50 protein-coding genes and 1 pseudogene (1 of these 51 cut by a window edge) are annotated in these 57,055 nt (G+C 62.8%); 34 read left to right on the top strand and 17 right to left on the bottom strand.

Features of this window, described 5'->3' with window-relative positions; genetic code table 11:
- From PQQ51_RS25645 to PQQ51_RS25595, 11 genes are all read left to right on the top strand, one after another.
- Window positions 1-911 carry the 3' portion of an ABC transporter permease gene (locus PQQ51_RS25645; protein WP_408499685.1) on the top strand. The gene continues 142 nt to the left of window position 1, outside the view, so 911 of the gene's 1,053 nt are visible here — the last part of the coding sequence; the start codon falls outside the window, past its left edge; the stop codon is at window positions 909-911.
- A gap of 193 nt (window positions 912-1,104) precedes the next feature.
- Window positions 1,105-2,148 carry a LacI family DNA-binding transcriptional regulator gene (locus tag PQQ51_RS25640; RefSeq protein ID WP_408499683.1) on the top strand — a complete coding sequence of 348 codons (1,044 nt, stop codon included), beginning with the start codon at window positions 1,105-1,107 and terminating at the stop codon, window positions 2,146-2,148.
- A gap of 148 nt (window positions 2,149-2,296) precedes the next feature.
- Window positions 2,297-3,226 (top strand): ribokinase, encoded by a 930-nt coding sequence (gene rbsK, locus PQQ51_RS25635; protein WP_408499682.1) that lies wholly within the window; start codon window positions 2,297-2,299, stop codon window positions 3,224-3,226.
- 357 nt (window positions 3,227-3,583) lie between these two features.
- Window positions 3,584-5,359, top strand: a complete 1,776-nt coding sequence (locus PQQ51_RS25630) for a methyl-accepting chemotaxis protein (protein WP_408499680.1) — start codon at window positions 3,584-3,586, stop codon at window positions 5,357-5,359.
- A gap of 410 nt (window positions 5,360-5,769) precedes the next feature.
- Window positions 5,770-6,531, top strand: a complete 762-nt coding sequence (locus PQQ51_RS25625; protein ID WP_408499679.1) for a hydratase — start codon at window positions 5,770-5,772, stop codon at window positions 6,529-6,531.
- A gap of 776 nt (window positions 6,532-7,307) precedes the next feature.
- The gene (locus PQQ51_RS25620; RefSeq protein WP_408499678.1) at window positions 7,308-9,230 is read left to right on the top strand and encodes a PrkA family serine protein kinase; all 1,923 of its coding nucleotides are present in this window, start codon (window positions 7,308-7,310) and stop codon (window positions 9,228-9,230) included.
- 237 nt (window positions 9,231-9,467) lie between these two features.
- The gene (locus tag PQQ51_RS25615; protein WP_408499676.1) at window positions 9,468-10,739 is read left to right on the top strand and encodes a YeaH/YhbH family protein; all 1,272 of its coding nucleotides are present in this window, start codon (window positions 9,468-9,470) and stop codon (window positions 10,737-10,739) included.
- Window positions 10,740-10,927: 188 nt separating this feature from the next.
- Entirely contained in the window at window positions 10,928-12,451 is a 1,524-nt protein-coding gene (locus PQQ51_RS25610) for a SpoVR family protein (RefSeq protein WP_408499743.1), read from the top strand.
- 179 nt (window positions 12,452-12,630) lie between these two features.
- The gene (locus PQQ51_RS25605) at window positions 12,631-13,197 is read left to right on the top strand and encodes a nucleotidyltransferase domain-containing protein (RefSeq protein ID WP_408499675.1); all 567 of its coding nucleotides are present in this window, start codon (window positions 12,631-12,633) and stop codon (window positions 13,195-13,197) included.
- Window positions 13,175-13,654: a hypothetical protein gene (locus PQQ51_RS25600; RefSeq protein ID WP_408499674.1), complete on the top strand. Its 480-nt coding sequence runs from the start codon at window positions 13,175-13,177 to the stop codon at window positions 13,652-13,654. Before PQQ51_RS25605 ends, PQQ51_RS25600 begins: the two co-directional genes overlap by 23 nt.
- Window positions 13,655-13,824: 170 nt before the next feature.
- Complete coding sequence (locus PQQ51_RS25595; protein ID WP_408499673.1) at window positions 13,825-15,129, top strand: MFS family transporter; 1,305 nt, start codon at window positions 13,825-13,827, stop codon at window positions 15,127-15,129.
- A 75-nt stretch (window positions 15,130-15,204) separates the two neighbouring features.
- Here the strand turns inward: PQQ51_RS25595 and PQQ51_RS25590 are convergent, their stop codons facing one another.
- Entirely contained in the window at window positions 15,205-15,426 is a 222-nt protein-coding gene (locus PQQ51_RS25590) for a hypothetical protein (RefSeq protein ID WP_408499672.1), read from the bottom strand.
- Between the two features lie 252 nt (window positions 15,427-15,678).
- Between PQQ51_RS25590 and PQQ51_RS25585 the strand changes: the two genes are divergently transcribed.
- From PQQ51_RS25585 to PQQ51_RS25575, 3 genes are all read left to right on the top strand, one after another.
- Window positions 15,679-16,491 (top strand): ABC transporter substrate-binding protein, encoded by an 813-nt coding sequence (locus PQQ51_RS25585; protein WP_408499671.1) that lies wholly within the window; start codon window positions 15,679-15,681, stop codon window positions 16,489-16,491.
- A 117-nt stretch (window positions 16,492-16,608) separates the two neighbouring features.
- Window positions 16,609-17,334, top strand: a complete 726-nt coding sequence (locus PQQ51_RS25580) for an amino acid ABC transporter permease (protein WP_408499670.1) — start codon at window positions 16,609-16,611, stop codon at window positions 17,332-17,334.
- Between the two features lie 2 nt (window positions 17,335-17,336).
- Window positions 17,337-18,062, top strand: coding sequence for an amino acid ABC transporter permease (locus tag PQQ51_RS25575; RefSeq protein WP_408499669.1), 726 nt, complete (start codon window positions 17,337-17,339; stop codon window positions 18,060-18,062).
- Between the two features lie 12 nt (window positions 18,063-18,074).
- On the opposite strand, the gene PQQ51_RS25570 is transcribed toward PQQ51_RS25575, so the two are convergent.
- The 8 genes from PQQ51_RS25570 to PQQ51_RS25535 form a co-directional block, all read right to left on the bottom strand.
- A complete protein-coding gene (locus PQQ51_RS25570) occupies window positions 18,075-19,148 on the bottom strand; it encodes a glycosyltransferase family 2 protein (RefSeq protein WP_408499668.1) in 1,074 nt (357 codons plus the stop codon).
- Between the two features lie 214 nt (window positions 19,149-19,362).
- Window positions 19,363-19,542 carry a hypothetical protein gene (locus PQQ51_RS25565; RefSeq protein WP_408499667.1) on the bottom strand — a complete coding sequence of 60 codons (180 nt, stop codon included), beginning with the start codon at window positions 19,540-19,542 and terminating at the stop codon, window positions 19,363-19,365.
- Window positions 19,543-19,645: 103 nt separating this feature from the next.
- Complete coding sequence (locus tag PQQ51_RS25560) at window positions 19,646-20,662, bottom strand: Gfo/Idh/MocA family protein (protein WP_408499665.1); 1,017 nt, start codon at window positions 20,660-20,662, stop codon at window positions 19,646-19,648.
- Between the two features lie 33 nt (window positions 20,663-20,695).
- On the bottom strand, window positions 20,696-21,601 hold the full coding sequence (locus tag PQQ51_RS25555) for a helix-turn-helix domain-containing protein (RefSeq protein ID WP_408499664.1): 906 nt from the start codon (window positions 21,599-21,601) through the stop codon (window positions 20,696-20,698).
- 152 nt (window positions 21,602-21,753) lie between these two features.
- The gene (locus tag PQQ51_RS25550; RefSeq protein WP_408499663.1) at window positions 21,754-22,734 is read right to left on the bottom strand and encodes a hypothetical protein; all 981 of its coding nucleotides are present in this window, start codon (window positions 22,732-22,734) and stop codon (window positions 21,754-21,756) included.
- Window positions 22,735-22,892: 158 nt separating this feature from the next.
- Window positions 22,893-24,128, bottom strand: a complete 1,236-nt coding sequence (locus PQQ51_RS25545) for an ABC transporter substrate-binding protein (protein WP_408499741.1) — start codon at window positions 24,126-24,128, stop codon at window positions 22,893-22,895.
- A 110-nt stretch (window positions 24,129-24,238) separates the two neighbouring features.
- A complete protein-coding gene (locus tag PQQ51_RS25540) occupies window positions 24,239-25,483 on the bottom strand; it encodes a DUF1479 domain-containing protein (RefSeq protein ID WP_408499662.1) in 1,245 nt (414 codons plus the stop codon).
- A gap of 143 nt (window positions 25,484-25,626) precedes the next feature.
- A complete protein-coding gene (locus tag PQQ51_RS25535; protein WP_408499661.1) occupies window positions 25,627-26,544 on the bottom strand; it encodes a LysR family transcriptional regulator in 918 nt (305 codons plus the stop codon).
- 254 nt (window positions 26,545-26,798) lie between these two features.
- On the opposite strand from PQQ51_RS25535, the gene PQQ51_RS25530 reads away from it, so the two are divergent.
- On the top strand, window positions 26,799-27,578 hold the full coding sequence (locus tag PQQ51_RS25530; protein WP_408499660.1) for an SDR family NAD(P)-dependent oxidoreductase: 780 nt from the start codon (window positions 26,799-26,801) through the stop codon (window positions 27,576-27,578).
- Window positions 27,579-27,594: 16 nt separating this feature from the next.
- Here the strand turns inward: PQQ51_RS25530 and PQQ51_RS25525 are convergent, their stop codons facing one another.
- On the bottom strand, window positions 27,595-29,100 hold the full coding sequence (locus PQQ51_RS25525; RefSeq protein WP_408499658.1) for a DHA2 family efflux MFS transporter permease subunit: 1,506 nt from the start codon (window positions 29,098-29,100) through the stop codon (window positions 27,595-27,597).
- Between the two features lie 86 nt (window positions 29,101-29,186).
- Between PQQ51_RS25525 and PQQ51_RS25520 the strand changes: the two genes are divergently transcribed.
- From PQQ51_RS25520 to PQQ51_RS25510, 3 genes and pseudogenes are all read left to right on the top strand, one after another.
- The gene (locus PQQ51_RS25520) at window positions 29,187-30,047 is read left to right on the top strand and encodes a LysR family transcriptional regulator (RefSeq protein WP_408499656.1); all 861 of its coding nucleotides are present in this window, start codon (window positions 29,187-29,189) and stop codon (window positions 30,045-30,047) included.
- Between the two features lie 78 nt (window positions 30,048-30,125).
- Window positions 30,126-30,263 (top strand): annotated as a pseudogene (locus PQQ51_RS25515) (hypothetical protein); the annotation flags it as partial.
- A gap of 17 nt (window positions 30,264-30,280) precedes the next feature.
- Window positions 30,281-30,337, top strand: a complete 57-nt coding sequence (locus PQQ51_RS25510) for a hypothetical protein (RefSeq protein WP_408499740.1) — start codon at window positions 30,281-30,283, stop codon at window positions 30,335-30,337.
- On the opposite strand, the gene add is transcribed toward PQQ51_RS25510, so the two are convergent.
- On the bottom strand, window positions 30,322-31,416 hold the full coding sequence (add, locus tag PQQ51_RS25505; protein WP_408499655.1) for an adenosine deaminase: 1,095 nt from the start codon (window positions 31,414-31,416) through the stop codon (window positions 30,322-30,324). The two genes, PQQ51_RS25510 and add, sit on opposite strands and share 16 nt — an antisense overlap.
- 93 nt (window positions 31,417-31,509) lie before the next feature.
- Window positions 31,510-32,865 carry an NCS2 family permease gene (locus PQQ51_RS25500; protein WP_408499654.1) on the bottom strand — a complete coding sequence of 452 codons (1,356 nt, stop codon included), beginning with the start codon at window positions 32,863-32,865 and terminating at the stop codon, window positions 31,510-31,512.
- An 83-nt stretch (window positions 32,866-32,948) separates the two neighbouring features.
- Between PQQ51_RS25500 and PQQ51_RS25495 the strand changes: the two genes are divergently transcribed.
- A complete protein-coding gene (locus tag PQQ51_RS25495; RefSeq protein ID WP_408499653.1) occupies window positions 32,949-33,875 on the top strand; it encodes a LysR family transcriptional regulator in 927 nt (308 codons plus the stop codon).
- Window positions 33,876-33,961: 86 nt separating this feature from the next.
- Here PQQ51_RS25495 and PQQ51_RS25490 read toward each other — a convergent pair whose 3' ends face one another.
- Both PQQ51_RS25490 and PQQ51_RS25485 read right to left on the bottom strand, forming a co-directional pair.
- Window positions 33,962-35,101, bottom strand: coding sequence for a nucleoside hydrolase (locus PQQ51_RS25490; protein ID WP_408499651.1), 1,140 nt, complete (start codon window positions 35,099-35,101; stop codon window positions 33,962-33,964).
- 2 nt (window positions 35,102-35,103) lie between these two features.
- Window positions 35,104-36,213: a porin gene (locus PQQ51_RS25485; RefSeq protein WP_408499650.1), complete on the bottom strand. Its 1,110-nt coding sequence runs from the start codon at window positions 36,211-36,213 to the stop codon at window positions 35,104-35,106.
- A 331-nt stretch (window positions 36,214-36,544) separates the two neighbouring features.
- Between PQQ51_RS25485 and PQQ51_RS25480 the strand changes: the two genes are divergently transcribed.
- On the top strand, window positions 36,545-38,116 hold the full coding sequence (locus PQQ51_RS25480) for a methyl-accepting chemotaxis protein (RefSeq protein WP_408499648.1): 1,572 nt from the start codon (window positions 36,545-36,547) through the stop codon (window positions 38,114-38,116).
- Between the two features lie 102 nt (window positions 38,117-38,218).
- The gene (locus PQQ51_RS25475) at window positions 38,219-39,268 is read left to right on the top strand and encodes an NAD(P)/FAD-dependent oxidoreductase (RefSeq protein WP_408499646.1); all 1,050 of its coding nucleotides are present in this window, start codon (window positions 38,219-38,221) and stop codon (window positions 39,266-39,268) included.
- Window positions 39,269-39,374: 106 nt separating this feature from the next.
- Here the strand turns inward: PQQ51_RS25475 and PQQ51_RS25470 are convergent, their stop codons facing one another.
- The gene (locus tag PQQ51_RS25470) at window positions 39,375-39,608 is read right to left on the bottom strand and encodes a hypothetical protein (RefSeq protein ID WP_408499738.1); all 234 of its coding nucleotides are present in this window, start codon (window positions 39,606-39,608) and stop codon (window positions 39,375-39,377) included.
- A 202-nt stretch (window positions 39,609-39,810) separates the two neighbouring features.
- Here PQQ51_RS25470 and PQQ51_RS25465 point away from each other — a divergent pair, with 202 nt between their 5' ends.
- From PQQ51_RS25465 to PQQ51_RS25435, 7 genes are all read left to right on the top strand, one after another.
- The gene (locus PQQ51_RS25465; protein WP_408499645.1) at window positions 39,811-41,781 is read left to right on the top strand and encodes a PAS domain-containing hybrid sensor histidine kinase/response regulator; all 1,971 of its coding nucleotides are present in this window, start codon (window positions 39,811-39,813) and stop codon (window positions 41,779-41,781) included.
- 206 nt (window positions 41,782-41,987) lie between these two features.
- Window positions 41,988-42,434 carry a DUF3592 domain-containing protein gene (locus PQQ51_RS25460; RefSeq protein ID WP_408499644.1) on the top strand — a complete coding sequence of 149 codons (447 nt, stop codon included), beginning with the start codon at window positions 41,988-41,990 and terminating at the stop codon, window positions 42,432-42,434.
- Window positions 42,416-42,967, top strand: a complete 552-nt coding sequence (locus PQQ51_RS25455; RefSeq protein WP_408499643.1) for a hypothetical protein — start codon at window positions 42,416-42,418, stop codon at window positions 42,965-42,967. The genes PQQ51_RS25460 and PQQ51_RS25455 overlap by 19 nt, the downstream gene beginning before the upstream one ends.
- A gap of 32 nt (window positions 42,968-42,999) precedes the next feature.
- Window positions 43,000-43,476: an Hcp family type VI secretion system effector gene (locus PQQ51_RS25450; RefSeq protein ID WP_408499642.1), complete on the top strand. Its 477-nt coding sequence runs from the start codon at window positions 43,000-43,002 to the stop codon at window positions 43,474-43,476.
- A 159-nt stretch (window positions 43,477-43,635) separates the two neighbouring features.
- Window positions 43,636-44,820 carry an acyl-CoA dehydrogenase family protein gene (locus PQQ51_RS25445; protein WP_408499641.1) on the top strand — a complete coding sequence of 395 codons (1,185 nt, stop codon included), beginning with the start codon at window positions 43,636-43,638 and terminating at the stop codon, window positions 44,818-44,820.
- Window positions 44,821-44,845: 25 nt separating this feature from the next.
- Window positions 44,846-45,451, top strand: coding sequence for a class I SAM-dependent methyltransferase (locus PQQ51_RS25440; RefSeq protein WP_408499639.1), 606 nt, complete (start codon window positions 44,846-44,848; stop codon window positions 45,449-45,451).
- Window positions 45,448-46,107, top strand: coding sequence for a glycosyltransferase family 2 protein (locus PQQ51_RS25435; protein ID WP_408499638.1), 660 nt, complete (start codon window positions 45,448-45,450; stop codon window positions 46,105-46,107). The genes PQQ51_RS25440 and PQQ51_RS25435 overlap by 4 nt, the downstream gene beginning before the upstream one ends.
- 9 nt (window positions 46,108-46,116) lie before the next feature.
- Here the strand turns inward: PQQ51_RS25435 and PQQ51_RS25430 are convergent, their stop codons facing one another.
- Complete coding sequence (locus tag PQQ51_RS25430) at window positions 46,117-47,517, bottom strand: MFS transporter (RefSeq protein WP_408499637.1); 1,401 nt, start codon at window positions 47,515-47,517, stop codon at window positions 46,117-46,119.
- 239 nt (window positions 47,518-47,756) lie between these two features.
- Here PQQ51_RS25430 and PQQ51_RS25425 point away from each other — a divergent pair, with 239 nt between their 5' ends.
- On the top strand, window positions 47,757-47,909 hold the full coding sequence (locus PQQ51_RS25425) for a hypothetical protein (protein ID WP_408499636.1): 153 nt from the start codon (window positions 47,757-47,759) through the stop codon (window positions 47,907-47,909).
- Between the two features lie 134 nt (window positions 47,910-48,043).
- Here the strand turns inward: PQQ51_RS25425 and PQQ51_RS25420 are convergent, their stop codons facing one another.
- Window positions 48,044-48,181 (bottom strand): hypothetical protein, encoded by a 138-nt coding sequence (locus PQQ51_RS25420; protein ID WP_408499635.1) that lies wholly within the window; start codon window positions 48,179-48,181, stop codon window positions 48,044-48,046.
- Window positions 48,182-48,713: 532 nt separating this feature from the next.
- On the opposite strand from PQQ51_RS25420, the gene mprF reads away from it, so the two are divergent.
- The 5 genes from mprF (at window position 48,714) to PQQ51_RS25395 (ending at window position 56,714) form a co-directional block, all read left to right on the top strand.
- Window positions 48,714-51,308, top strand: coding sequence for a bifunctional lysylphosphatidylglycerol flippase/synthetase MprF (gene mprF, locus PQQ51_RS25415; protein WP_408499634.1), 2,595 nt, complete (start codon window positions 48,714-48,716; stop codon window positions 51,306-51,308).
- Entirely contained in the window at window positions 51,305-52,594 is a 1,290-nt protein-coding gene (locus PQQ51_RS25410; protein ID WP_408499633.1) for a virulence factor family protein, read from the top strand. Before mprF ends, PQQ51_RS25410 begins: the two co-directional genes overlap by 4 nt.
- Window positions 52,595-52,932: 338 nt before the next feature.
- Entirely contained in the window at window positions 52,933-54,546 is a 1,614-nt protein-coding gene (locus PQQ51_RS25405) for an amino acid adenylation domain-containing protein (RefSeq protein WP_408499632.1), read from the top strand.
- A gap of 67 nt (window positions 54,547-54,613) precedes the next feature.
- A complete protein-coding gene (locus tag PQQ51_RS25400; RefSeq protein WP_408499631.1) occupies window positions 54,614-54,874 on the top strand; it encodes an acyl carrier protein in 261 nt (86 codons plus the stop codon).
- A 22-nt stretch (window positions 54,875-54,896) separates the two neighbouring features.
- Window positions 54,897-56,714: an alpha/beta hydrolase gene (locus PQQ51_RS25395; protein ID WP_408499630.1), complete on the top strand. Its 1,818-nt coding sequence runs from the start codon at window positions 54,897-54,899 to the stop codon at window positions 56,712-56,714.
- Window positions 56,715-57,055: the final 341 nt, after the last annotated feature.

Genomic DNA, 57,055 nt, shown 5'->3' with positions numbered 1-57,055 from the left:
TGGGTCTGGCCGGCGCACTGCTGGCGATGATCGTGCTGTTTTCGCTGCTGAGTTCGCATTTCCTCACGTACGACACGTTCAGCACGATCGCCAATCAGATTCCCGATCTGGTCGTGATGTCGGTGGGCATGACTTTCGTGCTGATCATCGCCGGGATCGATCTCTCGGTGGGCTCGGTGCTGGCGCTGGGTGGGTCGGTGGTGAGCGTGGCGGCGCTGAAGTGGGGCTGGGGACCGTTTCCGTCCGCGTTGCTCGGTGTGGCCGCAGCCGCGCTGACCGGCACGATCACCGGCGCGGTGACGGTGGGCTGGCGGATTCCGTCGTTCATCGTGTCGCTCGGCGTGCTCGAGGCGGCGCGCGGCATGGCATATCAGATGACGAATTCGCGCACCGCGTATATCGGCGATGCATTCGACTTTCTGTCGAATCCGATCGCGCTCGGCATCTCGCCGGCCTTCCTGATCGCGGTCGCGGTGATGATCGTCGCGCAACTGGTGCTCACGCGCACGGTGTTCGGCCGCTATCTGGTCGGCATCGGCACCAACGAGGAAGCGGTGCGGCTCGCGGGCGTCAATCCGCGGCCTTACAAGGTCATCGTGTTCGCGCTGATGGGCGCACTCGCGGGGCTTGCCGCGCTGTTCCAGATTTCGCGGCTGGAAGCGGCCGACCCGAACGCGGGCCAGGGTGTGGAGCTGCAGGTGATCGCGGCGGTGGTGATCGGCGGCACGAGCCTGATGGGTGGGCGCGGCTCGGTCATCAGCACGTTCTTCGGCGTGTTGATCATCTCGGTGCTGGCGGCCGGCCTCGCGCAGATCGGCGCGAACGAGCCGACCAAGCGGATGATCACCGGCGCGGTGATCGTGGTGGCGGTGGTGCTGGATACGTATCGCAGCCGCCGCAAACGGGTCTGACGGCGGGCGGTAGCGATAATAAGCAGTCGAAGTTGGGCGGGTCGCAAAAAACGCGGCAAAAAACATAGCAAAGCGTGCAGCAAGGTGGGCGGTAGGGCATCAATATTCGCGGTTTGGGTCTGTCATCGATGAAGACGTCCGGCGCGGCGCAGGGGCGCGGCCGGCGGGAAAACAGGCAGGAGAGCAACAGGTTATGGCGACGATCAAGGATGTAGCGGCCGTGGCGGGCGTGTCGTTCACGACGGTTTCGCACGTGGTGAACAACTCGCGGCCCGTGTCGGCCGACGTGCGCGCAAAGGTCGAGCACGCGATTCGCCAGCTTCATTACGTGCCGTCCGCGGTGGCCCGCTCGCTGAAGGCGAAGGCGACCGCGACGATCGGCCTCGTGGTGCCGAACAGCACCAATCCGTATTTCGCGGAACTGGCGCGCGGCATCGAGGACGGTTGCTCGCGCAACGGCTACTGCGTGTTTTTCTGCAATTCGGACGACGATCCGGCCAAGCAGCGCAACTACTTGCGCGTGTTGCAGGAAAAGCGGATCGACGGGTTGATCGTCGCGTCCGCCGGCGACGATGCGGTACTCGCGCAGGCACTGGCCGACGCCCGCGAGCCGCTCGTGATCGTCGACCGGAATATCGAAGGTCTCAGCGCGGATCTCGTGCAGATCGACCACGAGAAGGGCGGCTATCTCGCCACGCGGCATCTGCTGGAACTGGGGCACGTGCGGATCGGCTGCATCACCGGGCCGGTCGAGACCGCGGTCAGCGCGATGCGCGTGCACGGTTTCATCCGCGCGATGACCGAGCGCGGGATCGAGATTCCGGCCGGCGCGATCGTCGAAAGCGATTTTTCGGGGACGGGCGGCCATCGTGCGGCCGGTCAGTTGTTCGACACGGTGAAGCCGTCGGCGATTTTCGCGGGCAACGACATGATGGGCATCGGTGCGCTGCGCGCCGCGGCCGAACGCAATATCAGCGTGCCGCGCGATTGCTCGATCATCGGCTTCGACGATATCGAACTGGGGCGCTTCACTTATCCGGCGCTGTCGACGGTCGGGCAGTCGGTGCGCGCGCTCGGCGATATGGCCGCGCAGACGCTGATCGAACGGATTGCCGGCACCGCGACGGGTAACAATACGCACGCGCCGGGCCGTCGGCGCGTGGTGTCGCCGCGGCTGATCGTGCGCGAATCCACGTCGACGTGGGCGGGTGTGGCGAAGCGCGATCTCGCGGCTTGAGTCGGGGGATCGGCGGGAGGTATTGGCGAAAAGCGTCGGTGGGAGCGATCGGCGGGAGATGTTGGCGACAAGCGTTGGCTTGGAGCGATCGGTCACAAGCATCGGCGCTAAGCACTAGCGCGAAGCAGCGGCAATAGAGGAGAAGCCAGTGGCAAGCAATGAAACGCGTGGACGTGTCGCGGTGGTCGGCAGTCTGAACATGGACCTCGTGGCGCGCGCGCCGCGCCTGCCGCATCCCGGCGAGACGCTGGCCGGCCGCACGTTTGCTCAGGTTGCGGGCGGCAAGGGCGGCAACCAGGCGGTCGCGGCTGCGCGCCTTGGCGCGCAGGTGTCGATGCTCGGCTGTGTCGGCGCGGACGGCAACGGCGCGCAATTGCGCGCCGGGCTCGAAGCGGAAGGAATCGACTGCACCGCCGTCGAAACCGGCAAGGAGGCGACCGGCGTCGCGCTGATCGTCGTCGACGATGCGAGTCAGAACGCGATCGTGATCGTCGCGGGCAGCAACGGCGAAGTCACGCCGGCCACGCTCACGCGTCACGAAGCCTTGCTGGCTTCTGCCGACGTCGTAATCTGCCAGCTCGAAACACCGCCGGAAACGGTGCGCGCGGCGCTCGCCGCGGGCCGTCGCCTCGGCAAGACCGTGATCCTGAATCCGGCGCCCGCCACCGGCCCGCTGCCCGCCGACTGGCTGCCGCTGATCGACTATCTGATTCCCAATGAACTTGAAGCGGCGACGCTGACCGGTTTGCCGGTCGCCACGCCCGAGGACGCGGACAAGGCCGCTGCCGCGCTGCGCGCCGCGGGCGCGCGCAATGTGCTGGTCACGCTGGGTCCGCGCGGCGTGTACGCGGCGCTCGAAGGCGCCGCCGCCGCGCTTTACGACGCGCCGAAGGTCGAAGCCGTGGACACGACCGCGGCGGGCGACACGTTCATCGGCGGCTTCGCCGCGCAACTCGCGCAGGGCGCGAGCGTCGACTCGGCGATCCGCTTCGCGCAACGCGCTGCGGCGCTTTCCGTCACGCGTGCCGGCGCCCAGCCGTCGATTCCGACGCGCGCCGAACTGGCCGCCCTGGACTGATCTCGGCCTGAGCTCGGCCGGCGTTTTTGCAGACGAATCCACGCCAGATTGTCGCAATAACCTCTACAACTTCCCGCAACTTCAATCAATTCGCCCGGTGACGAAGCCGTCACCGTCGCGCGAAAATGCGCCCCGCATTGTTTTTTGATGCCCTCTGCATCAACCAGAGGCCGCCGTAGTTCTTCCAATTTCTTACATCACGCATTCTTCATACAATTTAAATCCTTCAAGTCCCTTGATCTTGTGCCGTAAACAAATTTAGAGCGCCGCACCCAAAAGCGCCGACTAACGCAGACGCCGCACGTTACATCCCGCGCTGCGAACGCAGCCTCTCATTTGTTACGCACAGGACCAAGCATGTTGAACAAGGGCATCACGATCAAGGCGCGGATTGGCCTCACGATGGCTTTTCTCGCCGCGTTGCTGGTCGCGACCGGCGTATTCGGATTGTTCGGCATGAGCCGTTCGAACGAAGCCTATCGCGAGACTTACGCCAACGAAATGCCGAGCGCCGTCGATATCGGCAACTCGGAACTGTATGCGGCGCGCGAGCGTCTGTCGCTCGACCGCGCGGCTTTCCAGGCCGGCACGCCGGACTCCGCCGGGTCGCTCGACCGTGCGCGTGCGATGCGCACTCTGTCGGACTCGTGGTGGAAAAAGTACATGGATTTGCCGCGCGAGGCCGACGAGGACCGGCTCGCACAAGTGGTCATCGCCAAACGTGATGTGCTGCATCAGCAAATGGACGCATTCGCTGCGATCGTGGCCGCCAACGACCAGACGAAAGTCATCGATGGCGCGAAGCGCCTGCAGGTCACCTACACCGAACTGTCCGACGCCGACGACGCATTGCGCAAGTACCAGTTCACGTCCGCCGCCGAGGGTTTCGACTCGGCGCAAAGCAGCTTCGCGACGTTCCGCGCGGTCAGTCTCGGCGCCTTGTTGCTGGGCGTGATCGCTGCCGTGCTGTCCTATCTGACGCTGAGCCGCGCGATTTCCCGGCCGCTCGACGAAGCGCTCGGTCACTTCGATGCGATTGCCGCCGGCGATCTGCGCCGTCCGGTCGCGATTACCTCGCGCGACGAAATGGGGCAGTTGCTCGAAGGCATCGCCAAAATGCAGCGCAGTCTCACCGAAACGGTGCGCACGGTGCGCGGCGGCAGCGAGTCGATTGCGACCGCGACGCGTCAGATCGCGGCCGGCAATATCGATCTGTCCTCGCGCACGGAAGAGCAGGCGTCGGCCTTGCAGGAAACCGCGTCGAGCATGGAAGAGCTGACCGGCACGGTCAAGCAGAACGCCGACAACGCCCGCCAGGCGAGCTCGCTGGCGGCCAACGCGTCGGAGATCGCCAACCGGGGCAGCGCGGTGGTCGGCCAGGTAGTCGGCACGATGGGCGACATCAATCAGAGTTCGGCAAAGATCGCCGACATCATTTCGATCATCGAAGGGATTGCGTTCCAGACCAATATCCTCGCGTTGAACGCGGCCGTGGAAGCGGCGCGGGCCGGCGAGGAAGGACGCGGCTTTGCGGTTGTCGCGGGTGAAGTGCGCAGTCTTGCGCAACGCTCGTCCGCGGCGGCCAAGGAAATCAAGGAGCTGATCGACACGTCGGTCGAGCGTGTGCAGTCCGGCTCGGCGCTGGTCGACGAAGCCGGCCGCACGATGACCGAGATCATCGGCGCGGTGCAGCGTGTGACCGACATCATGGGCGAAATCGCGGCGGCCTCGGAAGAGCAGAGCAGCGGCATCGATCAGGTGGCGCGCGCGGTCACGCAGATGGACGAGGTCACGCAACAGAACGCCGCATTGGTGGAAGAGGCGGCTGCTGCGGCGTCGTCGCTCGAAGATCAGGCAGGCAAGCTGCGCACTGCGGTGGCGGTGTTCCAGCTCGAAGAAAGTGGCTACAAGGCGCCGGCGGTGACGGCGCCGAGGCGCGCGGCGGCGCCGGTGCGTTCGACGGCGCTGCGCAAGTCGCCGGCCTCGGCACCGCGCGCGGCGGCTGCCGCTTCTGCTGCGAAAGCGCCCGCCGTGGCCCATGCTGCGGCGCCGGCCGTCGCTGCGACGTCGGTGAAGGCGCCGCTCAAAGCGCCGGTAAGCGCGGGCGGCGAGCAGGATTGGGAAACGTTCTGAGCGTTATCGTGGCCAGCATTGCCACCGTTGCCGCCGCGGAACAACGCGGCGCAACGCGACGACACGCTCATCCCACTCCGCGCGAGCGTTATTGACGCACGCGCCGAAGCGTCGCCGCGTTTCACGTGCGACGACAGCAACGCGATGCGCGATCGCATCGGCCTGCACGTTGCAACATTCGTTCCCGGCAGCCCCACAGACCGGTCGCTGCCGACACAGGCCGATGCAGCAGAAATAAAGACCGCGATTGCGCAGGCAACCGCGGTCTTTTTTCATCCTCCGCGCGTTAAGTAATCGCAAGGAATGCAGCCGATGCCCTGGTGGCCGTCGCGATCCGGTACATTGACGGGCGCAACCTTCAACCCCGCGCTGCAATCAACCGCTCAACGCGCCAGCCATAAAGGACCGACATGACGCCATCCGACCTCGCGCACCGCCTCGTCGCCGCACGCCGGGAGCATCGCCCGATCGATGTGCCAGCCCCCGACAGCCTGCCGCCCGACGCGGCCAATGCGTACGCGATCCAGCAAGCCGTGATCGCGGAATTCGGCGCGGGCACCGGCGGCTGGAAGGTCGGTGCGAAGGCGCCCGGCGCGGAAGCCGCAGGCGCGCCGATTCCCGCGTCGCTGGTGCTGAACTCGCCGGCGCGCGCCGCACGCAGCGCCTTTTTCCGTGTGCTCGTGGAACTCGAGATCGCGTTTCGTTTCAGCGAGGCGATCGAGCCGCGCGGGCGCGCCTATGCACGCGACGAAGTGCTGTCGAAGGTCGGTGTAGTGTTGCCGGCCATCGAGATCGTCGATAGCCGCTTCGCTGAGTGGCCGAACGTCGCGCCGCTCGCGCAACTGGCGGACCTGCAGAACAACGGCGCGCTGATCACCGGCCATGCGGTCGCCTATGCGGGCATCGCACGCGGATTCGATTTCGTGTCACCGGAACTGGAACTCACGCTGGACGGCCGCTCGCTGGTGCCGGAAGTCACCGGCAATCCGGCCGGCGATCCGCGTGAACTGCTGGTGTGGTTCGTGAACCATTGCGCCGCGATGGGCATTACCATCGAGCCGGAATGGACCATCACCACCGGCAGTTATCTCGGCGGTCACAATGTGGACAAGCCGGGCATCGTGCGCGGCCATTTCGACGGTCTCGGAGAAGTGGAAATTGAACTGACATGAGCGCGCGAATGTGTGCGGGAATGTAATGGCGCGTAACTCATGCGTTGAATGTCAACGTCGATGTCGGCGTGAATGTAAAGCGGCTGCCTTCGGGCGGCCGTTTTACATTTGTCGCATCTGCTGTGTGTGCGTCGCCGTATACACCTATTGAAGCGCCGCACGATCGGGCCGTTATTCAGTGATGAATGTGACTGACCCTGTCGGCGACGCGGTTAATACGAACGGCGAAACATAGGTCGGTGCAAGTCATGACGATGTGGAACAAAAGTACGATCGCGTGGACGAACCGCTTGTGCGATGCACGCGAGTATCGCGCATCAGTCGATGCAACGCAGTCGATGCAAGCGTGCGCGAACGAACACATGATGTGAACGAACATGTAACACGCACGTTTTTGTGTAGACCCAATCGATGTGCGGTGCGTTATGGAAGAAACGGGGCCCAGGCGAAAAACGCGTGACGTCCCCACGGATTGCAGCGAAATGTGCGCGATGTGCGCATAGGAAGACGCGCCGGCGTGGAGATCGTCCGATGCATCGGACGGTCTGTGCAATGAAGCATGGCTTCACGATGAACACGTCGATTCGAGCGCAAGATTGTAGGTGACCGAATCTGTGTTTCCAAGTGAGGAATTGTTGGGATGCGGGTACGGCGCGATTTTCGCAACGTAGTTCATGGAAAAAAAATTTAAAAGGGTTTAGGATGAATTCGAGCGATGTCGTTTCCGAATAGCGCGCCGCGCACGACATCGGTCTAGACTTCGGCGAGGAGGTAGCATGGATATCTACAGCAGTTTCGCGACCCGCTTCGAGAAAACGCGAGAAGATGAACTCTCGCTCGAGGAGTATCTCGCGCTCTGCAAAGACAATCCCGCCGCGTACGCTACGGCTGGCGAACGCATGTTGACGGCGATCGGAGAACCTGAACAGGTCGACACTCGCAACGATCCGCGCACGTCGCGCATCTTCGCGAACAAGGTCATCAAGGTATACCCCGCATTCCGTGAGTTCTACGGAATGGAAGACGTGATCGAGCAGGTGGTCGCGTACTTCCGGCACTCGGCCCAGGGGCTTGAAGAAAAGAAACAGATTCTGTATCTGTTGGGCCCGGTCGGCGGCGGTAAATCGTCGATCGCGGAACGCTTGAAACAGCTGATGGAACGCGTGCCGTTCTACGCGATCAAGGGCTCGCCGGTGAACGAGTCGCCTCTCGGTCTGTTCGATTACGACGAGGACGGTCCGATCCTCGAAGAACAATACGGCATTCCACGCCGCTACCTGAAAAGCATCCTGAGCCCGTGGGCGGTCAAACGCCTGCACGAATACAACGGCGATATCCGCAAGTTCCGCGTGGTGCGCCGCTACCCGTCGATTCTTCGCCAGATCGGTATCGCCAAAACCGAGCCGGGCGACGAGAACAATCAGGACATCTCGTCGCTGGTCGGCAAGGTCGACATCCGCAAGCTCGAACAGTACGCGCAAGACGATGCGGACGCCTACAGTTATTCAGGCGGCCTGTGTCTCGCGAATCAGGGCTTGCTCGAGTTCGTCGAAATGTTCAAGGCGCCGATCAAGGTGCTGCACCCGCTGCTTACCGCGACCCAGGAAGGCAACTTCAAGGGCACGGAAGGCTTCGGTGCGATCCCGTTCGACGGCGTGATTCTCGCTCACTCGAACGAGTCGGAATGGAAGGCGTTCCGCAACAACCGCAACAACGAAGCGCTGCTCGACCGGATCTTCGTCGTGAAGGTGCCGTACTGCCTGCGCTACGGCGAAGAGATCAAGATCTACGAGAAGCTGCTGCGTAACTCGTCGCTCGCGAATGCGGTGTGCGCGCCCGGCACGCTGAAGATGATGGCGCAGATGTCGGTGCTCACGCGCTTGCAGGAGCCGGAGAATTCCAGCCTGTTCTCGAAGATGCAGGTGTACGACGGCGAGAATCTGAAGGACACCGATCCGAAAGCGAAGTCGTATCAGGAGTATCGCGATTTCGCGGGCGTCGATGAAGGGATGACCGGTGTGTCGACCCGCTTCGCGTTCAAGATCCTGTCGCGCGTGTTCAACTTCGATTCGACGGAAGTCGCGGCCAATCCGGTGCATCTGATGTACGTGCTCGAGCAGCAGATCGAGCGCGAGCAGTTCCCACCGGAAACCGAGCAGAAGTATCTGTCGTTCATCAAGGACGTGCTCGCGTCGCGCTATGCCGAGTTTATCGGCAAGGAGATTCAGACCGCGTATCTGGAGTCGTATTCCGAGTACGGTCAGAACATCTTCGATCGCTATGTGACGTACGCGGACTTCTGGATTCAGGATCAGGAATTCCGCGACCACGACACCGGCGAGAGTTTCGATCGCGCGGCGCTGAACGCCGAACTGGAGAAAATCGAGAAGCCGGCGGGTATCAGCAATCCGAAGGACTTCCGCAACGAGATCGTGAACTTCGTGCTGCGAGCACGTGCTGCCAATGGCGGAAAAAATCCGGCGTGGGTGAGCTACGAGAAGCTGCGCGTGGTGATCGAGAAGAAGATGTTCTCGAACACGGAGGAACTGCTGCCGGTGATTTCGTTCAACGCCAAGGGGTCGGCGGAAGAACAACGCAAGCACGAAGACTTCGTCAATCGTATGGTGACGAAGGGCTATACGCCGAAGCAGGTGCGCTTGCTGTGTGACTGGTATCTGCGCGTGCGCAAGTCGTCATGACACGCACTGTGTGCCGCCCGCGCGGTCCGACCGCACGGGCACCTTGCGAGACGCAAGTTGCATGGACGTAGCGTCGCATTTGCGGACATGCCTATGCGACGTGCGTTTCGCGCACCGGAAATTGGTGCGGGTGTGGGGTGGGAGCGGGCGGCCAGGTGCCCACTCCGGCCGACATGCTCTGCATGGGGGCAGAGTAGGCGCTGAAGCGCTAACTCTGACCGACATAGGAGGCCGGGCGTGCTTCATCAAATCATCGACCGCAGGTTAGCGGGCAAGAACAAGAGCATTGCGAATCGCGAGCGCTTTTTACGTCGCGTAAAAAACTACATTCGTCGCGCCGTTTCGGAGGCGGTGCGCGATCGCAGCATCAAAGACATCCAGAACACCCAGAGCATCACGATTCCGCGCAAGGACATCGCCGAGCCGTCGTTCCGGCACGGCCCCGGCGGTAAGCGCGAAATGGTGCATCCGGGCAATTCGGACTACATCCGCGGCGACAAGATCCAGCGCCCGCAAGGGGGCGGCGGCGGAGGCGGGGGCAATCAGGCCAGCAACGAGGGCGAGGGGCAGGACGACTTCGTGTTCGAGCTGAGCCGGGAAGAATTCATGCAGTATTTCTTCGACGACCTCGAACTGCCGCGTCTCGTCAAAACCCATCTGATGGCCGTGCCCACGTGGAAAAGCATTCGCGCCGGCTGGGCGGCCGAAGGCACGCCGAACAATATCGACGTGGTCCGCTCGCTGCGCAGCGCGCTCGGCCGGCGCATCGCGCTCGGCGCGCCGCTCGTCAACCAGTTGCACGAGATGGAGCGGCAACTCGAGGTCATGAAGGCCGATCCCGACGATCGCCGCGAAGAGATCAAACTGCTCGAAGAGGAAATCCATCATTTGCGTGGACGCATCTGGCGGATTCCGTTCATCGATCCGTTCGATCTGCGCTATGTGAATCGGGTCAAGCAGCCTACGCCGTCGAGCCAGGCGGTGATGTTCTGTCTGATGGATGTGTCCGGTTCGATGGACGAGCAGCGCAAGGATCTCGCCAAGCGCTTTTTCATCCTGTTGTATCTGTTCCTGAAGCGGAATTACGAAAAGATCGAAGTCGTATTCATTCGTCACCACACCCGCGCCGAAGAGGTCGATGAAGACACGTTCTTCCACTCGACAGAAAGCGGCGGCACGGTGGTGTCGAGCGCGCTCGAACTGATGCAGAAGGTGATGGACGAGCGCTATTCGCCGACTGAATGGAATATTTACGGCGCACAGGCTTCGGACGGCGACAACTGGACAGACGACTCACCCAAGTGCCGCAAGATACTCGCGGATGACATTCTCGAGAAGGTGCGCTATTTTGCGTATATTCAGGTCACGCCCGAAGAGCAGAACCTGTGGCTCGAATATGCGCAACTGGCATTGAGCCGGCCGCAGATGGCGATGAAGAAGGTCGAGACCGCGGCTGACATCTACCCGGTGTTTCATGAGTTGTTTGAAAAGCAGGTGGCGTCTTCATGACAAAACACCTGCACGACGAAGCGCGCGGCGATCAGCCGGAGCGTGGGAAAGGCGTGCCGCAGCAGCAACAGTCGGGGCATGCCGAGGCCGGGGCGGACCATGCTGGCGCCGCCGCAGCCGGAGCAGTCGACACCGCTGCAGCACGGGGACACACCGGAACGCCCGCTGCCGGGCAAAGGGAAGTCCGTATGAACGTAGCCGATAGACGGCCTCTGCCGTGTCCGTCCGACTGGACCTTCGAATTGATCGAAGAGTACGACTCACATATTGCCCGTGTTGCAGAGCAATATGAACTCGACGTATATCCGATCCAGCTCGAACTCATCAGCGCCGAACAGATGATGGACGCGTACGCGTCCGTCGGCATGCCGGTGAATTACCGTCACTGGTCGTTCGGCAAACACTTTCTTTCCACCGAAAAAAGCTACCGTCGCGGGCAGATGGGGCTCGCGTACGAGATCGTCATCAATTCGAATCCCTGTATCGCGTATCTGATGGAAGAGAACACGATGACGATGCAGGCGCTCGTCATCGCGCACGCGGCCTACGGGCATAACTCTTTTTTCAAGGGCAACTATCTGTTCAAGCTTTGGACGGATGCGCACGCGATCATCGATTACCTCGTCTACGCGAAGAATTACATCGCCGAATGCGAGGAGCGCTTCGGGCTCGACCGGGTGGAGGAATTGCTCGATTCCTGCCACGCGCTGATGAATTACGGCGTGGACCGTTACAAGCGACCGCAGAAGTTGTCGCTGGAAAAAGAATTCGCCGCACGCCGCGAACGTGAAGCGTATCTGCAATCGCAGGTGAACGAGTTGTGGCGGACGTTGCCGACCCGGCATACGCCGTTGCCGGAGGAAATCGAGGAACGCTATCCGCCGGAGCCGCAGGAGAATCTGCTGTACTTCGCGGAGAAAAATGCGCCGCTGCTCGAGCCGTGGGAGCGGGAAGTCATCCGCATCGTGCGCAAGGTCGGCCAGTATTTCTATCCGCAGCGCCAGACCCAGGTGATGAACGAAGGCTGGGCGACGTTCTGGCACTACACGTTGCTGAACACGATGTACAACCAGGGCAAGCTGGAAGACGGCTTCATGATGGAGTTCCTCCATTCGCACAGCAATGTGGTCTACCAGCCGCCGGTCACGAAACCGTACTACAGCGGCATCAATCCGTACGCGCTCGGTTTTTCGATGATGAGCGATATTCGCCGCATCTGCGAAGCGCCCACAGAGGAAGACCGCAAGTGGTTTCCCGAACTCGCGGGCAGCCCGTGGTTGCCGGCGCTGCACTACGCAATGCGCAATTTCAAGGACGAGAGTTTCGTCGCGCAGTATCTGTCGCCGCATCTGATCCGGGAAATGCGCCTCTTCTCGGTGCTCGACGACGACATGCGCGATTCGCTCGAAGTCTCGGCGATTCACGACGACAGCGGCTATCAGTACGTGCGCCAGGCGTTGTCGCGGCAGTACGACATGCATCACCGTGAGCCGAACATCCAGGTGTGGTCGGTGAATACGCGTGGCGACCGCAGTCTGACGCTGCGGCATTTCATGAGCGACAACCGGCATCTGTCCGGCGACAGCGAAGAAGTGCTCAAGCACATGGCGCGCTTGTGGCAGTTCGATGTGTATCTGGAGAGCGTCGACGAAAACGGGACCGTGAGGAAGCGCTACGAATGCCGGTATGTGCCGCCGGCGGTGCGGGTGTAGCGGCGCACGGCGATCGATGTGAGGAAAAGGCCAGCTTTTGAGCTGGCCTTTTTTGTCGAAGCTCCGTCGGGGATCGCTCGTTGCGCGGATTACCGGAAAGCGGTACTATTTTACCGTTTTTCGGTATTTGAGTGCGAATACCGATTTCCGGTAACAAAGTACCGAAAAGAGGTATTTTCATGCTCGCAGATTTTCTTCTCACGCCGAAACAGCAGCGCATTCTGGGCGCATTTTTCCTGAACCCGGAGCGCGACTATTCGTTGACCGAGTTATTCGAGTTGAGCGGCGGCGGCCGCAGTTCCACTCAGGATTTTGTCGCGAAGTTACTTGCAGGTGCAGTGATCAGCCAGCGTTCCGGTGGCCGCGCGCTCTATCAGGCGAACACTCAACACCCTCTTTACCCAGAGCTGCGGCAGATCGCGGTAAAGAGTTTTGGTGTCAAGGAGCCGATCGAGCGCGCTCTGGCTGTCCTCGGCGACACAATCAGCCATGCTTTTATATTCGGCTCGATGGCGGCCGGGACAGCAGGTCCTGCCAGCGATATCGACGTCATGGTGATCGGGAGCGCGCGTCCAGGGCGGGTGCAGCGCGAACTCGACGCAGCGGGTGCTGCGCTCGGGCGGGAAATCCACGTCAATGTGTATCCAGAGCATGAGTGGGAGCAAAAGCGGCGCTCGGATCCCGTGCTAGAGTCGATCGATCAAGGTCCGAAAATCATGCTCGATGTTCCCACTGTCGCCGACTGAAAAATTGACCGGCATGCTCAATGCCGGTTTTGTCCGTAAAACGCCGTTCACTGCCGCAAACGCCGTGCAGTTCCGGCGCAACGCTGCGTCGTTTCTGCAAGCAGCCAAGGATGACAGGCATCCGCCCATCGTCCGCTATGCGAATGCATACGAAGCGGTGCACGCGCTAGCAGTCGGCTTTATCTATATTTACGGTCTCGCGCCCAGCGGCGGGGAGGGGCATCGGGTCAAGGTGATTGGAACGCTGCTCGATCACGTCAAGCCGGACCTCGATATCGACGATCGCTCCGAAATCGAATATGCCGCACGGCAACGCAACGAGAAAATTTATGAATCTCCCGCTCCCCCTCCGTCGGTCAAAGCGGTCGACGATTTGATCGCCAGCGTGGACAGTGTCAATGCATTGATCAAGCAGCAATGTGCAGACTGGTACGCACTGAAAGCCGACAAGCTTTAAGCGATGCGGTGCCTCTATAGCATCCTCCGCTCACCCCCATCTTCAACCAACAAACCCCCATCTCTTCCTTGCAATTCTGTAAAATCCGCGCACGCGCAACCGACACTGTCTGACGCGCGTGGAGAAAGCGGCGCTTCGACCGCTATCACCATTCAAGACAAGGAAAGAGCATGACCGACCTGACCGACCAAACCGTGGCCTCGGCCCACGACACCCGGCGCCGCATCTTTGCGATCGTCGGCGCTTCTTCGGGCAACCTGGTAGAGTGGTTCGACTTCTACGTGTATTCGTTCTGCGCGCTGTATTTCGCGCCGGCGTTTTTCCCGAGCGGCAATCCCACCACGCAGTTGCTCAACACCGCCGGCGTTTTCGCGGCGGGCTTTCTGATGCGGCCGATCGGCGGCTGGTTCTTCGGGCGTCTCGCGGACAAACGCGGCCGCCGCACCGCGATGATGGTCTCCGTGTTCATGATGTGCGGCGGCTCGCTCGTGATTGCCGTGCTGCCCACCTACGCGCAGATCGGCGCGCTCGCGCCGGCGTTGCTGCTGGTCGCGCGGTTGTTCCAGGGGTTGTCGGTGGGTGGCGAGTACGGCACCAGCGCAACCTACATGAGTGAAGTCGCGCTGAAGGGTCGCCGTGGCTTTTTCGCGTCGTTCCAGTACGTGACGCTGATCGGCGGCCAGTTGTGCGCGCTGCTGGTGCTCGTGATCCTGCAACAAACACTCTCTAACGAAGAGCTGAAAGCGTGGGGCTGGCGCGTGCCGTTCGTGATCGGTGCGCTGGCGGCGTTGATCGCGCTCTACCTGCGCAAATCGCTCGACGAAACCACCACCGCCGCCACGCGTCAGCGCAAGGAGGCCGGTACGCTGCGCGGCCTGTGGCAGCACAAGACCGCGTTCATGACCGTGCTCGGTTTCACGGCCGGCGGCTCGCTGATCTTCTACACGTTCACCACCTACATGCAGAAGTACCTGGTCAACACGGCCGGCATGCATGCGAAGACGGCCAGCAACGTGATGACTGCGGCGCTGTTCGTCTACATGGTGATGCAGCCGGCGTTCGGCGCGTTGTCGGACCGTATCGGCCGGCGTCGTTCGATGCTGTTCTTCGGCTTCTTCGCGACGATCGGCACGGTGCCCCTGCTGCACGCGCTGAAAGACGTGACGAGCCCGTACGCGGCATTCGGGCTGGTCGTGGTGGCGCTCGCGATCGTCAGCTTCTATACGTCGATCAGCGGCCTGATCAAGGCCGAGATGTTCCCGCCGGAAGTGCGCGCGCTCGGCGTGGGCCTGTCGTATGCGGTGGCCAACGCGATCTTCGGCGGCTCGGCCGAATACGTCGCGTTGTGGCTGAAGTCGGTGGGCAGCGAGTCCACGTTCTACTGGTACGTCACGGCGCTGTGCGCGATCGCGGGCCTTGTCTCGCTGCGTATGCGCGATCCGTCGAAAGAAGGGTATCTGCGTCACGAGCCGTGATAGCAGACGCAAATCTTCGCTGATACGAAAGCGGCGGCACGGATAACCCGGCCGCCGTTTTTTTTGCCGTTCATTTCACGCTACCACGATCTCCGTGCCCAACGCATGCAGCAGATCGCGCAGCGCCTCGGCCTGCGCCATCTTCGCGCTGCTGCGCAAGTGAATCTGCACGGCGCGCCCCGTGATCCCTTCGACAGGATGCGCGAGCCACAACTCCACAGCGAGCCCCAGTCCTTCGGGCTGATTGACGGCTACCGGTTCAATCACACGCGGCTTGAAACAGGCACTGTCGGACATGGCGAATCACCTCCGGGCTGATGACGGTACGAGACCATCGTAGTCAGCGACGCGCGCTGCACCAAGCGACAAATACGCGTTTGCTAATCAGCGGATGCTTAGCAGAAAACCCGCTTATTACAGGAACATTTCTTGGTTCGTCGGTGGCGTTGCCGCTGCTAAGGTGGCGACCATGCGCGGTGGCGGATGAAAAACACCGAAGCACCCGCACAGGTATCGGCACACGCTCCAACACAAAAGAGGTTCATAAAAATGAAATCGAAAACACTCGCCGCCTTGGTCATGGGCCTGACGCTGACGGTATCCGGCCTCGCGCATGCCGATCGTCTCGACGACATCAAGAAAGCCGGCGTGCTGCGCGTCGCCACGTTCGACAGCAATCCGCCGTTCGGTTACGTCGATTCGACGAGCAACCACATCGTCGGTCTGGATGTCGACTATGCGAAGGCGCTTGCCGACAAGCTCGGCGTGAAGCTCGAATTGCAACCGACCAACCCGGCCAACCGCATTCCGTTCCTGACGTCGAAGAAAGTGGATCTGGTGCTCGCCAACTTCACGATCACCGACGAGCGCGCGAAGCAGGTCGATTTCAGCATTCCGTATTTCTCGTCGGGCCAGCAGTTCCTCGCGAAGAAGGGTGTGCTGAAGTCGGCGGATCAGATCAACAGCCTTCGCGTGGGCGCCGACAAGGGCACCACGAACGAAATCACGGTGCGCGAGAAATTCCCGCAAGCGACGATCGTCGCGTACGACGACACGCCGTTCGCCTTCGCGGCCTTGCGTGCCGGCAACGTCCAGGCGATCACGCAGGACGGTCCGAAGCTGGTCGGTCTGCTCGCCAACGTGCCGGACAAGCAGAACTACGAAATCCCGGCGTTCACGATCTCGAACGACTACATGGGCGTGGGGATTCCGAAGGGCGAGACGCGTCTCGTCAGTTTCGTGAACGACACGCTGAAGGGCCTCGAAGCCGACGGTTCGGCCGCGAAGATTTACGACCGCTGGTTCGGTCCGCAAACGAAAACGCCGCTCGCGCGCATTTTCAAAATCGGCGACAAGACCTGAGCGTCTCGACGCTCCAGACTTTGCGTCGTTGACGTTGACGTTGACGCAAGCAAAGAAACGGGCACGCCGGCAGCGTGCCCGTCGGCGTTTTTATCCGGACAAGTTGCAGGTTGAAAGATGCAGGCGTGGCTCGCTCCAAAGTATCTGATGTGGTTATGGCAAGGCTTCGGCGTGACGCTCGGCCTTTCGTTGACGGTCGCCTGTGCGGCCACGGCGCTCGGCTTCGTGCTGGCGATAGCACGCCACGCGCGCTATCGTCCGCTGCGTCACGCGACGACTGCGTACGTGACCGCGTTTCGCAATACGCCGTTGCTCGTGCAACTGTTCTTCTGGTACTTCGGCGCGGCGACGCTGATGCCCGATGCGCTGATGCAGTGGTTGAACACGCCGCATAGCGTGCAACTCGGCGCGATCGCGCTGCGCTGGCCTTCGTTCGAGTTCGTCGCGGGGTGGGTCGGGTTGACCTGCTACACGGCGGCCTTCATCGCCGAAGAGTTTCAGGCGGGATTGCGCGGCGTGCCGGTGGGGCAGCATCATGCGGCCGCGGCGCTCGGTCTCACGCCGTTGCAGGCGTTCCGACATATCGTGTTGCCGCAGGCGGTGCGCATTTCGTTGCCGCCGCTGTTCGGACAGTACATGAACCTCGTGAAAAACACCGCGCTGACAATGGCGATCGGCCTCGCCGAATTGTCGTATGCGTCGCGTCAGGTGGAGACCGAAACCTTCAAGACCTTCGAGGCGTTCGGCGTCGCGACGGTGCTGTATATCCTCGCCGTTGCATTGATCGAAGCTGTCTCGCACACGCTCGCGCATGCGCGTGACCGTTCTTTGGCGAGGCGCTGAACATGACGTGGACACTGATCGCCAATAACCTGCCGTATCTGCTGGTCGGCGCGTTTCCGCAAGGACCGCTCGGCGGCGCTGCGTTGACGCTGGTGCTTGCCGTGTGCTCGGCGTTGGCTTCGGCGGTGCTCGGCGTTGGGGGTGGGATTGCGCTCGCGATGGCAGGCCGCATCGCTCGCGTACCGTTGCTGTTCGTGATCGGCTTCTTTCGTGCGATCCCGGTGCTGATGCTGATTTTCTGGACGTATTTCCTGCTGCCGATGCTGTTCCATGTCGACGTGCCGGGACTCGCGACGGTGGTCTGCGCGCTTTCGCTGATCGGCGGCGCGTATCTCGCGCATTCGGTGCATGCGGGGATTCGCGCGGTCGGCGACGCGCAGTGGCAAGCCGGGCTGTCGCTCGGTCTCACGCGGATGCAAACGCTGCGCTACGTGCTGCTGCCGCAGGCGATGCGGATCATGGCGCCGTCGTTCGTGAATCAATGGGTGTCGCTGGTGAAGGACACGTCGCTCGCGTATATCGTCGGCGTCGGCGAATTGTCGTTTGTCGCGACGCAGGTCAGCAACCGCCTGATGATCTATCCCGCGCAGATATTTCTGTTCGTCGGCTTCATCTATCTGGTGCTGTGCACCGCGCTCGATCGCATCGCGAGCTTTGCGTTGACGCGGCGCAAGCAGGTCGGGCAGACACGTGCGCCTGCTGCCGCGCAAGCGCTCCCCAACGACTGACGACGTAAAAACCTAGATCAACTCCGACCGGTCGCCTACGAGGTCATTGACGAGTTCCGTCACGGCCGCGGCGGGCTCGGCGACCACCGAGGGCGCGGCCGCCACCACGGCCGCCACCGCAGCGCCATGGCGCGTCGCGAAGGCCGCGCGCGCGAGCATCAGCAGGTGGAAATAGAAGCGCTTGCTGAAGCCGTAGTGGTACGCGAACAGATGGCCGAACGCGATCTTCAGACCGGCGAGCGGCTGCTGGTTTCTCGCATGAACGGACACGACGATCGGCGCGAGCCGACGCAATGCGAGCCTGCGTGACGGCTCCAGTTGCGCGGGCAATGTCAGCGCCTTCACGAAGCCATACGCGCTGACCGTCGCGGCCACCGTGGTTCCGCGCGTGCTGTGCGAGATCGAGGTCGCGGTCTTCCGATACACCGACACGTACTCGTGCAGATAGAACACATTGCGCGCGGCGAGACACAGTTCGGTGCCGAAGACGAAATCGCAGCACATCCCGTACTGGTCCGTGTAGCCGATCCGCTTCACCAGCGCGGCGTCGGCCATCCAGCCGTTGTTCGGAAACATCTGGATCAGGCCGGTTCGGCCCGGCAACGGCTGCAGACCTTCGGCGTCTTTCGTGCGTCTAAACGCGGCGTTCAGGCGCGCGCTGGCTTCGGAATCGATTGCGCCTGTGTGGTCGGCTTCGTATTGATCGGCGAAGACCGCATCGAGTTGCGGATGAAGCGCCCACAGCGACACGAGCTTTTCGACGCCGTCGGTGGTGAGCAGATCGTCGTCGTGAATCAGCAGGATCTTGTCGCCCAGCGCGCGCTCGAACAGGCTCGCGACATTGCGTGCCTGGCCGAGCGGCGGCTGGTTCCTTTCATAACGCACGCGCGGCTCGTTCGCGTAGCGTGCCGTGATCAACTGCTCGGTGCGCGCGTCTTTCGAGTCGTCGCCGATCACGATTTCCAGGTTGCCATAACTTTGCGCGAGGCACGAGTCGATGCATTCCACCAGCAGATCAGGACGATTGCAGGTGGGCAGGCAAATGGAGACCCTTGGGGTATTCGAGGAAGCAGAGGAGATGGACATGAGCTACGCCTTTTTTATCTGTTGAGGGGCGGCAGCTGGTTCGCTTGGCGCACACGTCGCTGCAAGCGGGAAAATAGTCCATTGAAAGAAAAAAATAATGGGTAATAAATCGGAAAAAAATGCTCTGGCTCTGAAAGGGGTGTGAAGGGGAAAAATTGCGCGGCTTTGCTGCGAAAACGCAGCAAAGCCGCTTCTAGGCTAGCGTTTAAATATTTCAGCTCACTGACGGTTCACCCTCGCCGGGTTGCTTGCCGGGTCGGTCCGCGGGCGATTGATCGCGCCCTTCATCGTGGCGCTCGGGCAGCTTGCTTTTTTCGTTGTCGCTATGTGTGGCCGGTTGCGGATGTTCGATATCCGTCGGATCGGTTGCGGTGGTTTCCTTGGTGGCGCTCATGACGTGCTCCGTGGTTTGAGGACACTGTCATTGCAGCAAGGCGCAGGCCCGGTATGTCCACCGCGCATGCGCCTGTTTCCGTCGACTTGTCGCCCCGACGCGGCTAGCGCCCAAACTGGGACGCGACGCGGACATGCTCCCCGGTTTCGGCCGACTTCGTGAGGGCGAGGGCGGTGACGAGCGAACGATAGCCGTCCGCACCGGTTGCCGCGGGCGCCTGTCCGTCGTTGATCGCGCGATGAAATTCCGCCACGGACGTCACGTACAGATCGCCATGCGCGATGTCGAAAGTCTCGGTGCCGCTTGCGGTGCGCAACGACACTTCGCCGACTGCGCGCTGGGTCATCACGTCGCGCGCAAACAGGGAGCCGGTCGTGCCGTGAACTTCGAGACCGGTCGATGCATACGGAACCGTGAACGCATCGTGGATCTGCGCGAGCACGCCTTTCCTGAAGCGGATGATCCCCATCACGCCATCGGCAAGACCGGCGCCGCCCAGTGTTCCTGAAGACGTCATCGCGCTGGCTTCAACCGGTTCGTCGTCCAGAATGAAGCGTAACGTGTCGACGTCGTGGACTGAAATGTCCAGGATGACACCGCCTCCTGCATCCGGGCTCTCGACGCGCCAGCCGCGCAGATGCGGTGGCAAGGAAACCGCATGAAAAACGCGCGCATAGAGCGGCGTTCCCAGCGCACCGCCCGTCACGAGCTCCCGTATTTTCCGATGCGACGCCGCACAACGCAGATGATGGTTCGTGCCCAGCACGACCCGCTGCGCGGCGCAGGCTTCGATCATCTGCCCGGCATCGTCGGGCGCGAGCGCCAACGGCTTTTCGCACAGCACGTGTTTATGAGCGTTCGCCGCGGCCAGTACCTGCGTCAGATGTTTTTCATTGGTACTGCTGATATAAACGGCGTCAATAGCGGGGTCGGCGAGGACGGCGGCGAGATCCGTTGAAAAAGACGGAATGCCGTGCTTCTGTGCGAACTCACGGGCGCGCTCGGCACTCCCGCTCACGATCGTTTCGATGACGCCATCCGGTTGTGAGCGGATAGCGTTGACCATCCACTCGTCGGCGATGGTGCTGGCGCCGATGAGCGCCCAGCGGATATTGGACATGGTGTGTTCTCATTGAAACAACGTGAAATCCGGTCAATGCTTCGAGCGGGTGCCGGGGCGGCGCGTCGCGCCGATCAATTCCCGATGGCGCTTGCGGAACTGGCTGGGCGACTCTCCCTTGACTCGTGCGAATTGGCGATTGAACAAGGATAGGTTTGAATAACCACATTCCACCGCGATATCCGCAATTTTCCGGTCGGCGTGCAGCAATAGCGCGCAGGCCCGCCCTAAGCGCAGCCGCACGATATAGTCGGTGAAAGTGGTGCAGGTGTGCCGATTGAACATCCGGTGAAACGCAGAGACGCTGACGCAGGCAAGATCGGCCACATCGGAAACGATAAGCCGCTCCGTATAGTGCGCGTGGAGATGTTCGAGCACCCGGGTGATCCGTGGGTCGTCCGGCTGCGTCCGTGCGCTGACCACAGGCGTGTTCGCCAGCACCAGTGCGTCGGTATCCCTGCATATCGTCAGTAGCACTTCCATCAGGAGCAGCAGTCGCTGTGACGGCGACGCGTCCGGCATGGACTCGATCAACGGTCGAACGATCGAACGGGTCTTGTCGCCGAAGCAAACCCCTTGCGCCGCCGCTGCCGAGAACAATGCTTCTATGCCTGACAGTTCGGGCAGGAGGGCGACGAGGCTTCGAGCCCATTGCTCGCTGAACTTGATGACCAGCGCGACATGGGGCGCATCTTTGTCAAGCGGCTCCTGCGAACACCAGCTATGGGGCAGACAGGGTCCGACGAGCACCAGGTCTCCGTCGGTGTACACGTCCACATCGCTGCCTATGTACCGATGCCCCAGGCTGTTCAGCGTCAGCGTGAGTTCGTATTCCGGATGGTAGTGCCACTCGAACGGAATTCCATCGGGCAACTGACGATGTTCAAATGCCCAGGACGCTCCATCATTAGGCACAATCTTGACAAAGACCGCTCGCATGGCAACACGTACTATAAGAGTGAGGTGGAACGACGCAGTAGTATGAAGAGTGCCACAAAGTCAGCGCGACACCAGACGGAAAGACCCTGATTTGCGGGTTCGCCGCGCATCTCGAACGCACGCCCACCGCAGCTCGGCGATCGCGTTCCAACTTATATGGGCCGAGCGGAAATCCGATATCGAATGGTGCGCGGTGTTTCGACGAGAAACCGCAATCCCGAGCGTTCTGCGAGCGGATGATTCCGGGGCGGGACCACGACGCGCCCGAGGTCGAAGAAGCTGTTTGCCGGTTCAACGCCGAGTGCAAAGTTTTTCCCGCACCACGGTTCGTGTTTGCGGCCGCCGTTGCTGATCCACAGCAACGCATCCGGAAGCTCTTCCGTGTTCCAGTCGAGTAAAACGTCGGCGCCGCTTGCTGGGTATCTCAAGACGAACGGCGGCTCGCAGCCTGCGATCTGGACGATTTCTTCGGTTGCTGCCGTCAACGGCAGATGTGTCGCATCCAGCGGCCCGGTTTCAGTTGGCAGAGCACTTGGAGAGGCGGCCGTGCGATTCGCCAGGACTTTCGACACGCCCGGCTCGACAGGAGCAGGGTAGCTATGTATTCCCTGATGAGGGCAACCAATAATCTCAACGCCCTCGACCGGGACCGCGAACGTAGGATGGAGCGCAAAGGGCAAGACGATTTCGCGCCGGGCGTGAACCGTCAGCGAAATGTCCAGCGCCGCTGCGTCTGGATCGACTTTGATGACGCGCTCCACACGCTCGATTTCTCCATCTTCCGGGTAATCGATGCGCAGGCTGAGTGAGTGCGAAGTACGGTCTACGAGTTGCCAGAAGTTGTTCGATCCGTAGCCATGATTGCAGTCGTCGGAAGGGTGCCGCGGCTCGAATCCTGGCGGCAGACCTTCGGGGGCGTTCACCGTGCCAAACGGCAGACACGGCCACTCGCCGCGCAAGGCTCGCATCATTCCCGGCCAGCGCGCGTCGTCTTTCCACGGGGCGACGTAAAGCGGCGACACGCTTTTGCCGCCGCCGAGATCAAACCGCACAGGCCCGAGCATCGCGCCGAGCGACTGGACCGTCGCTTCGCCGTGCTCCCACTTCAGCGTCCATCGGTCAATGGTATGCATGGATCTGTTTTGTCCAGAAGTCGCTGGGCCAGCGAACGTGTCAGCGAATGCGTCAACGAAAAAAGGCTCGCCCAGAAGACAGGCGAGCTAAGTTCACATGCTGGAGACATGGAAGAGATGTTCCGACCGCTTATGTGATAGTGCGGAAATAACCTGCATTACTTGACCTTGGCGGCCGCAGCCACTTTGCGCACGGCTTCTTGCGGATCCTCGTTCGAGTTCATGAAGTGGGTGACGACATCGCTAATCGCGCCCGCCGTGGCTGACGGCTGAAGATCCCCGAAGGCCAACGACGGAAAGAACGAATTGGATTTGATCGCGGCTTGCTCGGCAGCGAATGATTTCTTCGCGCAGTTGTCGAACTTGCTCATTGAAACATCCTGTCTGACCGGAATCGAACCTTTGTACAGGCTGAACTGCTCCTGGAAGCCGGGGGACATGATCGTTTTGGCCAACGCAAGCTGTCCGGGCGTCGCTTCCTTTTTGCCGTTCTGCTGGAAGAACACAAACGAATCCACTGTGTAGGTGAAGGCGTTCGACGTACCCGGCGCGGCCGCGCAGATATAGTCCACGTCCGCCTGTTTGTTCGCATTCGCGAACTCGCCTTTCGCCCAGTCGCCCATGAACTGCATCCCGCCCGAACCGTTGATGACCATGGCGGTTGCGAGATTCCAGTCGCGACCGGTCGAGCTTTTGTCGAAGTAGCCCTGGATCTTTCGGACAATCTGGAACACCTGCAACATCTGGGGCGAGGTCAATGTTTTCTGGTCGAGATCGACCATGGCCTTGCGATAGAAATCCGCGCCCTGAGAAAGCGCAACCGTCTCCCAGATGGTCATGTCCTGCCACGGCTGGCCGCCGCGAGCGACAGGAGTCATGCCGGCCGCGCGAAACTTGTCCGCGAGCGCGAAGAACTCCGGCCAGGTGGCAGGCGGCTTACCGCCGACTTTATCGAGGTCGGCTTTATTGATCCACAGCCAGTTGATTCGGTGTACGGAGAAAGGCGCGGCCATGTAGTGGCCGTTTGCCTGCATGGTCTTGCTGACTTGCGCCGGCAGTTGGGCTTTCCAGTCGGTAGCGGCTTTGTCGATATCGACCAGCACGCCCTGATCGGCCCATTCCCGTATCGACGGCCCCTTGATCTGTGCAGCAGACGGCGCATTACCTGACATGACCTGCGTCTTCAGCGCGGTCATGGCCGCCGCACCCGCTCCTCCGGCCACCGCGAAGTCTTTCCACACATAGCCTTGCTTATCCATGTCGTCCTTCAGCACCCGGATCGCCTTCGATTCGCCGCCCGAGGTCCACCAGTGCAGGACTGAAATCTGTTCGGCGCCCAACGCAGCATGCGTTCCCGCCACGAGCAGCGTCATTGCCGTCGCAATCGATGTCATTGATCGTTTCATTGCAGTCTCCGGTTTTATTTATTGATTGCATGCCGCGTTCACACGAGGTGAACGCAGGTCATGCGCTTTCATGCGCGTGCAAAACGTCTTGTGTCGAACTACAGGTCAAATCCAAGCTGCGCTTTACCGGTCGGAGTCAGGTCGTTCGCCGTGGCGCGCCCGGTGAAATCGACCTCGAAGTTGTCGGCCGGAAAGTCGGGGGGACTTTCGCCCGTCAGAAAGCTCGGTAACTGGCGCTTCAGGTACACATCGTTTTTGTCGCAGCCGGGCGCGGAGGCGATGTACATCACATTGCTGTAGCCCGCGCCGTTGTGTTCGTCTTCGACCGCATGGATGACGTCGGCGTGCCAGAAGACGGTATCGCCCGCTTCCATTTGAGGAATCGACGACAGCGCGTCGAACAGCGGTGCATGAAATTCCGGCCTGATCGAAAGTGCGCGTCCAGGCATTGCACCGCAGAGGTCGTCGTCGGCAATGTCGTCCTGCAGCGCGCGCAGCAGGATATACGCCATCGAATTGGCGATCGGAACGATCTGCAGCGTGCCGTCGCCGGGCCCTTGCGGCGTCAATGCAGTCCAGCCCTGGAAAGTGCGGAACATCGAGCATACCGCCGGCGATTCGATCTCCTGAACATCGGGCCGAAAAGCGGCATCGAACGGATCGTAGTCACGCCATTTGCCGGCGAACACGTGGCGGTAGACCTTCCTGAAATTGGCTTCGATCCAGCGCTCGACGGAGCCGCCGTCGCAATGCGGCGACAAGCCGAGCGACGCCGATCCTGGCGGCCGGCGGCGCATACGGTCCGCGTAGGCGGGTACGCGATCCGGGTCGAAGTGCACGCGGCCTTCGCTTTCGTTGCGCCACAGCCGGTTCAGGAACACGCGCGCATCGGTCAACGACGCCGACTCGCGGGCCAGCACCTGCGGCTTTGACCAGTACACTCCGTAAATTTGCGGTTTGCTGGATGCGAGTTGGCCGAAGTATTTGTCTTCGGCGCGGCTTTCGAGGCGCTTGTCGAGGTTATTGCGTTCGACGTAATCGGCGATGTCGTGATCCCAACTCTCCACGAGCGTGCGCGGGAAAACCTGTCGGATCACGCAGGCGCCGCGCGATTTGACGAGCGCAATCTGCTCGGCGCTAACGCGGCCTTCGGCGATGTCGGAAAACTGGATCTCGGGAATGACGTTCTCGCCGCGCTCCCGCTGTGCCACGATCCGTTTCGCCTCGGCGACGATCGCGGCTTCCAGTTCCGTGAACGCCTCCCGGTAGTTCGGCAACTGAGCGCGCAGTTCCTTTTTGGCCGCGCGGATAGCGCTCGGCAAATCTTCGATGACTAACGCCATGACCGTCTCCGTATTGGTTTGATATGCCGGAGGATATGACGGTCGTGAGCGTCGAAGTGATACTATCCGCGCGTTTTATATGCGCATTCTGCTGTCAAAGGCCAAGGCGGACGGTGGGTTCAGAGAGGAATGGTGGTCCGGGCCTAACCGATCGCGCCGCCGGTCACCGAAACAATGAAATCAAAAAACGCCCGTACTTTCGCGGGCGGATGATGCCGCGAAGGGTAGAGCGCGTACAACGGATACAACTCATCCCCCCAGTCGGGAAACAACTCGACGAGCTTCCCATTGGCCAGCAAGCCCTCGGCGCCAAGCGCAAGAATCTGCGCGACCCCCTGGCCCGCGACGCACACGCTATGCAATGTGCCGACATCGTTGACGGTCAAGCGTCCCTGCGGCGCGATTACGATCGTCTTGCGGCTACGATGAAACTCCCAGCTAAATGGGTAGCCGGTCTGCGGGTCGCGAAACTTGATGCACACGTGCTTACCCGATTCGAGGTCGGTCGGCGTCACCGGATGGCCATATTTCTTCAGATACGACGGCGCAGCCACGGTCAGAATCCGCGTGTCCAGCAACTTGCGCGCAATCAGCGTCGAAACCGGCGGCTCGCCGAAACGGATCGCGAGATCGAAACCTTCCCCAACCATGTCGCCCAGCTGATCGCGCGTGATCATTTCAAGCTGCAAGTCCGGATGCTTGTCGACAAAGCTTCCCAACCGCGGCCCCAGCACGAGACGCGAGAAGAACGGGTCCATGTTCACCCGCAAACGTCCGCGCACGGCCGTTGCCCCTTGCGCCGCCGAAGCCGCCGCTTCCTCCAGGCCGCCGAGCAACGGCACGATCTGCTCGTAAAAACGCCGGCCTTCGTCGGTTAGCGTCACCGAGCGCGTGGTGCGGTCGAAAAGGCGGATGCCCAGCCGTGCCTCGAGTCGCGCGACCGAACGGCTCACGCCCGACTGCGACATGTCGAGCGCTTCGCCCGCCGCCGCGAAACTGCCGCAGTCGACGATCGCCGTCAACACCCCCATGCCATTCAGCATGCGTTCATCAAATGGCATGATGATCTGCCCCTTTCGTGGATTTCATGCATCGCATGCTAACGCGAAAACCCGTTCGAACGCAGGCCTTTCCGTGCGCAAACGCCATCCGGATGCGTCGATCGATGACATGTGGTCATAAGCAGAATGACAGAAACGCTCTCGCGTCAAGCGCGCAATCGACGCTAATGTGAGCGAAGTCGCCGGATTCATTGACACCATACGGTTTCCGTCATGCATCTGGCATATCGACGGCTTTTATGGAGATCGCCATCATGTCGCGTGTTTTTATTACCGGTTCCGCCGACGGACTCGGCCAGATGGCCGCCCGTCTTCTGGTCGATGCCGGCCATCGGGTGGTTTTGCATGGGCGCAACGCCGAGCGCGCCGAACAGGCGCTGCAAGCGGTGCCTGGCGCCGAAGCCGTAGTAGTGGGGGACTTGTCCAGCATTGCGGCGACCGTCGACGTCGCCGAACAGGTGAACCAGCTCGGCCATTTCGACGCGGTGATTCACAACGCGGCGGTCGGCTATCAGGAGCCGCGCCGGATTGCGACCGTCGACGGTTTGCCGCATGTATTCGCGGTCAATACGCTCTCGCCTTATGTGCTGACGGCTTTGATCGCACAGCCCAAACGTCTCGTCTATCTCAGTTCGAAGCTGCATCTCGACGGCGACGCGAGCCTCGACGATCTGACCTGGGAACAGCGAGCGTGGCAGGGTACGGCGGCCTATTCGGACTCGAAACTGCACGACGTGCTGCTCGCGTTTGCAATCGCGCGCCGCTGGCCGCGGGTGTTGTCGAATGCGTTGGAGCCGGGTTGGGTCGCGACGAAGATGGGGGGAGCCGGTGCGCCCGATGATTTGCAGGCGGCGCCGAAAACCCAGGTGTGGCTCGCGGTCAGCGACGAACCCGCCGCGACCGTCAGCGGCGAATACTTCTATCACATGAAGCCGCAACGCACGCATCCGGCCGTGCATGACGTCGCCGTGCAGGAACGACTGATCGAAGCCTGCGAGGCGTTGTCGGGGATTCGCTTGCCGGATGCGGATTGACGAGCAGCGCTTTAACTCAGCGTCCCGCGCCTTGCGCCGTCTGCCCGCTCGCTGCGCGGGCGGGCGGCGCTTCGTCGAGATGACGGAAGATCCACGCTGAGATCAGCGTGATTACGCCGACGCACGCGAAGCTCAGCCGGAAGCCGAGCGCGGGCGAACCCCACTGCGCGGAGAACAGATTCACGAGGCCGCCGCCGATCGATACGCCGAGACCGATCGCGAGCATCTGCACCATCGAAAACAGGCTGTTGCCGCTACCCGCATCTTCATGCGAGAGCCCTTTGAGCGTGACGCTGTTCATCGCCGCGAACTGCATCGAGTTGGCCGCGCCGAATACCGCGAGAATCGCGATCTCGACGACGAGCGGCGTGCCGCGCGTAATCAGTGCGAACGCAACGATCGCCGAGCCGACGATCACCGTGTTGACGAGCAGGAACGCGTCGTAGCCGTAACGGCGCACGAGCGGCGCGATCCAGCGTTTAGCGACGGTGCCGGCAAGCGCCGCGGGCAGCATCATCAGCCCGGAATGCAGCGGCGAATAGCCCAGTTGCAATTGCAGCAGCAAAGGCACGAGAAAGGGCACGGCGCTCGAACCGATCCGGCACACCAGATTGCCGATCAGGCCGACGCTGAAATTCGGCTCGCTGAACAGCGACAGTTTGAACAACGGATTGCGGCGGCGTTTTGCGTGCGGAATATAAGCGAGCGCGCTGACCACGGCGAGCGCGAACAGTCCCGCCGACCACGCGACGCGATGCGTCTCCACCGGCGAATCGACGGCGAGCGAAAACGCGATCATGCACAGCGACAGCATCGCGCAGCCGATGAAGTCGAACGGCGGCGCCTGAGTTTCACCATGCGCGGGCAAATAGCGCTGCACTGCGTACAGTCCGACCGCGCCGATCGGCACATTGATCAGAAAAATCCAGTGCCACGTGGCCGCCTCGACGAACCAGCCGCCGAGCGTCGGCCCGGCGATCGGCCCCAACTGGCCGGCCACCGAAATGAACGCCAGCGCCGCCACGTATTGTTCGCCGGAGACGCTGCGCAATACCGCGAGCCGTCCGATCGGCAGCAGCATCGAGCCGCCTAGCCCTTGCAGCACCCGCGCCATCACCAGTTGACCGAGTGTATGGGCGCTCGCGCAGCAGATCGAGCCGAGCACGAAGATCAAAATGGCGACGAAATAGACGCGCCGCGTGCCGAAGCGGTCGGCGAGCCAGCCCGAAGCGGGCGTGAGCATTGCCATGGTCAGCGTGTACGCGACCACGATCGGCTGCATCGCGAGCGGTGCGACATGCAGGCTGTGCGCGATCGACGGCAACGCCGTGTTGACGATGGTCGTGTCGAGCGACTGCATGAAGAAACCGGCGGCGACGATCCAGAGCAGCGCGGTGTGGGCGGAATCCTTGGTCATTTTCAGCAGGCGGCGGCGTCCGGTTCGGTGCTTGCGATACTTCAGCCGTGAAGTACGCGAGGAGACGGCGGCGGGGCGCGGGGCATTCGTTGGGGATGCCGTCATGATATTGTCATCGCGGTCAATCGGGAACCCCGCTAAGGGCTCTGACTGTTATCGACTTTGCCGATAAGCAGCGCGACAATGGCGCCATGCTCAATCCCATCTGGCTCAAAACCTTCGCGACGGTCGCGTCCTGTCATAGCTTCACCGAGGCGGGGCGTCAGCTCGATCTCACGCAATCGAGCGTCAGCGAACACATCCGCCGTCTCGAAGAGAGCGTCGGCCGGCGTCTGTTCGTGCGCGACACCCATTCGCTCGCGATGACCCCGGACGGCGAGGCGATGCTCGCGCACGCGAGCGTGATCCTGCAGGCGCTCGCGCGGGCCGAATCGCAGTTTCGCGGGCCGCGCCTGAAAGGGCGCGTGCGGCTCGGTTCGTCGGACGATATCGCGCTCGGGCCGCTGCCCACGGTGCTGGCGGCCTTTCGCGACGCCCATCCGGACGTCGAACTGGAAATCACGATCGGTATGACGGGCAAGCTGTACGAACTGCTCGACGCCGGGTCGATCGATCTGCTGGTCGGCAAGCGGCGGCTCGGCGATCGCCGCGGCGTGCCGCTCTTCACTGGACGCCTCGAGTGGCTGGCGCGCACGGGGACGCGTGTCGATCTTTCGCAGCCGCTGCCTTTGATCCTCGTCGCCGAGCCGAGCGTGACGCGCGCGGTCGTGCTGGACGCGCTCGCCGAAGCGGGGTTCAGCTGGCAGGTGGTGTGTACGAGCAGCAGTCACTCGGGTTGTATCGCGGCTGCGCGCGGTGGGTTGGGCATCACCGTGCGTCCGCAGTATCTGGCCGCGCGCGGGCTCGCGCCGCCGCTGAATGCGGTCAGTTTGCCGAGCTTGCCATCGGTGGAATTCATTGCGCTCGCAGCGAGGCGACTGAGCCGGCCGGCGGGCACGCTGCTGCAATTGCTGCACGACAGCGATTTGCGCGGCTCGTGGATCGGCGAATAGCGGTGTGGTTCAGGCGTCGCGCCGGTCGACCCGGAGTTCTACGGCGACCATCCGGCGCTCGATCTTCTCAATACCGTCGTGCAGCAGGACGGCGGCCCCGTCGACCTTTGGCAAAGCGACGCTGACGTGCTGCGCTGGCTCGCCCGCCAGCATCTGCATGAAGAAGGGCGTGCAGCGAGGCACGCGCGACTGAAACCCGGCGCATTGCTCGGCGCCGCTGGTGCAGCATCGCCGTGTGCGGCAATCGCCACAAGGTGGCGAGTTTCCGGCGGCGTCAGCAGCAGGCTTGAGCCAGTGCGTCGAACTCCGCACCCCACGCCGCACGCCATGACGCGCGCGTGGTGTCGTCGACCCACGCGCCGTCGATCCCGTTCATCATGAATTGCCGCAACTCGGCCACGCTGAAGCCGAAGTGGCTGTACATCAATTGCCAGGCTTCGCTCGGCGTGACTTTGTGCAGCGTCGGGTCGTCGGTATTCGGATGGATTTTCAGACCGAGCTCCGGCATGCGCCGCAGCGGATGCTGTTCGGCCCATACGTCGGGCGCGAGCGTGCGCAGATAGTAGGAGTTGGTCGGCACGACCGTAAAGACGATGCCGCGCTCTGCATAGCGAGCCGCCAGTTGCGGGTTGTCGACAATCGTATAGCCGTGATCGATGCGGTCGCATTGCAGCAGGTCGACGGCGGTTTCCACGTTGCGCCACGGCATGCCGAATTCGCCGGCATGCGCGGTGGTCTTGAAACCCGCGTTGCGCGCATTGCGGTACGCCTTCCAGAACAGCTCGGGCGGCCGGTCGTTTTCGCGGTAGTCGATGCCGAGTCCCGCGACTTCCTCCGCACGATGCGCGCTCATCCACTCGACCAGCGCGACTGCTTCGTCCGGATCGGCTTCGCGGTCGATGCTCGGAATCAGTCGTGCGCTGATGCGGAAGTCGCGTGCGGCGTCGCGAATCGCCGTGACGATCGCCGCCTGCGCATCCGCATACGGAATCTTCGACACCCGCACGGTACCCGTAGGATTCCAGAAGAATTCGCTATGACGTACGTGGTGCGCGGAAGCATCGGCGAGATATTCGTACGTGATGCGATGCAGGTCGTCGGCGTGCGTCAGCAGGTGTTCGTCGAGTGCGCGCAGTACACGCAGCACGCCGACGGGTTTTTCGCCACGTGTATAAAACGCGTCGATTTCTTCGCGGCTGATCGGCGCGCGGCTCTTTTCGGCCAGTGCGACGAACGTGTCGTGGCGCACTGCGCCCAGCAGGTGGCAATGCAGCTCGACCTTCGGCAGAGCGGTGAAGAAAGCGCGTTGCGCGTCGCTCAGTGTGATGCCGAGGCGCGAAGCGGGCACGTTGCCGGATGTCTCTTTCATATCAGTATCGTTCTGGGTAGTGCATGAAGCTCGTTAGTGCGAGTTAGTGCGATTGCAAGTTCCGCAAGTTCTGCAAATTCGAAAGCGTACGACTCAATGCGGTTTGACCACCGTGTAGAAGTAGTAACCGAGCGGCACGGCCAGCACGTACAGGCCCCACGGCACGTCGCGCAAACGTCCGGCCAGCAGCTTGACGAGCACATAGCAGAGCAGGCCGCCCGCGATGCCGGTGCCGAAACTGTTCGACATCAGCGTGAGCAGAACCATCGAGAGCACCGGCAGCGAGTCGGTGAAATCGTCGAAGCGGGCGTGGCGGATCGTGCTGAACATCGACAGGCCGATCAGGATCAGCGCGGGCGCGGTCGCTTCCTTTGGAATCGCGAGCGCAACGGGCACGAACAGCAGCATCAGCGCGAACATCGCCGCAGCGGCGAGCGACGAAAGTCCGGTGCGTCCGCCGGCTTCGACGCCCGCGGCCGATTCCACCAGCGCGGTGAGCGCCGGAATGCCGAACACCGGGCCGAGCGTAGCGGCAATCGAGTCGACGAGGAACGGCCGGTTGATGTTCGGCAGATTCGCGTTCTCGTCGAGCAGATTGGCTTTCGCGCCGACCGCGAGCGTGGTGCCGAGCGTCGAGAAAAACTCGGCGGCGAAGAACACGAACAGATACGGAATCGACGCGACGCTCAACGCACTCAGGATGTCGAGCTTGAACGCGACGGGTGCGATGCTGTGCGGCCACGCGAGGAACGACGTGGGCAGATGCGTGACGCCGAGCGGCACGCCCGCGCCCGCGGCGATCAGAATCGCCCACAGGATCGCGCCGGGCACGCGGCGTCCTTGCAGCACGACAGCCGTGCCGAGGCCGATCAGCGCCACCAGCGTGCCGGGTCGCGAGAAGTCGCCGAGCGCAAGCGCATTGGTCTTCGCGTTCGCGATCACCATGCCGGCGTTACGGAAACCGAGCACCGCGATGAAGAGCCCGATCGACGCGCCGAGGCCGAGCTTGATCTGCGCGGGAATCAGCCGCACCACGAGACTGCGCGCGCCCAGCAAAGTCAGGATCAGGAACAGCACGCCGGACACGAACGCGATGCCGAGGCCCGTTTGCCACGCGACATGTTCGCCCGCGAGCGTGATGCCGAGAATCACCGAGCCGCCGATGCCGGGGCCGACCAGAAACGGCAGGTTCGCATACAGCGCCATCAACACGGTGCTCAGCACGAAGACGAGGATCGTCGCCGTGGTGGCCGCACCGCGATCCATGCCGCCGCTCGCGAGCAGTGAAGGGATGACCACCAGCAGATACGCCGCCGCGAGAAACGACGTGATGCCGGCGATGGTTTCGGTGCGCACACCGGTTTTGCGCTCGGCGAGCGCGAAACGCCGCTCGAGCCAGCCGGCCGGCGTTGCATGTTCCGCATGTGCGGGGTTTTGCTCACGCGTCATCGAAGATTCGTTATTGATCAATTGCTTCATCCTGTAATCACGCCATTTATACTGCTGCGCATTGCGCCGACGCCTTGCTCTCCATGACCGATCGTTCGTCCTTGCTGCCCGCGCTCACGTTGCGGCAAATCCAGTACTTCGTGACGCTCGCGCATGCACGCAGCTTCACCCAGGCAGCGCAATCGCTCGCATTGACGCAGCCCGCGCTCACTGCGGCGATCCGCCAGATCGAGTTCCTGCTCGGCGGTCCGCTGTTCGCGCGTTCCGCGCACCGCTTGACGCTCACGCACGCGGGCGCGAGCGTGCTGCCGCTCGCCGAACGTCTGCTCAACCAGGCGCGCGGCACCTTCGACGACATGGCAAGCACGTTCGCCGAACGCGTGCAGACGGTGCGGATCGGCCTGATTCCTTCGGCCGCGGCGCGCCTGTTGCCTGCGCTCGCGGCGTTGCGGGCCAAACAGCCGTCGCTGCGCTTCACGCTGAGCGACATGCCCAACACCGCATTGCTCGACGCGGTGCGCGAGAGCGCGGTCGACCTCGGCGTCGGCGTGCATGAGCCCGAGGCGCTCGCGGCCGGCACGGGGCGCGACGCCGCATTGCGCTATCAGGACCTGTTCGAAGACGAACTCGTCGTCGTCCTGCGGCGCGACGATCCGCTCGCGCGCAAGAAGAGTCTCGCGTGGGCGAAGCTGGTCGGCCACGATCTCGCGGCGTTCGTGCGCGGCAGCGTCAGCGACGCGTTGCAACGCACCGGCGGAGCAGAGGGCTTGCAACTGAACGTCGCGTACCGTGTCGAGTACACCGAGCCGCTGTACGAACTGGTGCGCAACCGTCTCGCGATCGCGGTGCTGCCGAGTCTCTACGCGATGCATCTGCACGACGCGGAGCTGATCGCGCTGCGTCTGGACAAACCGCGCGTCGCGCGTTCGATCGCGCTGATTTCTCTGGCCGCCGACGATCGCGGCCCGCACGTGCGCGCGTGCCGCGAGTGGATCGTCGCGCATATCTGAGCGCCGATCCGACGATGGGGCGGCCATGAGATCGGCCATGAGATCGGCCATGAGATCGGCTATGAAGCCGGCCATGAAGCCCGCGTTCACGGCAGCGTGGCGAGCCGGGCGCGCAGCGCGGCGTAGAAACCGTCGGCGTCGACTTCGGTAATCCACGTCGCGTTCGGCTTGCGGCCACTATGGCCGCTCCAGTCCACCACCGTTTCGCCGAGCGTCCATTCGCCGACGGTCTCGACCATCACGTTGACCTCGCGTCCTTTGAAAAGCGACGGGTCGATCAGATAGCCGGTCGCGCTCGGGTCGTACATCGGCGCTTCTTCGACGCCGCGGCGGCCCTTCTGATACGCGACTTCAGCCGCCATGATGTCGGCGACCAGCGTGCCGCAACGATTGCCGAGCGCGCGGATCGGCGCGATGCGCGCCGGCGTGATCGCCGCTTTCACGGCGACGTCGCGCGGCAGCACGACGATCGGCACGCCGCTCGTGAAGACGATTTGCGCGGCCTGCGGGTCGACGTAGATATTGAATTCCGCCGCGGGCGTGATGTTGCCGCGCTCGAAAAACGCGCCGCCCATCAGCACGATTTCGCGGATGCCGTTGCGAATCTCCGGCGCTTCGGTGAGCGCGGTGGCGAGGTTGGTCAGCGGCCCGAGTGCGCACAAGGTCACGCTATGCGGCGGCGCCGCGCGCAACGTGTCGATCAGAAACGCGACCGCATGCTGTGGCGCGAGCGGCGCCAGCGGTTCGTGCAGCGGCACGCCTTCGAGCCCGGTCTTACCGTGCACATTGGCGGCGGTGATCAGTTCGCGCATCAGCGGACGCGGGCAGCCGGCATAGACCGGCAGCGTTTGCGTGCGCCCGGCCCAATCGCGCACGATGCGCGCGTTGCGTTCGGTGAGATCGAGCGGCACATTGCCCGCGACGGCGGTGATCGCGCGCACGTCGAGGCGATCGCTCGCGCCGAGCGCGAACAGGATCGCGATCGCGTCGTCCTGGCCCGGATCGCAGTCGATGATCACGCTCCGGCGTTCGCCTGCCGATGCCGTCGCGGCGGCGCTGGCGCCGCTTGCCGTACCGGTCGTGCTTGTGCCTGCGCTTGCGTTTGTGCTTGCATTACTCGCCGCGCCGGCCATCATCGGCCACAGCGAAGCGCTTGCGGCCACACCCATTGCCGTGCGCAAAAATGCACGGCGATCGTCAGTTTGTTCGAAGGATTTCATCGTCATGGTTAGAACACGTGGCGCATGCCGAGCGTCGTGATCATCTGGCGGATGCCGGTCGAGCGCGCGTACGCGAAGATCTGCGCGTGTTGCGCGTCGCCGGCGGCTTGCTGTGCGATCACCGTCAGCGCGACGTCGGTGCGCTTCGACAGGAAGTAATCGGCCTGCAGGTTGACCTGGTGCCATTTGGGGCTCGTGTTGATCACGTCGTACTTGCCGTCGGTGAACGCATAGGCTGCGCCGAGAATCAGCGCGGGCGTCACATGGTAGTTCAGGTTCAGGTTGTAGTTCTGCAGATGCAGGTGCGAGCCGTCGAGATAATCGTAGTGCACGTCGGTGAAGAGCGCTGCGAACTGCGCGGGGCCGATCGTGTAGAACCCGCCGGTGCCGAAGATCCGTTGCTTGCTCGCATATGCGCTCGGATGCACCGCGCTCTTCGAAAAGATCAGCAGCGGCGAAGCGTAGTCGTTCGAGATCGCGCCGTCCTGGTTGGTCGGGCTATACGGGTTGTTGTACTGCGCGTACACCGCGCTCCATTTCAGCGGGCCGTTGTCGTAGCCGACGCCGAAGCTGTACGCGTTGTTGTTGGCAAAACCGGTTGCGTTGCTGAAGCCGTATTCGGCTGTCGCCTTCAGGCCGCGATATTCGGGCGTCACGTACTTCACCGCGTTCTGTACGCGGATGTCGTTATAGCCGTTGTCGTTGTCGCCGATGTTCACGCCGTTGCTCGCGATGATCACGGGGCCCACATAGTCGTGCACCGTGTCGTACTGACGGCCGAAGGTCAGCGTGCCGTACTTCTTGCTGGCGAGACCCACGTACGCCTGACGGCCGAATTCGCGGCCGTTTTGCGACGCGGTGCCGCTCATCACGTTGAAGCCGTTTTCCAGCTGGAAGATCGCGGTGTTGCCGCCGCCCAGGTCTTCGATGCCTTTCAAGCCCCAGCGCGGATTCTGATTCGTGCCCGACAGCGCCTGCCACGCGTTTTTGCCACCCTGGTTCGTCGCATAGCCGACCCCCGCCGAAATCAGGCCGTACAGCGTCACGCTGCTTTGCGCATGGGCGGCGCTGGAAAGCGCGCCGACGATCGCGAGAGGGGCGAACTTGAGTAGTTTCATCGTGGTCCAGTAGCGGGAAGAAGAGTGCCGAACGGGCGGCGTATTTGAACAGGGCTCGACTATACGAAGCGCGCTGCTATAAAAATAATGTTGTTTTCTTATAGTTCCATAAATTGAATCTATTTAACGATTTTGTAGCCGACCACCGGCGGAACGCCGCCTGTCTTCCGATTGCATGACGTGTGTGCGGTGTTGTGCGTTTGCGTCGTCGCGTGAATTTTTATTTTTTGCCGGTGGAAGGTCGTCGTTATACTTTCCATATACGGTTCATTGTTCCATAAGAGGAACAATGAACCGATTCAGAAGAACGGGACGGCGACCAGAAACCACGATGACCAAAAACCTGACCATCAATCTGCGCATCGCGATCACCATCGCGTTTCTCGGCGTGCTGCTGATCGCGACCGGCGCGCTCGGCATTCTCGGGATGGACGAAAGCAACAACGCGCAGCGCGAGGCTTATGCGGTGCATTTCGCGTCGGTGGTGGCGCTCGGCAAATCCGGCACGGCGATGTCGCGTGCGCGCTTCGGGCTCGACTGGGCGATGAGCAACCCGCATTCGCCGCAACTGGCCGCGCAACTGGAGCGCGCCCGCACGCTGCTCGCCGATTCCGACAAGTGGTGGACCACGTTCCGCGAGTTGCCGAAAACCCCCGAACTGCAAAGCCTCACCGACGACCTCGACGCGAAACGGACCGCCGTGCGCCGCGACGCGATCGACAAACTGATCGACGCGATCCGCAGCGGCGACTCGAGCTGGATGGACGAGAACCGCGCGAATCATCTGATCGGCCTGTACACGACGATGAACACGAGCCAGGGCGCGCTGGAGGCATATCTGAACCAGCAGGCGAGCGACGCCGACGCGCGTTCGGCCGCGCTGTTTCACACGCTGTTGATTGCGTGCGCGGCCAGCATTCTGGTGGGACTGACCGTCGCGTTCATCAGTTGGCGCACGTTGCGTCGCGCGATCATGGGGCCGCTCAACGACGCGCTGCGCCAGTTCGACGCGATCGCCGCCGGCGAGTTGACCACCCGCGTGCCGATCCGCTCGAACGACGAAATGGCGACGCTGCTGCGCGGCGTCGCGTCGATGCAGGACAAGCTGCGCGCTACTGTCACCACGGTGCGCACGGGTTCGCATTCGATCGCATCGTCCACGCAGCAGATCGCCGCCGGCAATCTCGATCTGTCGCAACGTACCGAAGAGCAGGCGGCGTCGCTCGAAGAAACCGCGGCGGCGATGGAGCAGCTCACGTCGACTGTGCAGTTGAACGCCGAGAATGCGCACCACGCGAGCGAACTGGCGCGGCGTGCATCGGAGATGGCCGCACGCGGACGCAGTTCTGTCGGCAGCATGGTCGAGACGATGCGCGTGATTCACGCGGGTTCGTCGAAGATGACCGGCATCATCGGCGCGATCGAAGGCATCGCGTTCCAGACCAATATTCTCGCGCTGAATGCGGCCGTCGAAGCCGCGCGCGCCGGTGAAGAAGGGCGCGGCTTCGCGGTCGTCGCGGGCGAGGTGCGCAGTCTCGCGCAGCGTTCAGCTGCTGCCGCGAAGGAAATCGGCGCGCTGATTGCGGAGTCGACGTCGCGCGTCGAGAGCGGCGCGGGGCTCGTCGATCAGGCCGGCGACACGATGCAGGAAGTCGAGGCGGCGATTGGGCGCGTGGCCAGGATCGTCGGCGAAATTGCGGCGGCGTCGAAGGAGCAAAGCGAGGGCATCAAGCAGGTGAGCCTCGCCGTCACGCAGATGGATGAAGTGACGCAACACAATGCCGCGCTCGTCGAAGAAAGCGCGGCGACCGCGAATTCGCTCGCGGATCAGGCGCGCCAGTTGAGTGAAGTGACCGCGGCGTTCAAGGTGGAACGGCAAGCGGCGTTCCAGGCATCTTGCTGAAAGAACGCCGCCGGGAGCGTCCTTATGATCTGTAATGGCATCGTTGCCGGGTTTCCGACGATTCGGTATGGTGGGTCGTCGATTCACACATAGAGACCGCGCATGACGTCCGATGCTTCCCCATCCTCACTGCCGATCCGCTCCGATGTCCTGATCGTCGGCGCGGGCCCAGTAGGCCTGTTCGCCGCTTTCGAGGCCGGCGTGATCGGCCTGTCCTGCCAGATCGTCGATGCGCTCGGCAAGGTCGGCGGACAGTGCACCGAGCTTTATCCGGACAAGCCGATCTACGACATTCCCGCGATCCCGTCGTGCACCGCGCGCGAACTGGTCGAGCGTCTGATCGCGCAATGCAGGCCGTTCGACGTGCCGATCCATCTCGAGCAACGGGTGGAGTCGGTCGAACAGCGCGACGACGGGCGCTGGACCGTGCGCACCGATAAGGGCCTGGTATTCGACGTGGCGGCGATTCTGCTCGCCGCCGGAAACGGCGCGTTCGTGCCGCAGAAACTCGCGCTTGCCGAAGCGGTGCCGTTGGAGTCGCGGCACGTGCATTACAGCGTGCCGCGCCTTGCCGATTTCGCGGACAAGACCGTCGTCGTGGCAGGCGGCGGCGACTCGGCGCTCGACTGGGCACTCGCGCTGCGCAAGGTCGCGAAACGGGTGACGCTGGTGCATCGGCGCAATGGTTTCAGCGGTGCGGATTCGAGTGTCGAATCGATGCGGCGCGCGGTCGAAGCGGGCGAGATGGACTTTGTTGTCGGCGCGATCGCGGGTTTGGGCGTCGAAGACGGCGGCTTGAAATCGGTCACGTTGCGCCATATCGAAGGCGAGACTCAACTCGCCACCGAGCAGCTTGTCGTGTTGTACGGGCTGGTTGCCGATCTCGGTCCGATCGCGCAATGGAATGTGTCGATTCACGGCGGACGGGTGGACGTGGATACGTCGTACTACGAAAGCTCGCGGCCGGGAATTTTCGCGGTCGGCGATATTGCCAACTATCCGAACAAGCAGAAGCTCATCCTGTCCGGATTTCATGAGGCGTCGCTGGCGCTGCGAAAAGCGTATGCGTACGCGTATCCGGAGAAGAAGCGCGTGCACGTGCATTCCAGTTACGACGCAAAGCTCGCTGAGAAGGTCGCGGCGACGGAGTGACGCCGCGCTCCGTCTTCTGTTCCGAATAGCGCAAAGGCCCGGCCGCGATCGATATCTCGTGCAGCTATCGTGCAGCCGGGTTTTTCGTGTCGACCTGTTTGTCCGCTTATTTGCCCGCGGCCTGACTCGCGGCTGCCTCGCTCGCGGCCTTGTCTTTCTTCTTCGCTTCATGATGGCCGATCGCGCAACCCGCCGCGGCGCCTGCTACACCATGATCGCCCGCAACATGGCCCGTGACGCCGCCCACGACGGCGCCTTTCGTGCAGCCTTCGGCATGCGCGGCCGTTTGGACCCACGCGAGCGCCGACGCGAGAGCGAGAGTGGTGAATGCTTTGTTCAACGCCTTGTTCAACGCCTTGTTCAATTGAGGCTCCTGGTTTTCGATAGAGGTGATTAACGCGTAGCAAAGCAGGGGCCCGGTCCTCGCGAACGCATTACGAACGGCCTCACGGCGCGGGCCGACGTGTCAAAGGTTTGCAATGCGTGCGGCGAAACGGCAAGCGCGGTGTATGCTTTTGGACGGAGCAATTCGATACCCAGACATGAACCAGCTTAACGACCAACCCGCGGGCCAGAACGGCGAGCCAGCCGATGCATCGCCTGCGCTTCCCGTGCCGTCGCCGGATGCCCCCGTCGCCGTCGACTACGAGTCGCTGGTGCAGTCGATCAGCGACTACGCGATCTTCCTGCTCGACGCCACCGGCCGTGTCGTCAGCTGGAATAACGGCGCGCAGAAGTTGAACGGCTACGCGCCGCACGAAATCATCGGCGAGCACTTCTCGCGTTTCTACACCGCGGAGGCCGTCGCGCGCGGTTGGCCGACCTACGAATTGCAGCAGGCGTCGCTTACCGGCCGCTTCGAGGACGAAGGCTGGCGCGTGCGCAAAGACGGCACCACGTTCTGGTCGAACGTCGTGATCACCTCGATTCGCGACAGCGCCGGCATCCTGACCGGCTTCGCCAAGATCACGCGCGATCTGACCGTGCAACGCGAATACCTCGAAGCGTTGCGGCAAAGCGAGGAGCGCTTCCGTCTGCTGGTCGACTGCGTGAAAGACTACGCGATCTTCATGCTCGATCCGGATGGGTTCGTGATCAGCTGGAACGCGGGCGCCGCGCGCATCAAAGGCTATACGCGCGAGGAGATCGTCGGGCAGCATTTTTCGCGCTTCTATCTGCCTGAAGAGGCGGCTGCGGGCAAACCCGCCCGGGAGCTGGCGATCGCCCGCCAGCTCGGCCGCGTCGAGGACGAAGGCTGGCGCGTGCGCAAGGACGGCACCACCTTCTGGGCCAACGTCAACATCACGGCTGTGCACGACGAATCGAACCGGCTACGCGGCTTCGCGAAGGTCACGCGCGATCTGTCGGAGCGTCGCGAGCGCGAAGAGCTCGAACGCTCGGGCGAACGCATGCGCAGGTTTCTCGCGACGCTTGCACACGAGTTGCGCAATCCACTCGCGCCGGTGCGCAACGCGATCGGTGTAATGCACCTCGAATCCGGCCTGAGTCCGACGCTGTCGCGTTCACGCGATCTGATCGATCGCCAGGTCACGCATCTCACGCGTCTCGTCGACGATCTGCTCGACGTGGGCCGCATCATGTCCGACAAGGTCGAACTGCGTATCGCGCACATCGACCTCGGCGAAGTGCTGGTGCGCGCGATCGAAGCCGCGCGGCCTTTCACCGACGCGCGCGAGCAGAGCGTCAGCGTATTCATGCCGGCCAATCCGCTGGTGGTGGTCGGCGACATGACGCGGCTCGTGCAGGTGTTGCAGAACCTGCTGCACAACGCGTCGAAGTTCTCGCCGGTCGGGGAGCGCATCGAGCTGTCAGGCCGGATCGATCACAACATGGCGGTACTGGAAGTGCGCGACTTCGGCCGCGGCATCCCCGTAGGCTCGCTCGACGCGATTTTCGAGTTGTTCGCGCAGGAGAAGCAGGGGCAGGAGCCGGTCGAAGGCGGTCTTGGCATTGGTCTGACGCTATGCAAATCGTTGCTGGAGATGCACGGCGGCAGCATCATCGCGACCAGCGACGGCCTCGGACTCGGTAGTGCGTTCACGCTCAGTTTGCCGCTCGCTGCCGCGCCTTCCGCGGGCGCGGACGATCAGGCGGAGCTCGCGGCGGGCGCGGGAACGCCGCTGCGCATCCTGCTCGTCGACGACAACCGCGACTCCGCCGACAGTCTCGCGATGCTGCTCGAACTCAAGGGCCACGACGTGCGCATCGCTTATGACGGCATGCAGGCCGTCGAGCTTGCGCCGCGTGTCGCGCCGCACCTCGCGGTGATCGACATCGCGATGCCGAAGATGGATGGTTACGCAACGATCGCGGCGCTGCGTGAAATGCCTGCGCTGAAAGACACGCTGTTTGCGGCGATGACCGGCTTTGGGCAGTCGAGCGATCGTGAGCGTACTCAGGCGGCGGGCTTTCATGCGCATCTGGTGAAGCCGGTGGAGTTCGCGTTGCTCGAAGCGTTGTTGGCGGATGCGGAGGCGCGGCGGCAGCGGTAAGGGGGGGCGCGCGAACCAGCTGCCGATGCTCAATCGCGCGGCTGGCGCAGATTAGCTCTTTTGAAACTGTGCGCTCGCGGTTGGCAATCTTCTGCTCAGAAAACTAACGCATATCCCAAAAACATCAAGCGTCGGTAATCTGCTACCTTTACACGCATCGCTATTGATGCGGTGAACGGCCCGAAATTTAAAAGCGCTCTCGTACCATGCCAGTGACCGATAAATTACTGATACGACGTTTTAAGGCGATTATTTTTTCGATGATCTGGATTGGCTGTTTGATCGGTTTGGCCATTTCTGTCAGAGAAACAAAGAATTTTCTTAATACAGCAGTTGAGGCGTCGGGGCGCGTTGTCGCGCTCAATGCCGGCGGGAGTCATCCGCAAATTGAGTTTATAGCCCGTAGTGGCGAGCGCGTTTCATATCCGCAAGGGGGATGGGTTGGCGGCTATAGGGTGGGAGATCAGGTGCAAGTACTTTATTGGGAGAGTTCGCCAAGAACCAGTGCAACGATTAACCGAACCGGAGCCATCTGGGCGTGGGCTATCGTGTTAATTCCGATTCTGGTTGCGATTCCATTGGTGATCCTGTGGAATATTTTCCATAAACCTGCATCGAAACGAAAAAAAAGCAAATGGGACATTTCAGGGTGAGTGGCTGGTCTTTTGATACAAGCGCGAGCGTCAGCATTGGCATAGGTGCTGCCGCGGCTTCAGGCGGCATGATCGCTCTCAGGGATCCGGATAATAAAGTCCATCACTTGCATTACGGTGGGTTGGGGAGTGGTTTTTCGATCGGCGCAAGTCTGACCGAAATTAGTGTCCCCGATACGTTGGTCAGAAATTACGACTTGTCTGGTACCGGATCTTCGACGTCTTTTTTCAGCGTCGGCAAAGTATTCATAACCGAAACATTTAAAGCGCGTGAGTTGTCTCTTGGCGATATTCAGGGCGTCGCGTTATACATTGAGGCTGGTGGCGCATTGATTTCCGCAGCCGGATTTACCGTTATGTTTCTCGGGATTGATCCAATTTTTCTCGAGGCAGCGGTGATCGCCCCCATGTTTTCTGCGAGGATGATCGAGCTTGCACTTGGACAGGCCCCCGCGGTCTTGATAATGGGAGGGCTCGCCATGGGGCCGCAGGTCGGCGCCGGGTTTAGCGGGCTGATTGGCTTGCTTCATTAGCAAAGAAATTTCTGGTCGAAATAGAGGGTTTTATGCAAGATATTTTTATAAAAATAAATGGTATTGCCGGCGAATCACGGGATGCGAACCACCAGGAGGAAATCGACGTACTTTCGTGGGCCTGGAACGTTTCGCAAAATTCGACCATGCTTTCAGGCTCAGGCGGCGGCGCGGGTAAAGCTACTGTGTCGGATCTTTCATTTATCCATGAGTTTGATCGCGCTAGCCCGAACCTCGCAAAATTCTGTTTCACTGGCAAACATATCGATCAGGCCGTGCTCACGATGCGCAAGGCCGGCGGCGTTCCTCACGAGTTTTCGCGAATCACACTGTATGACGTGATCATCACGCACGTTGCACCGCTGGTGAACAGTTCGACTTGTCATGAAAGCGTGCGGCTGTCTTTTTCGACTATGAAGCACGAATACAAAGTTCAGAATCCTCTCGGCGGTAGCGGTGGAACAGTAACAGCCATGATGTACATCAAAGAAAACAGCGCAGTCAGGTAAAGCAGTGCACGCGGAGATGACGCGACCGTTTAATCCCACCCACCCCCTCCCTGATCTAACACCCCCATCCCTGCGGCACGCCGCTTGCTGAGGTCGTTTGCAGGCGCAGCGGCTATTGAAAGCCCGCTGGCCTGGATCGAACAACTTCAGGGAGGCTCGATGTTCGATATGCGTGATCGTGCGGCCAGCGTCAGCACGCGGTCGCCGGACCGACGCGACGCTTGCGCGACCGACGTGGCCGCGAGCCGCGCGGAGCAATCGGCGCAAGCCACCGCGCCTGCCACTACAGCGCTTGACCATTTCCTGTGCGACACGCAGTTCGCCGCGCACGACCCCGCTGCGCTCGGCGACGTGCTGCGTGCGCTGATCGAGCACGGCTACGACCGCGCGCCGTTCATGCCGCTGCCGGGGCAAGGGCAGACGTTGACGCGCTGGCGCTCCCTCGCAGCGGTAGCCGCACGCGATCTCGGGCTCGTGAAACTGTTCGAAGGCCATACCGATGCGCTCGCGATCCTCGCCGAGCTGCGTGCCCCCACACCGCCTGCGGAAAGCCGCTGGGCGGTTTGGGCCGCCGAGCCCCCCGATGCGCGCGTGCAAGCCATCGCGGAGGATGCCGCAAGCCCAGCCCGCGACATCGCGCAGACATTGCATCTGAATGGCACAAAAGCGTGGTGTTCGGGCGCGGCGGTCGTGAGCCATGCACTCGTCACCGCCTGGCTCGACGACCAACCGGTGCTCGCAGCGGTCGCGATGGATCATCCGTCGGTCTCAATCGATGCGTCGAAATGGCAGGCCGTGGGCATGCAGGCGACAGCGAGTGCGGACGTTTTATTCGATCACACGCCCGCCACACTGATAGGCGGCGCTCATGCCTACGTGCGGCGGCCCGGTTTCTGGCACGGCGGCGCGGGCATTGCGGCATGCTGGTATGGCGCGGCCGCGCACGTCGGTCGCATGTTGCGCGACGCCTCGGCACAGCGTGCGGACGCGCATCGTCTTGCGCATCTCGGCGCCGTCGAGGTGGCCTTGTCGGGCGCCGCCGCGGTGTTACGCGAAACTGCCGCGCACATCGACGCCGATCCTCGAGCCGATGCGCAACGCGCGTGCATGCGCGCACGCCTCGTCGTCGAAGAAGCGGCGGGCGCGGTGATGAGCCATGCCACTCGCACGCTAGGCGCCGGTCCGTTGTGCCGCGACGCGCGCTTCGCGCGATTGCTCGCGGATCTGCCCGTGTTCCTGCGGCAAAGCCATGCCGAACGCGATCTCGCCGGCCTCGGCGAACTGATTGTCAACGCAACGACCCAGACCGATTCCCATAGCGGAGGTGCGCTGTGGCCACTTTGATGCGATGCACGGGAGGGCTGCCGACATGACCTCCGCCGTGGTGTACATCAACGAACTCTACGAAAAGAGCGACGACCCGTGGCATCTGCGTGACGGCTGGTATGAGCGCAGAAAGCGTTCGCTGACGCTGGCCTTGTTGCCGCGTCCGCGTTATCGCAATGCGTTCGAGCCCGGTTGCGCGAACGGCGAACTGACGGCGGCGCTCGCGCAGCGTTGCGATCGTTTGCTCGCTGCCGATCTGCACGAAACGGCCGTACGTCTCGCGCGTGCACGCGTGGCCGATCTGCCGCACGTGAGCGTCGAGCAACGCACGGTGCCGCGCGACTGGCCGAGCGACACGGGGCCGTTCGATCTGATCGTCATCAGCGAATTCGCTTACTACCTCGATGCAATAGACCTCGAAACGCTGGCCGCGCGCATCAGCGCGTCGCTGACGCCGGACGGCACGCTGCTCGCCTGTCACTGGCGGCGCCCGTTCGCCGAAGCGCTCGAATCGGCCGACACCGCGCACGCGCTGTTCGATGTGCGTTGCGGTCTGTCGCGTCTCGCGCATCATGACGAAGCCGATCTGCTGATCGATGTGTGGTCGCGCGATGCCCGCTCGGTCGCGCAGCGCGAGGGGCTTCTATGATCGGCGTGATCGTTCCCGCGCACAACGAAGAGGCGCTGCTCGCGCCGTGCCTCGCCGCGCTGATTGAAGCGTCGCGGCACGCCGATCTCGCCGGCGAGGCGGTGCGGATCGTCGTGGTGCTCGATGCCTGCACGGACTTTTCCGGCGCGATCGCGCGAGCCTATGGCGTGGAAACGCTCGCGTCGAAGGCGCGCAACGTGGGCATCGCGCGCGCGATGGGCGCCGATATATTGCTCGCCGACGGCGCCCGCTGGCTCGCGTTCACCGATGCCGACAGCCGCGTGTCGCCCACGTGGCTGGTCGCGCAGTTGTCGCTCGACTCGGATGCGGTGTGCGGTTCGATTGCCGTCGACGAATGGGACTGGACCGCGCATCCGCACAGCGTGCGCGAATATTTCCGCAAGACTTACGTCGATGCGGACGGGCATCGGCATATCCACGGCGCGAACCTCGGTGTATCCGCCGAAGCATATCGGCGCGCCGGCGGCTTTCCGCCGCTCACGTGCAGTGAAGATGTCGCGCTGGTCGACCGGCTGATCGCGTCCGGCGCGCGCATCGCATGGAGCGCCGCACCGCGCGTGATCACCAGCGCGCGCGCGGCGGTCCGCGCCCGCGGCGGCTTCGGCGATACGCTCACCGCCTGGGCGACCGGATGACGCGAGGTTCTAGCCGCGTCCGCCGCGCGAAATCTCTTCGCCAGCGCCGCGCGGCATGCGCAGCGTGACCGGAATCGACGCGAACGAACACAGTCCGACCACGAGGAACGCCGGCCAGAAATCCGACCACATGAGGGCCGGGTGCCCGTTCAATACGCGCGAGATCTGCAGCACGATCCCGCCGATCGTCACACCGAGACCGAGCGACATCTGCTGAACGACGCTGCCGAGACTCGTCGCGCGGCCCACGTCGCGGCTCGCGATTTCGGCGTACGTCAGCGAGTTCAGACTCGTGAATTGCAGTGCCGGGAAAAAGCCGCCGAGCAACACGACGACCCAGATGATCCACGTCGGCGTACCGGGAAAAAACAATCCGCACGCCGCAATCGCAATCCCCGACAGCGCGGCGTTCGCGACCAGCACCGAGCGAAAGCCGAACCGATGCAGCACGCTCGACGCGATGGTCCGCATGAACATGCCGCCGAACGCGGACGCGCAGGTGATCAACCCGGATTCGAACGCACTCATCCCGTGACCTTCCTGCAGCATCAGCGGCAACAGAAACGGCAGCGCGCCGAGGCCGATGCGAAACAGCGAACCGCCGAGCACGCTTGCCTGAAACGTCGGCACCTTCAGGAAACGCAGATCGAGCAGGGGCAGCTTCACGCGCTGCGCGTAGATCACGTAGATCACGAGCAGCACGGCGCCGAGTGCGCACATGCCGAACGCGTCGCTATTGCCGATCAGCTCGCCCCCCACCAGCGACAACCCGAGCAGCAGCAACACCGCGCCCGCGGCCGACAGCAGGAAGCCGATCCAGTCGAGCGGCCCGGGATCCGGCTCGCGCGTATTGGCGATGTAGCGATTGGTCAGATAGATGCCGAGAATGCCGATCGGCACGTTGATGAAAAAGATCAGGCGCCAATGCAGGTAAGTGGTGATGAAGCCGCCGAGTAGCGGACCCGCGGCCGGCCCGGCCATTGCGGGCACGCTCAGATAATTCATCGCGCGGATGAAATCGGTTTTATGAACCACGCGGAAAATGATGATTCGCCCGACCGGCACCATCATCGCGCCGCCGACGCCCTGGACGAAGCGCGCGAGCGTGAAGGTCGCGAGCGAATTCGACGCCGCGCACAGCAGCGAGCCGGCCACGAAAATGCCGATCGCGGTGCGAAACACGGTGCGTGCGCCGAACCGGTCCGCGAGCCAGCCGCACACGGGGATGAACACGCCGAGCCCCAGCACATAGCTCGTCACGGCGATCTTCAGCGTGACCGGATCGCGCGCGAAATCGCGTGCCATCGCCGGCAAAGCGGTGACGATCACGTTGGCATCGACACTTTCCATGAACATCGCACAGGCGACGATGAGGGGCGCAATCAGGGCTTTCTGCTGGGCGGTCGTCATGAACGAGCTGCGGCGATCGGTCGCTGAGTAAAGGGGGCATTATTGCACCCGCACGGTGCGGATGGTTCATAGGAATGACCCGCGGACAATTCCGTTCCAGCCCTTTTTGAGATTACGCAGTCTGCGGACACGACCGTCGCGCAATGCGCACAGACTTTATTGATATATGTTGCAGTGCGGCACGAGAGGGCTATAATCGGGTTATTGCCTAGGTATAAACCCTATACAGGAGCCCCATCATGAACACCGCAACCAGCACCGCCACCTCCCGCGCCGCGATCGCCACCAGCACCACGTTTTTCGGCAAGCTGCGCGCACTGGCCCTGCACGCGTTGAACGTGCACCTGCAAACCTGCGCGATCATCGCTGAAGCACACCGCCGCCCGTATTAAGCGGCGCGCACGCGCGAGCGACGCCGGGTAGGGCAGTTGGGCGTTCGTTATCGCGTGTATGAGTTAAAGGACGGCCTCTGCGGCCGTCTGTTTTTCTGGGCTCGCGACGCCCGGCCGTTTGGCCGTTTGGCCGCTTATTCACGCTCTCGTACACGCGATACCGCGGGGCGCTGCATCTTCGTCGCTCGCGCGGACAGCGCGCTCATCAACAAAGCGCTGGCCACCAAGCCGACCAGATAGATTCCTGCCATCAGCCAATCCTGTTCTGCCATGATCGTTCTCCATCGAGCGGTGAACATCGCGTAACGGCGATCTACACGCGCTGACGTGATCGGGTTACGCAGTGAAGGCAGCGAATTGCGCCTTCCATAACTCTCGATTACGGCGCGCAAATCAAAAGCTTGACTCGTGAACGCGTTTTTAAAACGGGGCACGAAAGCCGGGCAGATATTCGCGCTGAAACTGCATTTTCTTCTCGCTGCCTGCGATTAGCGTTTAAACTCCTCCCCCCGCCGGCCAGGCACGAAAACAGTCGATCCTGGCCCGTGTCATCGTCGATACCGACCGCTTTGCACATGCGCGTGCAGCAACGCAACGTACCGCGACGTACTGCGCGTACCCCATCCAATCGCGCGACGCGGTGAATGCAATAGCGCCGCACGCCTCGGATAAACCCTGCAAATTCCCTACACCTGTCAACCTTTTCAACAGTTTGCCGTTATCCATTCGTAATCGCCGAAGCTGGGCGACGCCGTGACAGACGACCCGTCGTCACGACAGCACTACGCAAGGCCCGCATTGACCATGTTCCACCGAACCAACAATAAATTCGACCAGCTGGGCGCGCTGTACGAACGTGCATCGAAAGCGCTTGGCCGCCGGGGCATCCTCTCGCCATTGCTCGCACTCGGGATCTGCGGGCTGCTGCTGCTCGTCATGCAACATCTGTCGCAAGCGGTCGACTACCGTTCGGTGATGCACCAGTTGCGTCGTCTGACGGCCGGCGAGTGGAGCGCGGCGCTCGGCGCGACCGCGCTCAGCTATGTCGCGCTCGTCGGCCGCGACGCGGTCGGACTGCGCTATCTGGGCGCCGTCGTGCCGCGCGCGGCATTGTGGATCGGCGCGACCGCGGGCTCGGCGCTCGGCAACGCGACTGGCTTCGGCGCGTTGACCGGCGGCGCGGTGCGCGCGCGCGTCTACAGTGTGGCGAGCGTCACGCCGGCGCAAATTGGCCGGATGACGGTGTTCACAAGCGTGTCGCTGGCACTCGCGCTGGTGCTGATGACCGCGCTCGGCATGGTGTGCGCCGCCGATCCGCTCGCGCGCATGCTGCATCTCGACGCGCTCACGCTCGGCCTGATCGGCGCGGCGCTGCTCGCCGCGCTCGTCTGTGTGGCCGCCGCTTGCCGCCGCGACACGCGGCCGATTCGCACGCGCTGGCAGTGGCTCTCGTTCGATATTCCGGCACGCCGCGATCTGCTCGAGCAGGTGGCGCTCGCGGTGCTCGACGTGGTGGCCGCCGGTCTCGCATTGTGGGCGCTGCTGCCGCACGCGAATGTCAGCTTCGTGACTTTCATCACCGTGTATGCAGCCGCAATGCTGCTCGGCATGATCGGTCACACGCCGGGTGGAGTCGGCGTATTCGAGGCGGCGATGGTGTTCACGTTGAACGGCAGCGTGCACACGCACGAAATGGTCGCGGCGCTGCTCGCGTATCGCGCGATTTACTTCGGTGTGCCGTTGATCGTGTCGGCGGGCCTGCTGGCTGGTTTCGAAGGCCGCGCGCTGAAAAGCCGTTTGCCGTTGCGGCACGCGGCGCGTGTGACGAAGCTCGCGCCGCTGTTCCTGAGCCTCGTCACGTTCGTGGTGGGCGGCATGCTGGTGATTTCCAGCGCGACGCCGGCCTTCTGGCACCGCATCCATCTATTGCGCCACGTGCTGCCGCTGTGGGTGCTGGAAAGCTCGCAGATGCTGTGCAGCGTGCTCGGCGTGCTGCTGCTGTTCGTCGCGCGAGGCTTGCTGCGCCGTCTCGACGCCGCGTGGTGGATGACCTTGCTGCTCGCGGTGCTGAGTCTCGCGTTGTCGCTGACCAAGGGTCTCGCGTTCGTCGAAGCCGGCGTGCTCGGCATGCTGATCGCGTTGCTGTTGTCCACGCGCGGCCGCTTCAACCGTCACTCGTCGCTGTTCGCCGAGCGTTTTACCGCGGGCTGGCTGGTGTCGGTGGCGATGGTGCTGATGCTGGCCGTGTGGGTGATGCTGTTCGCGTTCCGTGACGTGCCGTACACGCGCGACCTGTGGTGGCAATTCGCGTTCGACGAGCGGGCGCCGCGGGCATTGCGCGCGACCCTTGCGGCGAGCCTGTTCGCCGCGACGTTCGCGTTCTGGCAACTGCTGCGCCCGGCACCCGGCCGCTTCGTCAAACCGGCTGCCGAAGATCTGCTGGACGCGGCGCGCATCGTGCGCGCGCAGGAACGCAGCGACGCCGGTCTCGCGTTGATGGGCGACAAGAGCTTCCTGTTTTCGGAGTCGCGCGAAGCGTTCCTGATGTACGCGAAGTACGGCCGCACCTGGGCCGCGCTGCACGATCCGGTGGGGCCGCGTGAAGAGTGGGCCGGGCTGATCGGCAAATTCGTCGCGCTTGCGCACACGCACGGCGGCCGCGCGGCGTTCTATCAGGTGCGCGCGAACGCGTTGCCGCTGTATCTCGACGCGGGCCTTACGCTGATGAAGCTCGGCGAAGAAGCGCACGTCGCGCTCGACGAATTCGATCTCAAGGGTTCGCACCGCGCGCATCTGCGTTATGCGCTCAAGCGCGGCGAGCGCGACGGCTTCACGGTCGAAGTGATCGATCAGGCGCAGGTGCCGGCGTCGCTCGATACGTTGCGGCAGATTTCCGACGGTTGGCTGGGCAGCCGCGACGCGCGCGAAAAGAGCTTCTCCGTAGCGGCTTTCACCGACGATTACCTCGCCGCGCAATCGGTGATGCTGGTGCGCCAGAACGGCGAGCCGGTCGCGTTCGTCACGTTCATGACGACCGATCTGAACACCGAAGCGACGGTCGGCGTGATGCGTCATGTGGAGAGCGCGTCGTCGTATGCGATGGAGTATCTGTTCACGCAACTGGCGCTGCATCTGAAGCAGGCGGGGTTCCGCTCGCTCAGTCTCGGCATCGCGCCGCTTTCCGGCATGCAGCCGACGCCGCTCGCGTCGCGCTGGCATCGGTTGGCCGGCATCGTGTGGCGCTTCGGCGGCCGCTTCTATAACTTCCGCGGACTGCGCGCTTTCAAGAGCAAGTTCCAGCCGCATTGGGAGCCGCGCTATCTCGCGGCGTCGGGTTCGGTCGGCGTGTTCTTCACGCTCGCCGACCTGTCATTGCTGGCGGGAGGCCGGCGTTCATGACATTGCATCCGTTTTTACGGCTCGCCGCAGCGGCGAGCCTGGTTTTTTGCAGCGCGGTTTGCAGCGCGACCGTTACGGCTGCGGCCGGCTCCAGCACGAACACCGTGCCCGGCGGCCGCTACGGCGACGTTGCGGTGACCCAGCCGGTGGGGCCGTTGCGCGGTTTCGTCGTGCTGTACTCGCAAGACTCCGGCTGGAGCGCGGCGGACCAGCAGAGCGCGGATGCGCTCGCGAAATCCGGCGCGATGGTGGTCGGCGTGGATACGGCGCGCTACGCGGCCAATCTGACGCAGAAGAAAGAGGCCTGTCACAAGCTGGTCGGCGACGCCGAAGCGTTGAGCCACCAGCTCGAACGGCAAGCGCAATCGAGCCGCTATTTCGCGCCGATCGTCGCCGGGACCGGGCAGGGCGCGACGCTCGCGATGCACGTACTCGAACAGGCGCCGTCGAATACGATCGCGGGCGCCGTATCCGTGGATGCACAACGCGATCTCGATCCGCGTTTTCAGCCGTGTCCGCCGGACCCGACGGTGATTCGCGACAAGGTGCCGGGCTTCGTCGAAAAGGCTACGACAGGTAACGCGGATCGCACGCGACTCGTCGCGCTGATCACGCCGCATTTGCAGAGCGTGTCGATGCGCGACGACGACGTGTCCGATCTGCCTTTGATTGAATTGCCGGCCGCGCATCCGAACGGGCTGATGGCGATCGTGATTTCCGGCGACGGCGGCTGGCGCGATCTCGACAAGACCATCGCGCAGGCGTTGCAGAAAGACGGCGTGTCGGTGGTCGGCTGGGACAGCCTGCGCTATTTCTGGAGTGAGAAGCCGCCCGCGCAGACCAGCCGCGACCTCGCGCGCGTGATGCAAACCTACGGCGCGCGCTGGCACGCCGAGCATATCGCGCTGATCGGCTATTCGTTCGGCGCCGACGTGATGCCGTTCGCGTACAACCGCCTGCCCGACGCGCTGCGTGCGAAAGTCTCGCTGATCGCGCTGCTCGGTTTCGCGCCGGATGCCGATTTCCAGATTCGTGTCGGCGGTTGGCTCGGTCTGCCGGCAAGCGACAAGGCCTTGAAGGTGCAGCCTGAGTTGAGCCGTGTGCCGCCCGCAATCGTGCAATGCTTCTACGGCGAAAACGAGAAGGACACGTTGTGCCCGTCCTTGACCCGAACCGGCGTCGACGTGATTCGCACGGGCGGCGATCATCATTTCGGCGGCGACTACAACTCACTCGAGCAGCGCATTCTGAGCGCGTTCAAGAAGCAGAGCGGCATGCGTAACTAACGCGTTGCCGCCATGGAGGGGCCGCTTCATCCCGCGCCCGGCGGGCGGCGCCTCCGCTTCCGATTCGTCTGGTGAGAGCGGTATCGCACATATAGGTGCGTCGCCAGAACCTATGATCCTTACCAACTGCTGACGGTTTCCTCGGGCGGCTCTGCCTGAGAGGACAGTTGTCGTCCGCGGATCCGTGCATCAAATCTCTTTGCGACAACCCAGCGCGCCGTCGGGCCGTCCGATGCCGGCAGCGTGCTTTGGCATGCCTGGCCGCAGCGCGCGTCCGCTCGACGAATTGACGCGATGCCCGCTGTTTCCAGTCATGCCCACCTGGTGCGAGGCCGCGAATGCTGGATTCCTTTTTCTTCGACACCGCCGCGCGTGAGCCGGACAGTCCCGCGCTTTGGGTCGACGAACACCTGTACAGCTACGACGAGATCGCCGCGCGGGCCCATCGGGTCGCCCGTGGCGTGACGGCCGCGCTGCCCGCGGGCGGCGCCGCACGTTGCCTGCTGTTCGCGCATCGCAGCGTTGCGGCGTATGCGGGACTGCTCGGCATTCTCGAAGCGGGATGCGCGTATGTGCCGCTCAATCCGAATGTGCCTGCCGCGCGGATCGCCGCAGTGATCGGGCAGGCGGGCGCATCGCTGTTACTGGTCGATCGCCGTTGCGCGCGCTTGCTCGACGAAGTGGTGCAACTGCTCGATGAATGCCCGCGGATTGTCCTGCTCGACGACGCGGATGAAACCGATCTCGTGGATCACGCCGCGCCGACGACGCCGGCCAGTGTGCTCGCGAAGCTGTCTGACGTGGCACTCGAAGCAACACCGCCGATGCGTGACGTTGCCTTGCGCGCGTCTGCTGATTTCGCCTACATCCTGTTCACGTCGGGTTCGACCGGCGCACCCAAAGGCGTGCCGATCTCGCACGCGAATGCACGCGCTTACGTGAGCGCGCAACTCTCCCGCATCGACAGACTGCCTGGCGCGCGCTACGTACAGTTCTGCGAGTTGACCTTCGATCCCTCCGTGCACGACATGTTCGTGTGCTGGGCGAACGGCGGCTGCCTGTATGTGCCGAAAACCGTCGAACCGATCTACAACGCGGCCTTCATCCGGCAGCACGCGATCACGCATTGGAACAGCGTGCCTTCGGTCGCGGGGTTCATGCAGCAATTCCGCAAGCTGCCGGCCGGCGAATTTCCGAGTCTGCAACTGACGGTGTTCGGCGGCGAGCCGTTGTCGCGCGCCGTCGTAGATGCGTGGCTGCGCGCCGCGCCGAACAGCCGCGTGATCAACCTGTATGGGCCCACCGAAGCGACCGTGGGCTGCGCCGCGTTCGAAGTGACGCGTGAATTCCTCGACGACGCACGCCACGCGGTAATGCCGCTCGGCAGCGCTTTGCCGGGCACGGAGCTTCTGATCGTCGATGCCGAACTCGAACCGGTCGCACGGGGCGAAAGCGGCGAGTTGCTGATCGGCGGCCCGCAGGTGGCGGTAGGCTATCTGTCGCCCGACGAACCGGGTAATTGCCGTTTCGTCGCGAGAACCTATCCGGGCACAGGGTCGCAGCGCTGGTATCGCAGCGCGGATGCGGCGCGCGAAGCGCCCGACGGGCACCTCGTGTTTCAGGGCCGGCTCGACACGCAGGTCAAGATTCGCGGCAACCGGATCGAGCTCGAAGAAGTCGAGTACGTCGTGCAGGAATGCAGTCACGCGGCGTTGTGCGCGGTGATCGCATGGCCTGTCGACGATGCGGGTCGCGCCGGCGGCCTGATCGCTTTCGTGACCCGTGCGCGGCGCGATGCGGAGCAGATTCTGCAAGCGTGCCGTCAACGCCTGCCGGTGTACGCGGTGCCGCAACGCATTGTGGAGCTCGACGCGTTGCCGCTCAACGTGAATGGAAAAATCGACAAAAAAACGCTCGCGCAGCACTGCGTCAGCGGCGACGTGGTCATCTGAATTCGATAAAAATATGCTTCGGATGGCTGATTGTTGGCGTGTGTCAGTTCGATAACCGGGGAATCAAATGAAACATCATGTGCGCCGTATTCTGCAGGAAACCGCATGTCTCGACGTGCCGGTCGATTCGTTGGGCGATCGGGACGATCTCTATGCGGCAGGGCTTTCGTCGCTCGGTACCGTGCGGGTGATGATGGCGATCGAAGATCATTTCGACATCGAGATTCCGGGCGATCTGATCACTCACGATCTGTTCCAGAGCATCGATGCGCTTGCCGGCGTGATTGCGCAAATCGTACCGGTAGAGATGCTTGAGCAGCGAAGCTGAACGCGCGTCGCGACGACCGATGATGACGAATTCTTCCACGATGCGGCCGGTGATTGTCGAAGGCTGTTTTGGCTGGCTGCATCAGCCGGCAAGCACGCCGTCCGACATGGGTGTCGTGCTGTGCAGTCCGTTCGGTTATGACGCGTTGTGCGTCCATCGCGGATGGCGCGAACTGGCCGAAGCGCTGGCGGCGCGCGGCGTCCCCACGATGCGCTTCGATTATCCGGGCGCGGGCGATTCGAGCGGCAATGAGGCAGACCCGCAGCGCCTGAGCGCGTGGGTCGACAGCATCAAGGCCGCGGCCGGCCTGCTGCGCGCGCAAACGGGCGTGACCCGTCTGACGCTCTGCGGTCTGCGACTTGGCGCAACACTCGCCGCGCTCGCCGCCGACGAACTGGGCGGCGTCGACAATCTCGTGCTGCTCGCGCCGGCTACGTCGGGCAAGCACGCCATCCGCGAACTGGACCTCGCGTATCAAAGCTGGCTCGGCACGCAAGCCGGTCTCGAAGGCAGCCGCGATGCCGAAGTCGCGCAGACGGTGGGAGCATATGGGTTCCGTCTCTATCCCGACACGCTCGAGTCGCTTGCCGCGGTCGATCTCATACGGTGTACCCAACGTCCCGCGCGGCGCGTGCTGATTCAGGATCTCGGCGAGAGCGCGCGCGTCAAGCGATTGGTCACGCATTACCAGGCATTGGACGCGCAAGCGGACCTGCAGGTTTTCAGCGAATACAGCAAGTTTCTGATCGACCCGCACTACAGCGTGCCGCCGCGCAATGCGTTCGATGGCATGCTCGAATGGCTCGGCGTGAGCACGCTTGCCGCAACCGAACCCGAAGCGAAAATCCTCGCAGGCGATGCGAGCGCGCGGATCGATTTCGCCGACGGCCACGAGACGCCCGTCGTATTCGGCGGCGGCCGCCATGTGGGTATCTACTGCCGGCCGACGCGCGCGCTCGAAGGCGCGCCCGCGGTGCTGTTCGTCAACACGGGCGGCGTGCATCGCGTGGGCGACGGGCGGGTCGCCGTGCTGCTCGCGCGGCGTCTCGCGGCGCTGGGCATGGCGTCGCTACGGATGGATCTCGGTGGTCTCGGCGACAGCGTGCGCCGTAGCGATTCGCAAACCCTCGACATGGTGTATGCCGGGCCCGCTGTCGCCGATGCAAAGCTTGGCGTCGACTGGCTGGGCTCGAACGGGCATGCGAAGACGGTGATGTTCGGTGTCTGCACGGGCGCGTATGTGGCGATGCATACGGCGCTTGCGCATCCGGCGGTGGTCGGCTGTGCGGCGGTGAATCTGCCGTTCTTCGTGTGGGGCGGCGCGGCGAGCCGGCCCGGTGCGCGCAACGTCGCATCGAGCGGGGTCTACCGGCTGGCGATGCGCGATCCGCGCAAATGGTTGCGTCTGTTGACCGGGCGCGCGAACGGCACGGCGATTACGACCGAGATCGTGCGGCGTGTGCTGGCGCGAATCGGAGTACGCGTCGGCGCGGTATGCGAGCAGTTGCTAGGCCGGTCGACGCCGCGGAGCACGGTGCGCCGGTTCGTGGTAGCGCTGGATCGCAAGGGCGTGCACACGTCGCTGATGTACGGTCCTCTGGACGAAGGCCGCGACGAGTTGGAGATTCATTTCGGACGAGACGGCTGCGAACTCGGCAAGCTAAAGCACGTTCGCGCGAATGTGGTCGGCAAAGTCGATCACGCGCTGTTTTCGCACGCTGCGCGCGAGGCGATCATCAAGCAGTTCGAACTGTTTCTGCGCGAGCGGGTGTTGAGCGCACGACGCGAAACCGTTGCACCGTCGGCCGGATTGCGTGTCGTCGACGCGCGACAACCCTGAATTTTGCGGCGCACTTTCAGTTCCTTTCGTTCTGGTTTCGGTGCGACCCTCGGCGACGCAGCAGGCGAACAGGCATTGACAAAGGCTGGCCAGTCAACGATGATCGCCTGCATGAACTGCCTCGACATCCGTATTGCGCTGATTATTATCACCATTCATCGAATGGTGGGTTAGCGCGCGTCTGATAGCAGTAAAAAATCAACCCGCCCCACGAGGCGGGTTTTTTTATGTCCGCCTCCTGAAGCGCTTGGCCGATTCGTCTCATTGCCGCACAGGAGCTTGCTTTGCCGTCACACGAACTCAATCAGGTTGCCGAAACCGCTGACAGCGTCGCGCTACGT

It is taken from the genome of Paraburkholderia xenovorans, from assembly GCF_046030735.1.
In the GTDB taxonomy this organism is placed as follows: Bacteria; Pseudomonadota; Gammaproteobacteria; order Burkholderiales; family Burkholderiaceae; genus Paraburkholderia; species Paraburkholderia xenovorans_A.
The sequence above is the reverse complement of the archived record's forward strand: the minus strand, read 5'-3'. Positions and strand labels throughout refer to the sequence as shown.

Excerpts from the sequence above, each read along its gene's own strand:
- PQQ51_RS25640 (WP_408499683.1), top strand. The coding sequence starts at position 1,105 with ATGGCGACGATCAAGGATGTAGCGGCCGTGGCGGGCGTGTCGTTCACG.
- PQQ51_RS25630 (WP_408499680.1), top strand. The coding sequence starts at position 3,584 with ATGTTGAACAAGGGCATCACGATCAAGGCGCGGATTGGCCTCACGATG.
- PQQ51_RS25625 (WP_408499679.1), top strand. The coding sequence starts at position 5,770 with ATGACGCCATCCGACCTCGCGCACCGCCTCGTCGCCGCACGCCGGGAG.
- PQQ51_RS25620 (WP_408499678.1), top strand. The coding sequence starts at position 7,308 with ATGGATATCTACAGCAGTTTCGCGACCCGCTTCGAGAAAACGCGAGAA.
- PQQ51_RS25610 (WP_408499743.1), top strand. The coding sequence starts at position 10,928 with ATGAACGTAGCCGATAGACGGCCTCTGCCGTGTCCGTCCGACTGGACC.
- PQQ51_RS25605 (WP_408499675.1), top strand. The coding sequence starts at position 12,631 with ATGCTCGCAGATTTTCTTCTCACGCCGAAACAGCAGCGCATTCTGGGC.
- PQQ51_RS25600 (WP_408499674.1), top strand. The coding sequence starts at position 13,175 with ATGTTCCCACTGTCGCCGACTGAAAAATTGACCGGCATGCTCAATGCC.
- PQQ51_RS25595 (WP_408499673.1), top strand. The coding sequence starts at position 13,825 with ATGACCGACCTGACCGACCAAACCGTGGCCTCGGCCCACGACACCCGG.
- PQQ51_RS25590 (WP_408499672.1), bottom strand. The coding sequence starts at position 15,426 with ATGTCCGACAGTGCCTGTTTCAAGCCGCGTGTGATTGAACCGGTAGCC.
- PQQ51_RS25585 (WP_408499671.1), top strand. The coding sequence starts at position 15,679 with ATGAAATCGAAAACACTCGCCGCCTTGGTCATGGGCCTGACGCTGACG.
- PQQ51_RS25580 (WP_408499670.1), top strand. The coding sequence starts at position 16,609 with ATGCAGGCGTGGCTCGCTCCAAAGTATCTGATGTGGTTATGGCAAGGC.
- PQQ51_RS25575 (WP_408499669.1), top strand. The coding sequence starts at position 17,337 with ATGACGTGGACACTGATCGCCAATAACCTGCCGTATCTGCTGGTCGGC.
- PQQ51_RS25570 (WP_408499668.1), bottom strand. The coding sequence starts at position 19,148 with ATGTCCATCTCCTCTGCTTCCTCGAATACCCCAAGGGTCTCCATTTGC.
- PQQ51_RS25565 (WP_408499667.1), bottom strand. The coding sequence starts at position 19,542 with ATGAGCGCCACCAAGGAAACCACCGCAACCGATCCGACGGATATCGAA.
- PQQ51_RS25560 (WP_408499665.1), bottom strand. The coding sequence starts at position 20,662 with ATGTCCAATATCCGCTGGGCGCTCATCGGCGCCAGCACCATCGCCGAC.
- PQQ51_RS25555 (WP_408499664.1), bottom strand. The coding sequence starts at position 21,601 with ATGCGAGCGGTCTTTGTCAAGATTGTGCCTAATGATGGAGCGTCCTGG.
- PQQ51_RS25550 (WP_408499663.1), bottom strand. The coding sequence starts at position 22,734 with ATGCATACCATTGACCGATGGACGCTGAAGTGGGAGCACGGCGAAGCG.
- PQQ51_RS25545 (WP_408499741.1), bottom strand. The coding sequence starts at position 24,128 with ATGACATCGATTGCGACGGCAATGACGCTGCTCGTGGCGGGAACGCAT.
- PQQ51_RS25540 (WP_408499662.1), bottom strand. The coding sequence starts at position 25,483 with ATGGCGTTAGTCATCGAAGATTTGCCGAGCGCTATCCGCGCGGCCAAA.
- PQQ51_RS25535 (WP_408499661.1), bottom strand. The coding sequence starts at position 26,544 with ATGCCATTTGATGAACGCATGCTGAATGGCATGGGGGTGTTGACGGCG.
- PQQ51_RS25530 (WP_408499660.1), top strand. The coding sequence starts at position 26,799 with ATGTCGCGTGTTTTTATTACCGGTTCCGCCGACGGACTCGGCCAGATG.
- PQQ51_RS25525 (WP_408499658.1), bottom strand. The coding sequence starts at position 29,100 with ATGACGGCATCCCCAACGAATGCCCCGCGCCCCGCCGCCGTCTCCTCG.
- PQQ51_RS25520 (WP_408499656.1), top strand. The coding sequence starts at position 29,187 with ATGCTCAATCCCATCTGGCTCAAAACCTTCGCGACGGTCGCGTCCTGT.
- add (WP_408499655.1), bottom strand. The coding sequence starts at position 31,416 with ATGAAAGAGACATCCGGCAACGTGCCCGCTTCGCGCCTCGGCATCACA.
- PQQ51_RS25500 (WP_408499654.1), bottom strand. The coding sequence starts at position 32,865 with ATGACGCGTGAGCAAAACCCCGCACATGCGGAACATGCAACGCCGGCC.
- PQQ51_RS25495 (WP_408499653.1), top strand. The coding sequence starts at position 32,949 with ATGACCGATCGTTCGTCCTTGCTGCCCGCGCTCACGTTGCGGCAAATC.
- PQQ51_RS25490 (WP_408499651.1), bottom strand. The coding sequence starts at position 35,101 with ATGACGATGAAATCCTTCGAACAAACTGACGATCGCCGTGCATTTTTG.
- PQQ51_RS25485 (WP_408499650.1), bottom strand. The coding sequence starts at position 36,213 with ATGAAACTACTCAAGTTCGCCCCTCTCGCGATCGTCGGCGCGCTTTCC.
- PQQ51_RS25480 (WP_408499648.1), top strand. The coding sequence starts at position 36,545 with ATGACCAAAAACCTGACCATCAATCTGCGCATCGCGATCACCATCGCG.
- PQQ51_RS25475 (WP_408499646.1), top strand. The coding sequence starts at position 38,219 with ATGACGTCCGATGCTTCCCCATCCTCACTGCCGATCCGCTCCGATGTC.
- PQQ51_RS25465 (WP_408499645.1), top strand. The coding sequence starts at position 39,811 with ATGAACCAGCTTAACGACCAACCCGCGGGCCAGAACGGCGAGCCAGCC.
- PQQ51_RS25460 (WP_408499644.1), top strand. The coding sequence starts at position 41,988 with ATGCCAGTGACCGATAAATTACTGATACGACGTTTTAAGGCGATTATT.
- PQQ51_RS25455 (WP_408499643.1), top strand. The coding sequence starts at position 42,416 with ATGGGACATTTCAGGGTGAGTGGCTGGTCTTTTGATACAAGCGCGAGC.
- PQQ51_RS25450 (WP_408499642.1), top strand. The coding sequence starts at position 43,000 with ATGCAAGATATTTTTATAAAAATAAATGGTATTGCCGGCGAATCACGG.
- PQQ51_RS25445 (WP_408499641.1), top strand. The coding sequence starts at position 43,636 with ATGTTCGATATGCGTGATCGTGCGGCCAGCGTCAGCACGCGGTCGCCG.
- PQQ51_RS25440 (WP_408499639.1), top strand. The coding sequence starts at position 44,846 with ATGACCTCCGCCGTGGTGTACATCAACGAACTCTACGAAAAGAGCGAC.
- PQQ51_RS25435 (WP_408499638.1), top strand. The coding sequence starts at position 45,448 with ATGATCGGCGTGATCGTTCCCGCGCACAACGAAGAGGCGCTGCTCGCG.
- PQQ51_RS25430 (WP_408499637.1), bottom strand. The coding sequence starts at position 47,517 with ATGACGACCGCCCAGCAGAAAGCCCTGATTGCGCCCCTCATCGTCGCC.
- PQQ51_RS25425 (WP_408499636.1), top strand. The coding sequence starts at position 47,757 with ATGAACACCGCAACCAGCACCGCCACCTCCCGCGCCGCGATCGCCACC.
- PQQ51_RS25420 (WP_408499635.1), bottom strand. The coding sequence starts at position 48,181 with ATGGCAGAACAGGATTGGCTGATGGCAGGAATCTATCTGGTCGGCTTG.
- mprF (WP_408499634.1), top strand. The coding sequence starts at position 48,714 with ATGTTCCACCGAACCAACAATAAATTCGACCAGCTGGGCGCGCTGTAC.
- PQQ51_RS25410 (WP_408499633.1), top strand. The coding sequence starts at position 51,305 with ATGACATTGCATCCGTTTTTACGGCTCGCCGCAGCGGCGAGCCTGGTT.
- PQQ51_RS25405 (WP_408499632.1), top strand. The coding sequence starts at position 52,933 with ATGCTGGATTCCTTTTTCTTCGACACCGCCGCGCGTGAGCCGGACAGT.
- PQQ51_RS25400 (WP_408499631.1), top strand. The coding sequence starts at position 54,614 with ATGAAACATCATGTGCGCCGTATTCTGCAGGAAACCGCATGTCTCGAC.
- PQQ51_RS25395 (WP_408499630.1), top strand. The coding sequence starts at position 54,897 with ATGACGAATTCTTCCACGATGCGGCCGGTGATTGTCGAAGGCTGTTTT.